The organism is uncultured Selenomonas sp., from assembly GCF_963528755.1.
Lineage (GTDB): Bacteria > Bacillota > Negativicutes > Selenomonadales > Selenomonadaceae > Selenomonas.
Map to the genome: position 1 here is coordinate 228765 of NZ_CAURXA010000001.1, position 57671 is coordinate 286435.

51 protein-coding genes and 1 riboswitch (2 of these 52 cut by a window edge) are annotated in these 57671 nt (G+C 57.6%); of the genes, 42 read left to right on the plus strand and 9 right to left on the minus strand.

The window, feature by feature from the left end; genetic code table 11:
- On the minus strand, window positions 1-558 hold the beginning of the coding sequence (locus tag RWS31_RS01150; protein ID WP_314595410.1) for an aminotransferase class I/II-fold pyridoxal phosphate-dependent enzyme. 618 nt of this gene lie to the left of the window's left edge; 558 of the gene's 1176 nt are visible here — the first part of the coding sequence; the start codon lies at window positions 556-558; its stop codon lies beyond the left edge, outside the window.
- A complete protein-coding gene (locus tag RWS31_RS01155) occupies window positions 555-1034 on the minus strand; it encodes an Lrp/AsnC family transcriptional regulator (protein WP_314595411.1) in 480 nt (159 codons plus the stop codon). Before RWS31_RS01155 ends, RWS31_RS01150 begins: the two co-directional genes overlap by 4 nt.
- A gap of 170 nt (window positions 1035-1204) precedes the next feature.
- On the opposite strand from RWS31_RS01155, the gene RWS31_RS01160 reads away from it, so the two are divergent.
- The 14 genes from RWS31_RS01160 to RWS31_RS01225 all read left to right on the plus strand — a co-directional run bounded on the left by RWS31_RS01160 (window position 1205) and on the right by RWS31_RS01225 (window position 19059).
- A complete protein-coding gene (locus tag RWS31_RS01160) occupies window positions 1205-1687 on the plus strand; it encodes a YhcH/YjgK/YiaL family protein (protein ID WP_314595413.1) in 483 nt (160 codons plus the stop codon).
- A gap of 51 nt (window positions 1688-1738) precedes the next feature.
- On the plus strand, window positions 1739-5524 hold the full coding sequence (locus RWS31_RS01165; RefSeq protein ID WP_314595415.1) for a phosphoribosylformylglycinamidine synthase: 3786 nt from the start codon (window positions 1739-1741) through the stop codon (window positions 5522-5524).
- 88 nt (window positions 5525-5612) lie between these two features.
- Complete coding sequence (locus RWS31_RS01170; protein ID WP_314595416.1) at window positions 5613-6146, plus strand: hotdog domain-containing protein; 534 nt, start codon at window positions 5613-5615, stop codon at window positions 6144-6146.
- Between the two features lie 378 nt (window positions 6147-6524).
- Window positions 6525-7430, plus strand: coding sequence for a phosphatidylglycerol lysyltransferase domain-containing protein (locus RWS31_RS01175; protein WP_314595419.1), 906 nt, complete (start codon window positions 6525-6527; stop codon window positions 7428-7430).
- A gap of 10 nt (window positions 7431-7440) precedes the next feature.
- Complete coding sequence (locus RWS31_RS01180) at window positions 7441-8361, plus strand: DMT family transporter (protein ID WP_314595420.1); 921 nt, start codon at window positions 7441-7443, stop codon at window positions 8359-8361.
- Window positions 8362-8471: 110 nt separating this feature from the next.
- Window positions 8472-9611 carry a cell division protein FtsZ gene (gene ftsZ / locus RWS31_RS01185; RefSeq protein ID WP_314595421.1) on the plus strand — a complete coding sequence of 380 codons (1140 nt, stop codon included), beginning with the start codon at window positions 8472-8474 and terminating at the stop codon, window positions 9609-9611.
- A gap of 69 nt (window positions 9612-9680) precedes the next feature.
- Window positions 9681-10421: a tRNA threonylcarbamoyladenosine dehydratase gene (locus RWS31_RS01190; protein WP_314595423.1), complete on the plus strand. Its 741-nt coding sequence runs from the start codon at window positions 9681-9683 to the stop codon at window positions 10419-10421.
- Between the two features lie 136 nt (window positions 10422-10557).
- Window positions 10558-11517 (plus strand): TAXI family TRAP transporter solute-binding subunit, encoded by a 960-nt coding sequence (locus RWS31_RS01195; RefSeq protein ID WP_314595424.1) that lies wholly within the window; start codon window positions 10558-10560, stop codon window positions 11515-11517.
- Window positions 11518-12051, plus strand: coding sequence for a DUF1850 domain-containing protein (locus tag RWS31_RS01200; protein WP_314595426.1), 534 nt, complete (start codon window positions 11518-11520; stop codon window positions 12049-12051).
- Window positions 12048-13994, plus strand: a complete 1947-nt coding sequence (locus RWS31_RS01205; RefSeq protein WP_314595428.1) for a TRAP transporter permease — start codon at window positions 12048-12050, stop codon at window positions 13992-13994. The genes RWS31_RS01200 and RWS31_RS01205 overlap by 4 nt, the downstream gene beginning before the upstream one ends.
- 226 nt (window positions 13995-14220) lie before the next feature.
- Window positions 14221-15963 (plus strand): GGDEF and EAL domain-containing protein, encoded by a 1743-nt coding sequence (locus RWS31_RS01210; RefSeq protein WP_314595430.1) that lies wholly within the window; start codon window positions 14221-14223, stop codon window positions 15961-15963.
- Window positions 15939-16436, plus strand: a complete 498-nt coding sequence (gene queF / locus RWS31_RS01215; protein WP_314595432.1) for a preQ(1) synthase — start codon at window positions 15939-15941, stop codon at window positions 16434-16436. The genes RWS31_RS01210 and queF overlap by 25 nt, the downstream gene beginning before the upstream one ends.
- Window positions 16433-17005: a cob(I)yrinic acid a,c-diamide adenosyltransferase gene (locus RWS31_RS01220; protein WP_314595434.1), complete on the plus strand. Its 573-nt coding sequence runs from the start codon at window positions 16433-16435 to the stop codon at window positions 17003-17005. Before queF ends, RWS31_RS01220 begins: the two co-directional genes overlap by 4 nt.
- A gap of 113 nt (window positions 17006-17118) precedes the next feature.
- Window positions 17119-19059, plus strand: coding sequence for an ATP-binding protein (locus RWS31_RS01225; RefSeq protein ID WP_314595436.1), 1941 nt, complete (start codon window positions 17119-17121; stop codon window positions 19057-19059).
- 64 nt (window positions 19060-19123) lie between these two features.
- Here the strand turns inward: RWS31_RS01225 and RWS31_RS01230 are convergent, their stop codons facing one another.
- On the minus strand, window positions 19124-19459 hold the full coding sequence (locus RWS31_RS01230; protein WP_314595438.1) for a hypothetical protein: 336 nt from the start codon (window positions 19457-19459) through the stop codon (window positions 19124-19126).
- A gap of 184 nt (window positions 19460-19643) precedes the next feature.
- Between RWS31_RS01230 and RWS31_RS01235 the strand changes: the two genes are divergently transcribed.
- From RWS31_RS01235 to RWS31_RS01270, 8 genes are read left to right on the plus strand one after another with little or no spacing between them, the layout of a single operon-like run.
- Window positions 19644-21557, plus strand: coding sequence for a sigma 54-interacting transcriptional regulator (locus tag RWS31_RS01235; protein WP_314595440.1), 1914 nt, complete (start codon window positions 19644-19646; stop codon window positions 21555-21557).
- A 12-nt stretch (window positions 21558-21569) separates the two neighbouring features.
- Window positions 21570-22220, plus strand: coding sequence for a tRNA (guanosine(46)-N7)-methyltransferase TrmB (gene trmB, locus RWS31_RS01240; protein WP_314595442.1), 651 nt, complete (start codon window positions 21570-21572; stop codon window positions 22218-22220).
- A gap of 11 nt (window positions 22221-22231) precedes the next feature.
- Entirely contained in the window at window positions 22232-23449 is a 1218-nt protein-coding gene (locus RWS31_RS01245) for a putative peptidoglycan glycosyltransferase FtsW (protein WP_314595444.1), read from the plus strand.
- A gap of 16 nt (window positions 23450-23465) precedes the next feature.
- Window positions 23466-24101, plus strand: a complete 636-nt coding sequence (locus tag RWS31_RS01250; RefSeq protein WP_314595446.1) for a GTP pyrophosphokinase family protein — start codon at window positions 23466-23468, stop codon at window positions 24099-24101.
- Entirely contained in the window at window positions 24098-24766 is a 669-nt protein-coding gene (locus tag RWS31_RS01255; RefSeq protein WP_314595448.1) for a response regulator transcription factor, read from the plus strand. Before RWS31_RS01250 ends, RWS31_RS01255 begins: the two co-directional genes overlap by 4 nt.
- Window positions 24767-26005 carry a HAMP domain-containing sensor histidine kinase gene (locus RWS31_RS01260; RefSeq protein ID WP_314595449.1) on the plus strand — a complete coding sequence of 413 codons (1239 nt, stop codon included), beginning with the start codon at window positions 24767-24769 and terminating at the stop codon, window positions 26003-26005.
- Window positions 26006-26016: 11 nt separating this feature from the next.
- Window positions 26017-27039: a glycosyltransferase family 2 protein gene (locus RWS31_RS01265; RefSeq protein WP_314595450.1), complete on the plus strand. Its 1023-nt coding sequence runs from the start codon at window positions 26017-26019 to the stop codon at window positions 27037-27039.
- The gene (locus RWS31_RS01270) at window positions 27008-27946 is read left to right on the plus strand and encodes a YitT family protein (RefSeq protein ID WP_314595452.1); all 939 of its coding nucleotides are present in this window, start codon (window positions 27008-27010) and stop codon (window positions 27944-27946) included. The genes RWS31_RS01265 and RWS31_RS01270 overlap by 32 nt, the downstream gene beginning before the upstream one ends.
- Before the next feature lie 126 nt (window positions 27947-28072).
- Here the strand turns inward: RWS31_RS01270 and RWS31_RS01275 are convergent, their stop codons facing one another.
- Both RWS31_RS01275 and bioB read right to left on the minus strand, forming a co-directional pair.
- Window positions 28073-29302, minus strand: coding sequence for an NAD(P)-dependent oxidoreductase (locus RWS31_RS01275; protein ID WP_314595454.1), 1230 nt, complete (start codon window positions 29300-29302; stop codon window positions 28073-28075).
- A gap of 110 nt (window positions 29303-29412) precedes the next feature.
- Window positions 29413-30426 (minus strand): biotin synthase BioB, encoded by a 1014-nt coding sequence (gene bioB / locus RWS31_RS01280; protein WP_314595456.1) that lies wholly within the window; start codon window positions 30424-30426, stop codon window positions 29413-29415.
- Window positions 30427-30558: 132 nt separating this feature from the next.
- Between bioB and RWS31_RS01285 the strand changes: the two genes are divergently transcribed.
- The 7 genes from RWS31_RS01285 (at window position 30559) to RWS31_RS01315 (ending at window position 36662) form a co-directional block, all read left to right on the plus strand.
- Entirely contained in the window at window positions 30559-31653 is a 1095-nt protein-coding gene (locus tag RWS31_RS01285) for a PhoH family protein (RefSeq protein WP_314595457.1), read from the plus strand.
- A complete protein-coding gene (ybeY, locus tag RWS31_RS01290) occupies window positions 31650-32189 on the plus strand; it encodes an rRNA maturation RNase YbeY (protein WP_399553718.1) in 540 nt (179 codons plus the stop codon). The genes RWS31_RS01285 and ybeY overlap by 4 nt, the downstream gene beginning before the upstream one ends.
- Entirely contained in the window at window positions 32170-33063 is an 894-nt protein-coding gene (era, locus tag RWS31_RS01295) for a GTPase Era (RefSeq protein WP_314595460.1), read from the plus strand. Before ybeY ends, era begins: the two co-directional genes overlap by 20 nt.
- Before the next feature lie 28 nt (window positions 33064-33091).
- Complete coding sequence (locus RWS31_RS01300) at window positions 33092-33793, plus strand: DUF502 domain-containing protein (RefSeq protein ID WP_314595462.1); 702 nt, start codon at window positions 33092-33094, stop codon at window positions 33791-33793.
- Window positions 33774-34547, plus strand: a complete 774-nt coding sequence (gene recO, locus RWS31_RS01305; RefSeq protein WP_314595463.1) for a DNA repair protein RecO — start codon at window positions 33774-33776, stop codon at window positions 34545-34547. Before RWS31_RS01300 ends, recO begins: the two co-directional genes overlap by 20 nt.
- A gap of 103 nt (window positions 34548-34650) precedes the next feature.
- Window positions 34651-35208, plus strand: a complete 558-nt coding sequence (locus RWS31_RS01310) for a gamma carbonic anhydrase family protein (RefSeq protein WP_006191537.1) — start codon at window positions 34651-34653, stop codon at window positions 35206-35208.
- Between the two features lie 98 nt (window positions 35209-35306).
- Window positions 35307-36662: a sodium-dependent transporter gene (locus tag RWS31_RS01315; protein WP_314595465.1), complete on the plus strand. Its 1356-nt coding sequence runs from the start codon at window positions 35307-35309 to the stop codon at window positions 36660-36662.
- 102 nt (window positions 36663-36764) lie between these two features.
- On the opposite strand, the gene uraA is transcribed toward RWS31_RS01315, so the two are convergent.
- Window positions 36765-38024 carry a uracil permease gene (gene uraA, locus RWS31_RS01320; RefSeq protein ID WP_314595467.1) on the minus strand — a complete coding sequence of 420 codons (1260 nt, stop codon included), beginning with the start codon at window positions 38022-38024 and terminating at the stop codon, window positions 36765-36767.
- 189 nt (window positions 38025-38213) lie between these two features.
- On the opposite strand from uraA, the gene RWS31_RS01325 reads away from it, so the two are divergent.
- Both RWS31_RS01325 and RWS31_RS01330 read left to right on the plus strand, forming a co-directional pair.
- The gene (locus tag RWS31_RS01325) at window positions 38214-39872 is read left to right on the plus strand and encodes a DUF4153 domain-containing protein (protein ID WP_314595469.1); all 1659 of its coding nucleotides are present in this window, start codon (window positions 38214-38216) and stop codon (window positions 39870-39872) included.
- Between the two features lie 29 nt (window positions 39873-39901).
- Entirely contained in the window at window positions 39902-41260 is a 1359-nt protein-coding gene (locus tag RWS31_RS01330) for an MATE family efflux transporter (protein ID WP_314595471.1), read from the plus strand.
- A 93-nt stretch (window positions 41261-41353) separates the two neighbouring features.
- Here the strand turns inward: RWS31_RS01330 and RWS31_RS01335 are convergent, their stop codons facing one another.
- Window positions 41354-43306 carry a methyl-accepting chemotaxis protein gene (locus tag RWS31_RS01335; protein WP_314595472.1) on the minus strand — a complete coding sequence of 651 codons (1953 nt, stop codon included), beginning with the start codon at window positions 43304-43306 and terminating at the stop codon, window positions 41354-41356.
- 503 nt (window positions 43307-43809) lie between these two features.
- Here RWS31_RS01335 and ileS point away from each other — a divergent pair.
- The 5 genes from ileS to thiC all read left to right on the plus strand — a co-directional run bounded on the left by ileS (window position 43810) and on the right by thiC (window position 50695).
- On the plus strand, window positions 43810-46926 hold the full coding sequence (ileS, locus tag RWS31_RS01340; RefSeq protein WP_314595697.1) for an isoleucine--tRNA ligase: 3117 nt from the start codon (window positions 43810-43812) through the stop codon (window positions 46924-46926).
- A 19-nt stretch (window positions 46927-46945) separates the two neighbouring features.
- Complete coding sequence (gene tsaA, locus RWS31_RS01345; protein ID WP_314595474.1) at window positions 46946-47362, plus strand: tRNA (N6-threonylcarbamoyladenosine(37)-N6)-methyltransferase TrmO; 417 nt, start codon at window positions 46946-46948, stop codon at window positions 47360-47362.
- Between the two features lie 52 nt (window positions 47363-47414).
- Window positions 47415-47765 carry a histidine kinase gene (locus tag RWS31_RS01350; protein ID WP_314595476.1) on the plus strand — a complete coding sequence of 117 codons (351 nt, stop codon included), beginning with the start codon at window positions 47415-47417 and terminating at the stop codon, window positions 47763-47765.
- A 331-nt stretch (window positions 47766-48096) separates the two neighbouring features.
- Entirely contained in the window at window positions 48097-49158 is a 1062-nt protein-coding gene (locus RWS31_RS01355) for an HD domain-containing phosphohydrolase (protein WP_314595477.1), read from the plus strand.
- 18 nt (window positions 49159-49176) lie between these two features.
- A riboswitch (TPP riboswitch) is annotated at window positions 49177-49280 on the plus strand.
- Window positions 49281-49387: 107 nt separating this feature from the next.
- Complete coding sequence (gene thiC, locus RWS31_RS01360) at window positions 49388-50695, plus strand: phosphomethylpyrimidine synthase ThiC (protein ID WP_314595479.1); 1308 nt, start codon at window positions 49388-49390, stop codon at window positions 50693-50695.
- A gap of 56 nt (window positions 50696-50751) precedes the next feature.
- Here thiC and RWS31_RS01365 read toward each other — a convergent pair whose 3' ends face one another.
- Complete coding sequence (locus RWS31_RS01365) at window positions 50752-51783, minus strand: AI-2E family transporter (RefSeq protein ID WP_314595482.1); 1032 nt, start codon at window positions 51781-51783, stop codon at window positions 50752-50754.
- A gap of 244 nt (window positions 51784-52027) precedes the next feature.
- On the opposite strand from RWS31_RS01365, the gene rny reads away from it, so the two are divergent.
- From rny to RWS31_RS01395, 6 genes are all read left to right on the plus strand, one after another.
- The gene (rny, locus tag RWS31_RS01370) at window positions 52028-53572 is read left to right on the plus strand and encodes a ribonuclease Y (protein ID WP_314595484.1); all 1545 of its coding nucleotides are present in this window, start codon (window positions 52028-52030) and stop codon (window positions 53570-53572) included.
- A 112-nt stretch (window positions 53573-53684) separates the two neighbouring features.
- Window positions 53685-54215 (plus strand): hypothetical protein, encoded by a 531-nt coding sequence (locus tag RWS31_RS01375; RefSeq protein WP_314595486.1) that lies wholly within the window; start codon window positions 53685-53687, stop codon window positions 54213-54215.
- 138 nt (window positions 54216-54353) lie between these two features.
- A complete protein-coding gene (locus RWS31_RS01380) occupies window positions 54354-55130 on the plus strand; it encodes a TIGR00282 family metallophosphoesterase (RefSeq protein WP_314595487.1) in 777 nt (258 codons plus the stop codon).
- Window positions 55131-55306: 176 nt separating this feature from the next.
- Window positions 55307-55567, plus strand: coding sequence for a stage V sporulation protein S (locus RWS31_RS01385; protein WP_009646475.1), 261 nt, complete (start codon window positions 55307-55309; stop codon window positions 55565-55567).
- 37 nt (window positions 55568-55604) lie between these two features.
- The gene (locus RWS31_RS01390; RefSeq protein WP_314595489.1) at window positions 55605-56435 is read left to right on the plus strand and encodes a PHP domain-containing protein; all 831 of its coding nucleotides are present in this window, start codon (window positions 55605-55607) and stop codon (window positions 56433-56435) included.
- A gap of 80 nt (window positions 56436-56515) precedes the next feature.
- A complete protein-coding gene (locus RWS31_RS01395) occupies window positions 56516-57349 on the plus strand; it encodes an Asp23/Gls24 family envelope stress response protein (RefSeq protein ID WP_314595492.1) in 834 nt (277 codons plus the stop codon).
- 71 nt (window positions 57350-57420) lie between these two features.
- On the opposite strand, the gene RWS31_RS01400 is transcribed toward RWS31_RS01395, so the two are convergent.
- Window positions 57421-57671: the 3' end of a DNA-deoxyinosine glycosylase gene (locus tag RWS31_RS01400; protein ID WP_314595494.1), read on the minus strand. The gene runs 265 nt beyond the window's last position; 251 of the gene's 516 nt are visible here — the last part of the coding sequence; the start codon falls outside the window, past its right edge; its stop codon occupies window positions 57421-57423.

Here is a 57671-nt window from a genome sequence, read left to right on the forward strand (position 1 = left end):
GTCGTCCTTCGCCATGACGGCGCCCGTCGGGTTGTTCGGGTAGCCAATCAGAAGCGCCTTCGTTCGCTTCGTCACGTGCGGCTCAAGTTCTTCGGGCGTGATGCGGAAGTCGTTTTCAAGCTTCGCGGCGACGGGTACGGGCTTGCCGCCCGCAAAGGTCACGCAGGCTTGATACGAGACGTAGCAAGGCTCGGGAATCAAGACTTCATCACCGGGTGAGAGTATGGCGCGCATAGTGATGTCGAGCGCTTCGCTGACACCGACGGTGACGAGGATGTCTTTGGCCGGTTCATAGGAAATGCCGTAACGGCCCGCGTAGTGCGCGGCGATTTCTTCACGCAGTTCGAGCATGCCGCGGTTCGCCGTGTAGGAGGTGTAGCCTTGTTCAAGCCCGTGAACGCAACTTTCACGGATCGACCACGGCGTGATGAAGTCCGGCTCGCCGACGCCCAAGGATACGACGTCCTCCATCTCGGCGGCGATGTCGAAGTACTTTCTTATGCCCGAGGGAGGCACGGCATGGACGGCGGGTGAGATGCGCTCCTTCCAGTTCGTCATGGCGACACCACCAGTCGGCGATCCTTCTCCTTGTCGTTGATGATCGTGCCGTCCTTCTTGTACGCCTTGAGCATGAAGTGGCTACGCGTCTGCGTGACGCCATCGATCGTTGAGAGGCGCGTCGCGACGAAGTTGGCGACATCCTGAAGCGATTTTCCTTCGATGATGACGAGGAGATCGAAACTGCCGCTCATGAGGTAGACGGTGCGCACCTCTTCAAAGCGGTAGATGCGCTCGGCGATGGCGTCGAAGCCGACTTCACGCTCGGGCGTGAGGTTGACCTCGATGATCGCCGTGACCGTGTCATCGCCGAATTTCTGCCAGTTGATCAAGGTGTTGTAGCTGAGGATGATCTTGTCCTGCTCCAGCCCCCGGATGTCCTTTTCCACCTCGTACTCGCTTTTCTTGAGCACGGCAGCAATCTCGCCGATGGGACGGCGGGCGTCACGCTCTAAGAGTTCCAAGAGTTCGCGCATAGTCATTTCTCCTTCTCTGCCCCAATTCACTTGCGGATATTGGTCTTTCATCATATAATATAAAAGAAACGCTATAAAGGATAATAGCATAGAATAAATAGGGAAATCAATCGCTTTTTTGGGGAAGCGCTGAATTTGTCAGTGCTTTCTATAGCGAAGGAGGATTGCTTATGATGACGGGTATCATCGGGGTGTCGAAGGATGAGCAGAAGGGATATTCGACGGCTCTGATGAAAGCGCTTGCCTTTTTGCGCACACAGGACTTCCGCAATATGCCGGAAGGACGTCACGAGATCGACGGCGACAAGATCTTCGCGCTGCTCTCGCGCTATACGACGCGGCCACAGGCAGAGTGCGCCCCCGAGGCGCATCGAAAGTTCGTGGATGTTCAGTATGTCGCGGACGGCGAGGAGTTTCTCGGCTGGTGTCCGATGAGTCCCGACCTCGTGGAGATGGAGCCTTACGATGAGGCGCGGGACATCATCTTTTATCGCGCCCTGATTCCCGAGAGCAGCATCCTGCTCAAGGCGGGAAGCTATGCCGTGCTCTATCCGGAGGACGTGCATCGCCCGGGCGTTTCGGTGCTCGACGAGTATCCAGCGGACGTGACGAAGGTCGTCGTGAAGATTGATTTGGAGTTGATGAAGAACTGACAAGATGCAAGAAGAGATAAGGGAACTGACCAGAGAGGATGGTTTGTGGGCATGAGTGTAAGAAGACTTTTTGTAGAGAAGAGGCAGGGATATTTCGACATTCCCGCGCAGCAGCTTTGTGAGGACCTGACGGAGACGTTCCGTCTGGCGACGGAGCTCAAGGCAGTGCGCATCTTCATTCGCTACGACATCGAGGGGCTTTCAGACGAAGAATACAAGGCGGTGCGCGATATCGTCTTCGTTGAGCCGCCCGTCGATACGGTCTACGAGGAGAAACTGCCCGACTTTCCCGAGTCGAAGGCGTTCGCTGTTGAGTATCTGCCGGGGCAGTACGACCAGCGTGCTGATTCGGCGGCGCAGTGCGTGCAGCTTGTGACGCAGAAGGAGCGTCCGGCAATTCGCACGGCGATCGTCTATGTGATCGTCGGCACGATTTCGGCAGATCTTTTGGCAAAGATTAAGGCGTACTGCATCAACAAGGTCGAAAGCCGCGAGGCCGATTTGCAGAAGCCGACGACGCTCGTGGAGAAGATCGAAGAGCCTGCCGATGTGGAGACACTTGCGGGATTCTGCCGCATGGATGTGACGACGCTCGGAAATTTGTCGAAAGAGCGCGGCTTTGCCATGAGTCTGGAGGATCTGCAGTTCTGCCAGAAGTATTTTGCCTCGGCGGAGAAGCGTGAGCCGACGATCACGGAGCTTCGCGTCATCGACACGTATTGGTCTGATCACTGCCGCCATACGACGTTTACGACGGTCATCGACAAGGTGGACTTCGGCAACGGCAAATACGTACCGATGCTTGCGCAGGCAGTGAAGCTCTACATGCTCGACCGCGAGAAGATTCATGCGGGAAAGCAGGCGGACGTATCCTTGATGGATCTTGCGTGCATCGGCATGAAGGCGCTGCGTCAGCAGGGGCTTTTGGAAGATCTCGATGCCTCCGATGAGGTCAACGCGTGCAGCATCGTCGTGCCTGTGGAGATTGACGGCAAGGAAGAAAATTGGCTCGTGATGTTCAAGAACGAGACGCACAACCATCCGACGGAAATTGAACCGTTTGGCGGTGCGGCGACGTGCCTTGGCGGTGCGATCCGTGATCCCCTGTCGGGGCGTTCCTACGTCTATCAGGCGATGCGTGTGACTGGCGCCGCCGACCCACGCGGCAAGATTGCCGATACATTGCCGGGCAAGCTGCCGCAAAAGAAGATTACGCAAGGGGCGGCGGCAGGCTTTAGCTCCTACGGCAACCAGATCGGTCTTGCGACGGGCGAGGTGCATGAGTTCTACCACGAAGGCTACATGGCGAAGCGCATGGAGATCGGCGCCGTCATTGGCGCTGTGCCGCAGGCGGACGTCGTGCGCCAGACGCCGGAGCCGGGCGACGTCGTCGTCTTGGTCGGCGGCCGCACGGGACGCGACGGCTGCGGCGGCGCGACCGGCTCGTCGAAGGTACACACGGAGGCTTCTTTGACGACGGCGGGCGCCGAGGTGCAGAAGGGAAATGCGCCGACGGAGCGCAAGCTTCAGCGCCTCTTCCGCCATCCCGAGGTCAGCCGTTTCATCAAGCGCTGCAACGATTTTGGTGCAGGCGGCGTCGCCGTCGCCGTCGGCGAACTTGCGCCGTCCTTGGCGATCGATCTCGATGCCGTGAAGAAAAAGTACGAGGGACTCGACGGCACGGAGCTTGCCATTTCCGAATCGCAGGAACGCATGGCCGTCGTCATGCGTCCCGAGGCTCTACCTGTTCTCACGGCGTTCGCTGATCGCGAGAATCTGGAGGCGACGCCGATCGCTCAGGTCACGGATACAGGCAGGCTTGAGATGGTCTGGCGCGGGCAGAAGATTGTGAGCCTCGCGCGCGTCTTCCTCGATACGAACGGCGTCAAGCAGCATGCGCGCGTGACCTTGAAGTCGCCCGACGTGGAGACGAACTATCTGCGCCAACTGCCGCCTGCTGTCGTCAAGAACCAGCGCGACCTTACGGCGGCATGGCATGCAAATCTTGCTGATCTCAATGTTGCCAGTCAGAAGGGACTTGCCGAGCGCTTTGACTCTACAGTCGGCGCGGGCACGGTTCTGATGCCGTTTGGCGGCAAGGATCAGTTGTCGCCGCAGCAGGGCATGGTTGCAAAAATTCCCGTGAAGAAGGGCGAAACGGATACGGCGACGGCGATGACCTTCGGCTTCGATCCGTATTTGTCGGAGTGGAGTCCGTTCCACGGTGCGCTCTATGCCATCGTCGAGGCGGTCACGAAGATGGTGGCGCTCGGCGCGGATGCAGCGACGGTGCGCCTCTCCTTGCAGGAGTACTTCGAGAGCCTCGGCAAAGATCCCGAGAAGTGGGGTATGCCGTTTGCGGCACTTTTGGGTGCACTATGGGCGCAGCATGAGCTTCGCGTGCCTGCCATCGGCGGCAAGGATTCGATGTCGGGCACATTTGAGAGTCTCCATGTGCCGCCTACGGTCGTCGCCTTTGCCGTCAACGTCATGAAAGCGAGCGAGGCGATTTCCGCCGAATTCAAGTACGCGAACAGCAAGGTCTATGCTGTCGAGGTGCCGATCGATGCAAACGATTTGCCTGTTTTTGCCAACCTGCGCCGCAACTATGAGCGCGTGCATGCACTGATGCAGAGCCGCCGCGTGTTTTCGGCGGCGAGCGTCGGCAGGGGCGGCATCGCGGCAGCCTTGACGAAGATGTGCTTGGGCAACGGCCTTGGTTTCAAGGCAGCGCCTGGCGCGATCAAGTTTGAAGATCTCTTCCGTCCCGCCTACGGTACGATTCTCTTGGAGATGAGCGAGGCGGTCAACGTGACGGATGCGCTCGCCGGCGTCAAGTGGACGCTCCTCGGGCGCACGACGACGGTTGCGAGCATCGTCTGCAACGGGATGGTGCAGACACTCGACGAGCTTCGCGAGTCTTATGTGGGTGCGCTTGACGGCATCTTCCCGGCGACGGTCAGCAGCAAAGGCAGGACGGCCTCGGCAGCCGCGCCGTTCCGCCGCGGCGTGCGCCAGCGAGCCAGTGATCACTATACGAAGCCACGCATCTTCATGCCTGTTTTTCCCGGCATCAACTGCGAGTACGAGACGCAGCGCGCCTTTGAGAAGGCGGGCGGCGAAGTCGATGCGCTCGTCATTCGCAATCTCACGCCGCAGACCGTCGAAGAATCGGTGCAGGCGATCACCTCGGGCATCAACAAGGCGCAGATCCTCATGCTGCCAGGCGGTTTCTCGGGCGGTGACGAGCCGGACGGCTCGGGCAAGTTCATCGCGGCGACGCTCAGAAATCCGCGCATCGCTGAGGCGATCATGGAACTTCTGCAGAAGCGAGAGGGGCTGATCCTCGGTATCTGCAACGGCTTCCAGGCGCTCGTCAAGCTCGGCCTCCTTCCTTACGGCAAGATCATGCCGCTTGATCCAGAGTCTCCGACGCTCACGCGCAATACGATCGGCAGACACGTCTCGTGCATGGTGCAGACGCGCATCATGTCGAACCTATCGCCGTGGTTCAATAATGTCTCAGTCGGCGATATTCATACGATTCCTGTCTCGCACGGCGAAGGAAGGTTTGTCGCCGACAAGGAAGTCATCGCGAGGATGCGCATACGCGGGCAAATCGCGGCGCAGTATGTCGACGATGCAGGCGAGCCGACGATGGAATCGCCGTTCAACCCGAACGGTTCGATGGAAGCGATCGAGGCGATCACAAGCCCCAATGGCCGCATCCTCGGCAAGATGGGGCACTCCGAGCGCGTCGGCGATAACATCTCGAAGAACGTGCCGGGCAACAAGGATCAGGGACTCTTCGACGCAGGTGTGCGTTTCTTCCGCTGAGATGGTGTCGAAGCAAAGGTAATAAGGAAGATGAGACTGCCGCATGAGTTATTTTTGCTTGTGCGGCAGCTTTGATAGGAGGAAATACATGAAGCATTTCAGTATGCAGGAAAGCCGCATCGTCATCAGCGAGGTCATGATGCCGAGCCAGGCGAACCCCAACGGCAACGTCCACGGCGGCGAGATCATGAAGCTCATGGATTCGGCGGCTTACGCGGCGGCGCGTCGCTATGCGCGCTCGAACGTCGTGACGGCGCGCGTCGATGAACTGGAATTCCATCTGCCGATCCGCATCGGCGATCTCGTCGTCGTGACGGCGGACGTCGTCTACGTCGGGCACAGCTCTATGGAGATCGCCGTCAATGTTATCGTCGAAGATCTCGATGACGGCAGCGAGCCGCAGCTCGGCCTGTCGGCGTATTTCACAATGGTGGCGCTTGACCGCAACGCACGGCCGAAAGCCGTGCCGCCCCTGGAGCTCGATACCGAGGAGGCGCGCGTCGCTTTCGAGGAAGGAAAGCGACGCTATGAGGAGCACAAGGCGCGCAAGAAACGCAAAGCGGCAGTGCCGGCGGGAATTGTCAAGAGCGGTCAGGGGAAGTCTGAGGACAACGGGAAATAGACAAAAAAGAAGGGCAAGCCGCAAGGCGAGCCCTTCTTTTTCGGGATAGAGAAAGAATTAGATTTTCAAGCAGCAGGGAGGCACAGAAGTGTGGAAAGGGCCACCGTTGCCGCTGGCATCGAGCCGGCTGCTGGATTCCCGCTCGATACGGAAAGTATAGCATGGTAAGATTAAAGGAAAGGGGCAATTGCAGTTAAAAAGCAATTAACAATTCCGACTGAAATAGAAGGGATTGTTAATTGCTTGACACAGTTGATATAATGATAGGACAACAGGGCAAGAAAATTGCTGAATCGTGAGGTTTTGCAGCGGGAGTTCATGCGAGAAGAATGCGCATGCTTCTTGTTCGCAGAACCTTGGTGACTAAGCGAGAGAGGAATGAGCATCATAAATTTCAAGGTTTTGCAAAAAGAGGACAAGCCGCTGCTCGACTGTTTTTTTCGGGCGCGTTACTATGAGAATTCACACTTCAATTTTACGAACCTCTACATGTGGCACGAACCGTATAAAATTATGTGGGCGAAGGAAGACGATGTGCTTTATATGAAGGCTGAGTGGGAAGGGCGAGAATTCGCCATGCAGCCTTTCGGCCCAGAGGAAAAGATGGCGGCTGCCGTCGGACGCTTCATCGACTACTTCAAGGCGAAGGGAAAGCCCGTGCGCTTTTCGGGCGTTGAGCGTTCCTTCGCGGACATCCTTGAAAATTACGAGGGAGCGGACTTCGCTGTCGAGTCTGACCGCAACAACTTCGACTACGTCTACCTCGCCGACGATTTGATGAAGCTGGCGGGGCGCAAGTTCCATTCGAAGAAGAACCATCTGAACAGCTTCCGCAAGAATTATCCCGAGGCTGAGTATCAGCCCATTACGGATGAGATCGTCACGCAATGCAAGCTGACGATCAACAGCTGGTATAAGCAGCATGCGCAGGAAGTTCCCGACGATCCGTTCATCGCGCTTGAGCGTCAGGCGATCATCGAGGTCTTGAACAACTTCGAGGATTTTCAGCTCAAGGGCGGCGCGATTCTCATCGGACAGCGTGTCGTCGCCTTCACCTTCGGCGAGCAGCTCAACGATGACACGGCGGTCATCCATGTGGAAAAGGCAGATCCCGAGGTGCGCGGCGCGTACCCCGCGATCAATCAGGCATTTGTTGAGCATGCGTGGTCCGACATGACGTACATCAATCGCGAGGAGGACATGGGCATCGAGGGGCTTCGACAGGCGAAGGAATCATACAAGCCCGTGAAGCTCATTGAGAAGTTCAATGCTTGGATGAGATAAAGAAGCGGGGGTGAGATCTGTGCGTCTGCGCGGCAGCTTGGCACTCTTTGTCGCCGCCTTCATCTGGGGTACGACGTTCGTCGCTCAGTCCGTCGGCATGGAGGGCATCGGCCCTTTCACATACGGTGCGGCACGCTATGTCGTCGCTGTCCCCGTCGTCTTTCTCCTGTGGCTCTTTTTCGCGCCCAAAAGACGCGCGGCGAAGGCGGCGGGTACGTATCGTCCGGGCTTTAAGGCGGGCGCGCTCGTGGGCGTGATCCTCTTCCTGGGAACGACTTCGCAGCAGGTGGGCATGCAGTACACGACGGTGGGAAAGACGGCGTTCATCACATGCCTTTATCTCGTCTTCGTGCCGCTTGCCGCCGTATTTTTCGGCAGCCGCATCCGTCCGCTTCATTGGGGCGGCGCGGTTTTGGCGCTCAGCGGACTCTATCTGCTCTCGATGAAGGATGGCTTTTCCCTCTCTTACGGCGATGCGATCATGGTGGGAAGTTCGCTCCTCTGGACGATGCACATCCTCTGCGTCGGCCGTTTCGCTTCCTTCGTCGATGCGGTGGAGCTTTCCCTCGCGCAGCTTTTCGTCTGCGCCTGTGCGAGTCTGGCACTCGCCTTTCTCTTTGAGCAGCCGACCGTCTCGGGCATCGAGGGCGCGGCGACGGCGATCCTCTATGCAGGGATCATGAGCTCGGGCGTCGCCTTTACGCTGCAGATCGTCGGCCAGCAGTACGCTGAGCCTGCCTTGGCGGCCGTCATCATGAGCCTTGAGTCCGTGTTCGGAGCGCTTTCGGGCGCAATCCTCCTCGGTGAGTCGATGAGCGCTGCCGAGCTTTCCGGCTGCACCTTGATGCTTGCGGGCATGCTTTTCGCTCAGCTTGCGGGAGTTCGCGGGATAAAACGTCCTCAAACAGAGGAGGAGAACGGGACAAATTAAGCATTTTCCCTCTTTTTGCAGGAATGGCGAGAAGAATGGCGAATAAAGGCAAATGGATAATTGACAAAGAGGGATGGATCTGCGAGGCATAGAGAGGGGGAACCGCTTCCATGATGACGGACGATACGAAGATCAAGAGAGCGGTAGTCACGATAAAGATCATCGGCGTGGGCGGCGGCGGCAACAGCGTCATCGAGCGTATAGCCGAGGGAAACGAGCTTGATGTGGAGCTGATCGCGATCAATACGGATGCGAAGCAGCTTGCCTATATGGAAGAGGCGGGCATCAAGGCGCTCGCTATCGGACGGGATCTGACGAAGGGGCTCGGCACGGGCGGCGTGGCGGATCTCGGGGAAGCAGCGGCGAAGGGCGACGAGGCAAAAATTAAGGAAGTTTTGAAGGGCGCCGACCTCGTATTCGTCACGGCGAGCATGGGTGGTGGCGCGGGCACGGGCGCGGCGCCCGTCGTTGCAAAAATCGCCAAGGATATGGGCATACTGACGGTCGGCGTCGTGACGGTTCCCTTTTCCTTCGAAGGCGCGCGCAAGAAGCGCGTCGCCAATGAGGGCATCGCGAAGATGCAGGGCAATCTTGACGCCTTGATCGTCGTACATAACGACAACCTCATGAAGCTTCCCGAAAACAAGCACATGACGCTCGTCAACGCGTTCAAGGCGGCGGACGACGTCCTCCGGCAGGCGATCAACTGCATCGCGGAATTGATTCTGACGACGGGCGAGATCAATGTCGATTTCGCCGATCTTACGTCAACCTTCCGGCAAAGCCAGAGCGGCGATGCGCTCCTCGGCATCGGCGAGAGTCAGAGGAGTGCGATCGAGGCCGTGCAGAAGGCAGTAGAAAGCCCGCTCGTCGAGAAATCTCTGACGGGCGCACGCGGCTTGATCCTGAACCTCAGTGGCAGTGAGCGCATGACGCTCGACGACGTGGGCGAAGCGACGAACTACATCCGGGAAAACACGCACCCCGATGTGAATATCATCCTCGGCACGGTCATCGACTCTTCTATGGGACAGACGATCCGCGCGACGATCATTGCGACGGACTTCGTCGACGGCGTCGTCATGAAGGCGCAGCGCATGGAGGCGCCCGAAAGCAAGCTCAAGACGGAGAGCATCGCCTCCTTGGAACCGCCGTCTTTCATGAAGCAGCCGACGGAGAAGGTTCCGGCCCTCGCCTCGCACAGCGATTTCGCTCTGCCGAAGTTCGATCCGTTCCATCCGAAGAAGTGAGCGGTGCGTCGATGCGTCATCATCCATGCAGCGGAGAAGCTGCGTTTGCTTGGAGAGGAGCGAGTTTTTATGGAAGAGTGCTTTTGCCGCACGGCGATGCTCATCGGTGAGGCGGGGCTTGTGCGACTCAAGGCGGCTCGTGTCGCTGTCTTTGGCATCGGCGGCGTTGGCTCGTTTGCGGCGGAGGCGCTCGCACGCGCGGGCGTAGGGCGTCTCGTGCTCATCGACAACGATGCGGTCGCCGCCTCGAATCTCAATCGTCAGCTTGTGGCGCTCTATAGCACGCTCGGGCGCAGCAAGGCGGCGGTCATGAAGGCGCGCATTGAGGACATCAACCCTGCTGCTGAGGTCGAGATCGTTGAGGACTTCTTCCTGCCCGAGCGGGCAGGTCTTTTTTTTCACGGGTCTTATGATTACATCGTTGATGCCATCGATACCGTCGCGGGTAAGATCGGGCTCGTCATGGAGGCGAAGAAACGGACGATCCCCATCGTGAGCAGCATGGGGGCGGGCAACAAACTTGATCCGACGAAGTTCGAGGTCGCCGACATCTATGAGACGAGCGTGTGTCCTCTGGCGCGCGTCATGCGCCGCGAGCTGAAATCGCGCGGCGTGGAAGCTTTGAAGGTTGTCTATTCCAAGGAAAAGCCGCGAAAACCGCTCTTCGCGCTGCGAGAAGAAAGCGCAGAAAAGGGCGAGCAGGCTTTTACCAAGCAGCCGCCGGGCAGCATCTCCTTCGTGCCATCCGTCGCCGGGCTCATACTTGCGAGCGTCGTCGTGCGCGAACTTGCGGGGCTGGAGTTGGAATGAGCTGTCCTTCCGTGTGCGTGGTATCTGCAGGCAAGTAGATACGTGATTTGTACGGAAAATTTGCATGGATATGCAAGATATGTTATAATAGCATACGTAGTATATAATAGAATTATATTTGTAGGAGGTATGAATCATGCATTTGGGCAAACTAGGGAGAATCCTCGTAGCGGCGGCGCTCCTGATTTTTTGTACATTGCTCCTCGTCGGCTGCGGTGGCTCGGGAAGCAACAAGTTCATCAACATCGCCACGGGCGGCACGGCGGGCACGTATTACCCGATTGGCGGCGCAATGGCGGAGATTCTGAACAAGACGATTCCCGGCATGAATGCGAGTGCGCAGTCCACGGGAGCAACGGTCGCGAACATCAACATGCTGAAGGAAGGCTCGGTCGATCTCGCCATCGTGCAGAACGATATCACCTATTATGCTGTGAACGGCACGGAGATGTTCAAGGACAAGAAGGTCGAGAACCTGCGCGGCATCGCAGCGCTCTACCCCGAGACATGCCAGATCGTCACGCTTGAGTCGACGGGCATCAAGAGCATCGCCGACCTCAAGGGCAAGCGCGTCGCCGTCGGTGCGGCGGGCAGTGGTGCGGAGGCCAATGCGCGTCAGATTCTTGAGGCGTACGGCATCACGTATGATGATATCGATGAGCAGTTCTTGTCCTTCGGCGAGGCGGCGAGCGCCCTGAAGGACGGCAATGTCGACGCGGCTTTCGTCACGGCTGGCTTCCCGACGGCAGCAGTGCAGGACATCACGTCGCAGAACAAGGTGCGTCTCCTGCCGATCGAGGCGGACAAGGCGGACGCCTTGATCGCGAAGTATCCGTTCTACACGAAGACGAAGATTCCGGCGGGTACCTATGCGGGCTTCGATGAAGACGTCCCAGGAATCTCTGTCATGGCGATGCTCGTTGCGACGGACAAGGTGGACGAGAAGCTCGGCTACGACATCACGAAGGCGCTTTTCGACAATATCGAGAAGCTGCAGGCGGCTCATTCGGCGGCGAAGCAGATTACGAAGGAGAGCGCGAAGGACGGCATGTCCATTGAGTTGAATGCCGGCGCAGAGCGCTACTACAAGGAATAAATGAAGAAGCGGCTGAGTGTGAGGCTCTTCCTTGCGGCTCTCGTGCTCGCGGCGCTTGCAGATTTCTTGGCACGCCCCCTGCTCGTCGTGGAAAGCGAGCAGGGGGCGCTCCTTTATGCGGAAAAAGCGTACGCGGGGATGCCTGTCGTGATTCGTTTCATCCATTCGGTGCAGAAGACGCCCGTGGAGGAAGACCTGCGCGTAGATGACGAAGTTTCGGGATTCGTGCTCGACAGGACGCGCTACCAATCGTTCGGCGTGGGCCTGCCCTTTCTCGCGAGCGAGGGCGAGTTCCGAGTGGACGGCGACTTTTTCATCATGGATGGCATGGAGCGCCGCTTCCCGCGTCTTTCCCTGCGCACGGGGGCGGGTACGGAACTGACGCTCGTGCTCGACGGCACGGAGGAGAGACTTTTTGAGAAGCTTCCAGTAGGAAGCCGCGTCGATCTCACAGTCATCGCCCCGTGGCGCTGGGGTATGGAGAAGTTCTTCGGTAAGGAGCTTGGAGCCGCTGCTGCGGCAGGAAAGGAATGATGTTCATCATGCCGGATAAGAAGCATGAGGAACTTGCAAAAGAAGTTCTGAAAAAATACGATAAGGAATCCGACGTCATCGAGCACAAGGGCTTCATGGCGAAGGTCGTGGCGGTTCTCGCCATCGCATTCTCCCTCTTTCAAATCTATACGGCGGTCTTCGGCGTGCTCGATGCGCAACTGCAGCGTGCCGTTCATTTGGGCTTCGGCCTGACGCTTGTCTACCTGCTCTTTCCCATGCGGCAGGTCTGGTCACGCGAGAAGGTGCATGTGGTCGACGTCGTCCTCGCCATCTTGGGCGCGGGCGCTCCCGCCTACATCATCTTTGCCTATCGAAGCCTCGTGATGCGAGCGGGAACGGTCAATTCCCTCGATCTCGTCGTAGGTCTCATCGGCATCGCGCTCGTCATCGAGGCGACGCGCCGCGTCGTCGGCATGCCGATGGTCTGCGTCGTGCTCTTCTTTCTCGCTTATGCATTCGCAGGGCCATACCTCCCGGGCGTTCTCGCACATCGCGGACTGAATCTCGACCAGCTCGTCTCACATCTCTTCTTCACGACGGAGGGCGTGTTCGGCATACCGCTCGGCGTGTCCTCGACCTTCATCTTCCTCTTCATCCTTTTCGGCGCTTACCTGGAATCGACGGGACTCGGCAAGTTCTTCATAGACCTTGCGAATGCTGTGGCGGGCTGGGCGCGCGGCGGCCCGGCGAAGGTCGCCGTGCTTTCGAGCGGCCTCATGGGTACGGTCTCGGGCAGCTCGGTTGCTAACGTCGCGGGCACGGGAGCCTTCACGATTCCCATGATGAAGAAGCTTGGTTACGAGCGCAACTTCGCGGGCGCAGTCGAAGCGGCTGCTTCGACGGGCGGACAGCTCATGCCGCCCGTCATGGGAGCGGCGGCGTTCCTCATGGCGGAGTTCGTCGGCGTGCCGTACTTCGACGTCGTCAAGGCGGCGACGATTCCTGCGATCCTTTACTTCCTCGGTATCTGGCTCGGCGTCCATTTCGAAGCGCGCCGCAGCAATCTCAAGGGCGTGCCGCGAAGCGAACTGCCCAAGCCGTGGGAGATCTTGAAGGAGCGTGGTCATCTCGCGATTCCTCTCATCGTCATCATCTATCTGCTCGTCTCGGGCTTCACGCCGATGCGTGCGGCTCTGTGGGCGATCGTGCTCGCCATAGCGGCCTCGTCTTTGCGCAAGTCAACGCGCATGAAGCCCGTAGAGATCGTGCGCGGTCTTGAAAACGGTGCGCGAAACGTCCTCGGTGTCCTCGTCGCCTGCGCTTCAGCGGGCATCATCATCGGCGTCGTGACGAAGACAGGCGTGGGCCTGAAGCTCGCATCGGCTCTGCTCGATCTTTCGGGCGGCATGCTTTTGCCGACGATGTTCTTTACGATGATCACGTCGATCATCCTCGGCATGGGCGTGCCGACGACGGCGAACTACGTCATCACCTCGACGATTGCCGCTCCCGCGCTCGTCCAGATGGGCGTGCCCGTGCTCGCAGCGCACATGTTCGTCTTTTACTTCGGCATCATTGCCGACGTGACGCCTCCCGTAGCTCTCGCTGCCTTCGCTGGGTCTGCCATCAGCGGCGGCAAGCCGCTGAAGACAGGCATCAATGCCTCGAAGCTCGCGATCGCCGCCTTCATCATTCCGTACATCTTCGTGCTGTCGCCTGTCATCCTCATGATCGATGCAACGCCCATATCGCTCATCACCGTGCTCGTGACCTCGATCATCGGCATGATCGGTTTGAGCGCATCGATGATCGGCTGCCTCGTGAAGCCGTTGAACGGACTTGAGCGCGTTATACTGTTTGTCGGCGGTCTTTTGATGATTCAACCAGGACTTGTGACCGATCTCGTGGGATTCCTTCTCCTGGCGTTCGTGCTCTTCTTCCAGCAGAGGCGCAGTAAAGCGGAGGCGAGCAGCCTTGGCTGAGGTTGGGAATTACGAGTAGAACGAAAAAGCGTTGATAAGTGAGGTCTGTACATCTCAAAGCCTTCGATTGCCATTCCGGCGTCGGAGGCTTTTTCTTGGGTCGGAAGATGGATTTCCTCCATAAAGTTTTATGGAGGAAATCTTTGTCAAGTCTTGCATTTAGGAAATTTGTCGGTTATTATATATTCATAAGATCATCGGGTACACCCGACAACAGGAGGTCGCTATGCGCCGAGCACCTAGAACTGCATTGAGTCCGCTTTTGAAGCGGCTGAAGATTTATTTTGATGTGCTGAAGAGGACGACGTCCGGCTATCTTTATGTGGTGGATCTGCAAAACAAGGTGGCGATGACGTCGCCAAACATCGTGCGGGATTTCAGCATACCTGCGGAAACGATGGGATTTTCTGACTTTCGCCAGGCGTGGCAGGAGATCATGCATCCGATGGAGCGCGAAAAGGTCATGAAGGTCTTCGACGATGTGCTGCAGGGTCGTACGAAAGAAGGCTGTATCGAGTTTCGTGCGAGGACACGCAAGGGCGACTACGAGTGGATCGAGTGTCGCTGCGCCGCCGCACTTGACCGTGAGGGGAAGAGGATGCTTTATGCGGGAATTTTCCGGCTCATGGGGCAGCGCATCCGTGCGGATGCCGTTACGGGACTTTTGAACAAGTATCGCTTGGAGCAGCGAATGAAGGCGGCGCTTGACGAGGCACGCGAGACGGGCAGGGGCGGTGCACTGATGATTCTTGGCATCGACAATTTCAAAATCGTCAACGAAGCCTACAACCGTGCCTTTGGTGATCAGGTTTTGCGCGAGGTTGCAAAGCGCATCAAGAAAATTCTCTCGACGGATTTTTGTCTCTATAAGCTCGACGGCGACGAGTTCGGCATCGTTTATCCGGGAGCGGACGAGGCGGAGGTAGAGACCCTCTACAGGAGTATACAGACGACTCTTTTGGAGCCGCAGCAGATCAACGATCACAAGTATTTCTGTACGGTGTCGGGCGGCACGGTGTTCTTCCCGCAGTTCGGCAAGGACTATCTCGTGTTGCACAAGTATGCGGAGGCGGCCCTGACACTGGCGAAGCAGGGAGGCAAGAACAAGAACTGCATTTTCTCGAAGGAGCTTTACAACCGCTGGCTGCGCTCTTTGACAGCGCGCGAGGACATACGCTGCTCAGTGGAGGACGGCTGCCGCGGTTTCAGTCTGTGCTTTCAGCCGCAGGTGGGGGCGGACAGTCGGCGCATCATCGGTGCGGAAGCCCTGCTGCGCTGGCAGAATTCCAAGGGGCGCATGGTCGCGCCGATGGAATTCATTCCTCTGCTGGAGGAGTCGCAGCTGATGATCCCCGTTGGCAAGTGGATCGCCGATACGGCGGTGCGCATCTGTCGCGAGTGGCAGAAGATTGTTCCCGATTTCTGTATGAGCATCAACCTTTCTTATGTGCAGCTGCGTGACCCGTCCTTCAAGGAGGCTGTCAGGGAATGTATTGAGCGCTATGGCGTAAATCCAGCGAGCATCGTTTTGGAGCTTACGGAGCATACGGTCATCTCGGACTGGGATTTTATTAATCGTCAGTTTGCCTCTCTGCGCGAGTATGGTTTGAAGATCGCCATGGATGATTTCGGTACGGGATGCTCCTCTTTGGCGATGTTCAAGAACCTCTCATGTGATATTGTGAAGATTGACCGGGTCTTCGTCAAAGAGATTCTGTCGTCAGATTTCGATCGCCGCATCGTGGACTACACGGTGGAGCTTTGCCATAGCATGGGCATGAAGGTCTGCATCGAGGGCGTAGAAACGCAGGAGGAGTATGATCTTTTGACGAAGACGTGCAAGGTCGATTCCATTCAAGGCTATCTCTTCGGACGGCCAGAATCAAAGGAAGGATTCGAAGAAAAATTTTTGATGCGCCAAGAAGCGCATGGAAAGGAGCAGCCATGTCACGTACGAGCGATGAGATGAAGGGTGTCACGCATCTCGGTGAAAAGAACACGCAGTATGCGGTGGACTATGCGCCTGAGCTTTTGGAAACCTTCGAAAACAAGCATCCCGACAAGGATTATTGGGTCAAGTTCAACTGCCCCGAGTTCACGAGCCTCTGTCCAATTACGGGGCAGCCAGATTTCGCGACGATCACGATCTCCTATGTTCCCGAGCGGCGCATGGTCGAGAGCAAATCGCTGAAGCTCTATCTCTTCAGCTTCCGCAATCATGGCGACTTCCACGAGGATGTCGTGAACATCATCCTCAAGGATCTCGTGCGCCTCATGGAGCCGCGCTACATCGAGGTCTGGGGCAAATTTCTGCCGCGTGGCGGCATCTCCATCGATCCTTACACGAATTACGGCAAGCCGGGTACGAAGTATGAAGCGCTTGCCGAAAAACGATTCGCCGAGCATGACCTCTACGCGATGGATAAGGTGGACAATCGATGATCGAGGTCTATACGGGTGCGGGCAAAGGCAAGACGACAGCGGCGATCGGCCTCGCCGTGCGCGCCCTAGGTGCAGGACTTCGCGTCTACATCATGCAGTTCATGAAGAGTCTCGCCTACAGCGAGCAGAAAGTCCTACAGGGATTCGCACCACAGCTTGCTCTCTATACGACGGGAAAACCGTTCTTCATCGCGAAGGAGGGCATGCTGACGGAAGAGGAGCGTGCGGCATGGGGAGAAGACGTTGTCGTGTTTCCTGAAGGTGAGCCGCCCGCTGACTACCTGCAGCTGATGCAGGACGGCTTCGCCAAGGCTGCCGCAGCCGCACGCTCGGGCGCTTGGGATGTCGTCATCCTCGACGAGCTGAACGTGGCGCTGTTCTTCGAACTCATCTCGCGCGAGGCGGTCGAGTCCCTGCTCAATGATCTGCCGCCCGCGCGAGAGATCGTCCTGACGGGCAGAAATGCGCCCGATTGGTTGATCGCGCGAGCCGATCTCGTCACGGAGATGCAGGAAGTGCGCCACTATTATGCGAAGGGCGTGGCGGCGCGCAAGGGCATAGAGAATTGAAACGAGATGAAGCATGATGAGAGGGGGGCGAGAGCCGCTCTCTTTTTTTGGACTTTCCTTGGAAAAACTGTTATACTATAGCGTAGAAAACGGATGGCAGAGAGGTGCTGAATGTGCAGGAAGAAATGGCGGGGGTTCGCGGCGATTTCGTGGAGCAGATCGTGGCGGAGAGCGGATCTTTTTTGAATACAGCCGTGGCTTTTGCGAACGGACGAGGCGGACGCATCATCTTCTACGGCGAAAGCGGCAGGGGATTCTCGGCAGAGGCGGAGATCATTCCTTATATCGATGATATCACGCGGCGAATTTTCGACAGCTGTGAGCCGCGCATTTTCCCGCGGGTCGGTGTGGAACTGCAAGACGGACGGCAAGTCGTTGTCGTGGAGATTTTTCCCGGTATGGAAAAGCCGTATTTCGTCAAGGAATTGGGCATGATGGATGGCACCTACGTGCGCGTCGGCGGTGCGACGCGCCTCGCCGAGCCGTACCAGGTACAGGAGCTTCTTCTTTCGGGCACGAACAGCAGCGCCGATCAGCTCGCGGCCGAGAGCACAGTCAGTGATGTGGAGATCGAGGAATTCTGCCGCATGATGTACCGTGAAGCGGGGAAACGCCGTGTGGATGGCGAGGACGTCGTGCGCCTGCAGAAGGAGGATCTCCTGGCATGGAAGCTTCTGCGTGAGGAGGAGGGTGAGTGCCGCGCGACGGGCGGCTGGCATCTGCTCACAGGCTCGGCGGAGGAACTTTTCCCCGAAGGATTCATCCAGTGCGCCGAGTATCTCGGTGCGACGCGTCTTGATTTCGTCGGCGGCGAAGAGTTTGCCGGTTCCTTGACGGAGCAGGTGGACGGTGCGGCGGACTATGTGCATGCGCATCTTTTGGCGCGGGGCGTCAAGGCGCGCGGATTGGAGGAACTTTCTGAAGACCTCATGCGCCGCCTGCTTGCTCGTGCTGTCTGCCAGAGAAACTATGCAGCGCCGGGGCGCATCTCCCTCGTGCTTTACGAGGACCGCTTGGAAATCACCGTGCCGGGATTGCTGGAAGAGGATATGACGATCTGGAAGCTCAAGACGGGCTTCTCCAAGATACGCAACCGCGCGATTGCGGCGGCGTTCCTCTACATGGGCATGATGACGGGATTTCAGAGTATCCTGCCCGAACTTTATCGTGCGGCAAAGCGGGCGCGCCTGCCCGAGCCTGCCGTCATCACGCTCGGCGATTCCGTGCGCATCAATCTCTATTGCCGTGCCGAGGAAGAAGCACAGCAGCACGAAGGTGTTGCCGAGGAAATTGAACTTGTGCAGACTGTTGAGACCGCTAAGGAGGCTGAGCCTGTCCAAGAGCAGGAACTTGTCGGGGAAGCCGAACTCGTACAGGATGCTGAACCTGTTGAGATCGTGGAGTCTGTTCAAGAGCATGAGCCTGCCGAGGAAGCTGAATCTGTGCAGGAAATAGAGCTTGTAAAAGAAGCTGAACCTATACGGGAAGAAGAGCCTTTGCCGGAGGGAATAGAGGAAGAACAGGCACCGCTGCAGGAAGAAAGCGGTGCAGGCGATGTTTTGGCATCCGGGACTTCGTTGGAAGATGGACAAGATGCGAGACTTGTTCAAGAAGTGGAAGTTGATCATGAGCCGGATCTTGAGCCTGCGCCCGAGTTGAAACTAGAGCTTGAATCCCTTGCGGATCTCAAGGCGGATGCTATTTCCCTTGAGGAAGGGCCGGCAGAGCCGCGGGCAGAAAAGGTGAGCGCGGGGCAGCAGGAGCTTTCTTGCGATGCAGCAGAATCTGCAGAAGCGATTGCGGAGGAATCTACGAAAGAAACCGTGAAAGAAGTTTTGGAAAAGACTGTGAAGGTTTTGTCAGAAGAATCTATGGAAGAAAGGCTTCTCCATGTGATTCGTGAGAACCCCAAGGTCACGCAGAAAGCTTTGAAGGAAGCGCTCGGCGTATCGATCGCCACGGTCAAGCGCATGACGACGGCGTTGCACAAGGCGGGCGTCATCGAGCGCACAGGAACGAATCGTAGCGGCGAGTGGCATATCCTCAAGGATTGAGAAGGCGGAAAGCAAAGAGAAGCAAAGAACCCACCACGCCGAGCGGGCATGGTGGGTTTCTGTATCAGGCAAAGTATTGGAAGTAGCAGATGGCCGCGAAGAGGGCGAAGGAGAGGGCGATGAAGAACATGCTGGCGCGCGTCATCCAGAGTTTTTCCCTCTCGCCGAAATTTCCCTGCTTATAGCCGTAAATGAGGAGGAGGGAGGCGGCAAGGGAGCCGTACATCGAGCGGTTCAGCCACGTCATTTCCGACCAGCCGATGAACGCGATGAAGAACGTGAGCGCAATCATGATCAGGAGAAAGGTGTCCTTACCCTTCTTTTCAGGGTGCTTCTCCGTGTTCGTGCCGCCCGCCTGCGGCTTCAGATTCCTGCGGATCTTCTTCAGTTGTTTGGCCATATCGAATCCCTGCTTTCTATGCAATAATTTCTTTTTTCATATCTTTCCTATTATACATAGGATATGAGAACTTGGCAATGTGCTTGTCGCTCTTAACATTTCGTAGTAGAATGAGATAGTGTGATACGGGGGGAAACGAGATTGTTCATTCATAGAATACATTTGGCTGGGACGGAGGAGAGATATGATACGGGAGCAGCGCAGCAGGGGGAAGCTTGAGGCGTATTACCAGAGGTTTCGCGACGAAGGTGAAATCGACGTCAACGTGCATCCGTGGGTGGCCGAGGCGTGGCGTGAGAGCAGGCGGCTCGACGTGCCTTCGATGGGGACGGAGCCGAAGCGCGTGCTTTCTGCAGAGGATTTCTGTGCACTGCAAAAGAGGCATACTCCTGCCATCGACTGCCTTCTGCAGCTGACGGAGGGCGTGCAGGAGTTCTTTGCGCGTTACGGCTTGAGCCTCTTGCTGCTCGACGCTGAGGCGCTCGTCCTGAAGAGCTGCACGCTGCCCTTCATGCGTCTGCCTCCCGGTAAGGTCGAAGGCTCGCGCCTTGGCATCGAAGAGATCGGCGCTTCGAGCATCAGCATAGCGAAGGAGAAGCGTGTGCCGTTTTGGGTCTTCGGACCAGAGATCTGGCGCGAGGCGTCTCACGAAAGCGACGCTTGTACAGCGCCCGTCCTCGTCGGCGGCGAACTGCGCTATCTCGTAAACATCGTCGTGGATGATCCGAAGCTCGTGCCGCAGGATGCCGTCATCGCTCAGCTTCTGATCATCGCGCGTTCGCTTGAGGCCGCCTTGGCGCGTGACCTCAGACTGCAGGCGCAGGAGGCGATCTTGGATGCCGCGCCGTTTGCCGTCTATCATATCTTGCCGAGCGGTGAGGTCGCTTACGCGAATCGCTTGGGATTGGAGCGTCTCACGCGCATCGGAGCGCGCGATAAGGCGACGAGCCGTCTGTCGAACCTCAACGATATCGTTTTGAATTATCGTCACACGCCGATCTATCAGGGATTCAGCGGCACGCCCTGCTACAACAAGGAGGTCACATGGATCACAGAGGCGAAGACGTATGAGGACGTCACGACTGTCGTACCGATCAAAAGCCCTGTGACGCGCGAGGTCAATGGCGTCGTGACCGTTTCCATGCCCATTGAGGATCTTAGAATGCTCGTCGCGCACACGGCGGGCTATACGGCGAAGTACAGCCTCGCCACGATGGCGGGCAAGGGACAGGCGTTCCAGGCACTGCGTGAAAAGGCGCTACGCGTGGCGAGGGGAAAGAATCATGTGCTGCTGCAGGGCGAGGGCGGCACGGGCAAGCAGCGTCTGGCGCACGGCATACATCAGGCGTCGGCGCGTGCGGCGGGACCTTTGATTTCCTTCCGCTGCGGCGATGTGCAGCCGGAACTTCTGGACGAGGAGCTTTTCGGCGCGGCGCTTTCCCCCGACGTCAGCCGTCCTGGCAAATTGGAGCTTGCCTTTGGCGGCACGCTCTTTCTCGATGAGATCGAGAAGCTGCCGAAGAAGACGGCGGCGGCTCTCGCGGCGGCTCTGCGCGAGGGCAAGGCGCATCGTCTCGGCGAAACGGTCGTGCGCCCCATCGACGTGCGGATCATCGCCGACTGTGACGGCGATCTCAAGCGCTTGACGGAGCGAGGCCTCTTCGACCGAAGTCTCTACGACATCGTTTCGCGCAGTGTCATACGCATGCCGGCGCTGCGCAACCGACGCGAGGATATCCCCCTGCTCGCCGAGCAGATTATCTGCGAGCTCGCCGAGCAGCACCGCATGGAGAGGAAGCGGCTTCTGCCGGAGACGCTGACGCTTCTTGAAGAGTACGATTGGCCCGGCAACATCAAGCAGATGCAGAGCATCTTGGAGCAGGCGTTCTTCCATACGGAGGGCATGGCAATTTCGCCCGAGAATATCAATCTCATGGGCGACGTCAAGCCCGATGATGACTGGAAGACGGATCGGGAAATATTCCTGCGTGCATGGCAGGCGGCGGGCGGCAACGTCAGCCGCTTGGCGAATCTTCTCGATGTCAGCCGCGTCACGCTGTATCGCTATTTGAAGAAGTTTCAGTTGGAAAAAGTGTAAGGAGGAAGTTCTGTGCGACTGCGCAGGAAGCCGTGGGTGGATGAGGCCATTCACGCATACGATGATTTTGTCTATCCGAAGGATCGCCCGGCAGGTGAGGTGGAAAGGGGACGTTGGAAGGAGATCTTCGGACGCGAGGCGCCTCTCTTTGTCGAACTTGGCACGGGCAAGGGCGATTTCATCCGTCAGATGGCTGAGCGCTCCCCTGAGGTGAACTTCATCGGCATCGAGAAGCAGCAGGATGTGCTCATCGCGGCGGCGAAAAAGGTGCGCGAGAAGGAGCTGAAGAATGTGCGACTGCTCGTCTTCGACATCGCCCAGCTTGAGAAAATTTTTGCGCCGGGGGAAGTTGATCGTTTCTTTGTGAACTTCTGCGATCCGTGGCCCAAGGCGCGCCATGCGAAGCGCCGCCTCACGCACCGCAGTTTTCTCGCTCGCTACAAGGAACTCCTCGTGCCCGGCGGCAAGCTTGTCTTTAAGACGGACAACCGCGCGCTCTTCGACTTTTCGTTGGAGGAGTTTCGCGAGATGGGGCTTTCACTGCACGACGTTTCCTATGATCTGCACAGCGAGTCACGTCCCGACAACGTGATGACGGAGTATGAAAAGAAATTCAGCGGCAAGGGCGAGAAGATCAACCGCTGCGAGGTCACGTTCGCGTGAAGGAGGGGACTATGGAAAGACAGGAAGCCGCAGAAGACAAGGGCAAGAAGAGCTTCTGGGTCAGCGACATGGAGGCGGTGCTCGCCATCTTCATCGTGCTCCTCGTCTTCGGCAGCATCAACGTGTTCAGCTCAAGCTTCATCTTGGCGGAAACGACGTTCGGCACGCCGTACTTCTTCTTGCAGCGTCAGCTTTTCAATCTCGCGGCGGGCTTCTTCTGCTTCTTTCTTGGCTGCCGCGTGAATTACCATCGCTGGCGTGCGTGGATCGTGCCCGTCGTCATAATCACGATCCTCTCGCTCGTCGCAGTCCTTCTCGTGGGCGCGGAGGTCAACGGCTCGAAGCGTTGGCTCGGCACGGCAGGCTTCCAGATTCAGCCGGCGGAAATCGCGAAGCTCGTTTCCCTGATGCTCATTTCTGCTTATGCGGCGTACCGTGTGCGAAATGACAAGCCCATCGACATTCTCTTCCCCAATCCGCAGTATCTGCTCGTCCTCTTCATGGGATTGTTAATCGAGCTGGAGCCGGACGGCGGTACGATGTTCATCGTCATCTTCGTGCCCTTCATGCTCCTTTGCATTGCCGGGCTTCAAAAGACGAAGTTTATGATGACAGTCGCCGTCTTTGCGGCGGCGGGCACGGCACTGTCCATCCTGCAGCCGTACCGCCTTGCACGCCTCAAGGTTCTGCTCGATCCGTGGGCGGACTCGCAGGGCATCGGCTATCAGACGGTGCAGTCTCTGTCCGCCATCGGCTCGGGCGGCCTCACGGGCATGGGGCTTGGCATGGGCGTGAGCAAGTACAGCTACCTGCCCGAGGCGCATACGGATTTCGCCTTCGCCATCTTTAGTCAGGAGACAGGCTTTCTGGGCGTCATTCTCGTGCTCGTGCTCTACTCGGCATTCACCGTCTACGGTGCACGCATCGCAAATGCCGCCTCTGACGCTTACGGGCAGTTCCTCGCGACGGGCATCCTGCTGCTCATCAGCGGTCAGGCGGTCATCAACCTTCTGATGGTCGGCGGCCTCCTGCCCGTCATTGGCGTGCCGCTGCCTTTCATCAGCTACGGCGGCACGTCACTGATGATCAGTATGGCGAGCGTCGGCATCCTCTTGAACATTGGACAGCATGGCACGGGCGCGTCGAATCGCAGCAAGCTCCGGGAGGCTTTGGAGCGCGACGTGGCAAAGAAGAAAGCGGAGCATCATCTGCGCCTCGTGAAGAAGTAGCAGGGGAGGGATTCTCTTGGAAAGCATCTATGGCAAGCAGGGAGAGGCGCTCCCTGAGATTCTCGGCGCGTTTCGCACGCGCATCGAGGAGATCAGCGCACGCGTCAAGGAGCGCACGGGATCGGCGCCCTACGAGCATCTGATCTGCCGTGTCAAGTCGGACGAGAGCATGCGCGAGAAGTGCCGCCGCAAAGGACTGCCCGAGACGCCGCAGTCGGCTCTCTGCAAGGTTCATGACGCCATCGGTGTCCGCGTCGTCTGCCGCTTCATCGATGATGTCTACCTCGTCGTGCGCACGCTCAAGGCGCTTTCGGGCGTGACGGTCTTCGAGGAGAAGGACTACATTCGCGACGTGAAGCCGAACGGCTATCGCAGTTACCACATGATCGTTTCGATCGAAGCGCCGTTCGAAGATGTGGAAGGGAGGAACCCCGGGTATTTCTTTGTGGAATTGCAGCTTCGCACGCTCGCCATGGACTCTTGGGCGAGCTTGGAGCACGAGATGATGTACAAGCACACGGTCAAGAATCGCAAACTCTTGGCGGCGGAGCTCAAGCGCTGCGCCGATGAGCTTGCTTCGTGCGACCTTTCGATGCAGACGATTCGCAACTTGATTCGAGAGTCCGATGTGATGGGCGAGGTGATGGCATGAAGCTTCTACTGGCGGAAGATGAAAAGGATATGGCGTCGGCGCTCGTCGTAGTTCTGGAGCATTCAGGCTACGAGGTCGACGCCGTTCGTGACGGCAGAGCAGCTCTGGCGCTCGCGCACAAGGGCGCTTACGCCTGTATGGTCTTTGATGTGATGATGCCCGTGATGGACGGCGTGACGGCCTTAAAAGAGTTGCGTGCGGCGGGCGATACGACGCCCGTCCTGCTGCTGACAGCGAAGGCGGAAGTCGGCGACCGCATCGAGGGGCTTGACGCGGGTGCGGACGACTACCTGCCCAAGCCTTTCGCGATGGGAGAACTGCTCGCACGTCTGCGCTCTTTGACGCGCCGTGCCGAAGCCTATGCGCCCGCCGAGCTGTCGCTCGGCTCGGTCACGCTCGACATCGGAAAGCAGGAACTGGCGGCGAAGAGTGCCGTGCGCCTTGCGAGCAAGGAGACGCAGCTCATGCAGCTCTTGATGATGAATGCAGGAAAGCGCGTCACGACGTCGGAGATTTACGAGCGCGTGTGGCAGGGAGCGGAAGAGGGCGCGGACATCGTCTGGGTCTACATCTCCTACCTGCGACAGAAGCTCAAGGCGATTCATGGCGACGTTGCGATTCGCGGCGAGCAAGGGGGAAGCTACACGATCTGCGAGGTGGGCTAGATGGAAATGGTATCGCGGCTGCGGCGCAAGTTCATCGCCCTCGGCACGGCTGCTGTCGTCCTCATCGTCTTCGTCGTGCTCGCCGCCTTAAACCTCGCGAGCTTCTACGACGAGGGAAGCCGCATCGAGGCGGTGCTCTCCTACATCACGCGTCACGACGGCAAGCTGCCTGAAAAACGTATCGTCGACGAGGGATTTGACTATACGCCAGAGTTCGCCTTTCAGACGCGCTACTACTGGGCAAAGTTCAGCGAGGATGGCACACTCCTTGCAGCGGACGCGAGCCACATCGCCGCCGTCACCGACGAGGAAGCTGAGGCGCTGGCGACGCGCCTCGTCCATGGCGCCAATCTGCGCGGCAACTACGAAGCTGACAGCGCTTACTACGCCTATCTCGTCACTCATCTTGAGGAAGGCGGCTCTTTCGTCGTCGTCATGGATTGTACGCGCGAGATGCAGATGGTCTGGAACGGCGTGCGCTTTTCTGTTCTCGTTGGTATTCTCTGCGTGCTGCTCTACATCGCGCTCGTCGCGTGTTTCTCACGCTGCCTCGTCGCGCCCTTCGTGCGCAATCTGAAGAGCCAGCGCCAATTCGTCACGAACGCGAGTCACGAGCTGAAGACGCCGATCGCCATCATCTCGGCGAATACGGAAGTGCTTGAGATCACGATGGGCAAAAACCAGTGGACGGAGACGATCTTGAAGCAGGTAAAGCGACTCTCGGGTCTCGTCAACGACATGGTCGCGCTCGCAAAGCTCGAAGAGCGCGTCTCGGATCATTTCCACCCGATCAATGTTAACTGTGCGGAGACGGCGCGTGAGGTTGCCGCCTCCTTTGAACTTCCAGCGAAGGAGCAGGGCAAGCGGATCGTGATGGAAATCGAAGACGGCGTTCATGTGCTTGCCGATCAACGCATCATTTACACATTGATGAACGTCCTCGTCGACAATGCCGTCAAATATGCGGATGACGGCGGCGATGTGCAGATCGCTCTCGCGAGCGGCAGGCGCGGGCGCGGCATGGTCTTTTCTGTAACGAATCCCTATGCGGCGGGCGAGGGCATAGACTATTCGCGCTTCTTCGAGCGTTTCTACCGCGAGGATGCGTCACATAACAGCGAGAAGGCTGGCTACGGCATCGGCCTGACGATCGCTGCTGAAATCGTCAGCTATCTCAAGGGAAAGCTCGCGGTTCGTTACAAGGATGGTGCGATCACTTTCGAGGCCGCACTGAAGTGAGGAGAAAAAGATTGAAGCTCATTTCCATCGTTGTCCCTGTATTCAACGAAGAGGACAATCTCGAACATTTTTATCAGGCGATTTCTGAAGTCATGGCCGCGACGAAGTACGACTTCGAGCTGATTTTTGTCGACGACGGCTCGTGTGACAAGAGCCGTGAGATCCTGCGCCGCTTGGAGGAAAAGGATGCACGCGTGCAGCCCATCTTCCTCTCGCGCAACTTCGGGCATCAGCTTGCCTTGACATGCGGTCTCGACCACGCGGACGGTGCGGCGGTCATCATGATGGACGGCGATATGCAGCATCCACCTGCGCTGATTCCGACGCTTCTTGCCAAGTGGGAAGAAGGTTTTGACGTCGTGCAGACGATCCGTGAGACGACGGAGGGCGTCGGCTTCTTGAAGCGGGCGACGTCGTATTGGTACTACAAGGCGCTCAACAAGATCTCGCGCGTCCACATCCAGGAAGGTGGCTCGGATTTTCGCCTCATGGATCGCAAGGTCGTGCTGGAATTTCGCTGTTACCGCGAGCGTGCACGCTTCATTCGCGGCATGATCGGCGCCATGGGCTACCGTCAGGTGCAGATCCGCTTCGTCGCGCCCAAGCGCTTTGCGGGCGTTTCCAAATTCTCGCCGCGAAAGATGCTGCACTTCGCGCTCGACGGCATCCTCGCCTATTCGACGGTGCCCCTGCGGCTGGGGCTTTACTCGGGGTTCATCTGCGGCATATTGAGCATCTTGCTGCTCCTCCATGTGCTTTACATCAAGTTCATCGAGGGAAGCGCCGTGCCCGGCTGGGCGACGATCACGGCCTGCGTGCTTCTCTTCGGCGGCCTGCAGCTCGTCGCGCTCGGCATTCTCGGCGAGTACATCGGGCGCATCTTCGAGGAGGTCAAGCGGCGGCCTCTCTACCTCGTCGCACGCGGCAAGCCCAAGGAAATCGCACGCATGGCGAGCGAGGACGCTGGGAGGGAGAAGGGAAGTCGTAAGGAGAGGGAAGGACATGACGATGAAGAAAAAGGAAATCATCCATGAGGTGCGCCGCTACTTTGTAATCCTTTTCGGCTGCGCCGTCTGCGGCGTTGGCATCAACCTCTTCATATTGCCGGCGAATTTGCTGACAAGCGGCCTTGGCGGCATCGCCATCCTCCTGCACTACTTCGTCGGCTGGCCTGTCGGCGCGCAGCTCCTCGTCTATAATCTGCCGATTCTCTACCTCGCGCATCGCTTCGTGGGAAAGCGCTACGCTGTCGATACGATTTTGGGCACGGTGCTCTTCTCCCTCGGCATCGACGCTTTCAGTTCGCTTTCGGCGCTGCATCCCGTACATGACACAATGCTCAACGCCATCTTCGGCGGCGTCGTCTCGGGCATCGGATACGGCGTCATCTTCCGTTTCGGCTCGAATACGGGCGGCGTCGATGTGCTCGGCGCCATCTTGAAGAAGTATTGGTCGATTGACGTCGGTACGGGCGTATTCCTGCTCAATATGCTCGTCATCGCAGCGTCGGCGGCGCTCTTCGATCTGGAGACGGCGCTCTTCACGCTCGTCTGCATCTATGCGACAGCGGAACTTACGAACCGCTGGGCGGCGGGATTCAATCGCGAGAAGGCGATCTTCATTATCTCAGAGGAAAGCGAGAAGATCGGCGATGCCATCATGGAGAGCCTGCACCGCGGCGTCACCTACCTCGAAGGCCGGGGCGGCTTTCTGCAGGAAAAGAAAGCTGTCGTCTTCGTCGTCGTCTCCCTGACGCAGCTCGCACGCGTCAAGGCAATCTGCGATCGCTTGGACAAGAATGCGTTCCTCATCATCGCGAACGCTTCCGAAGTGCGCGGCAGGGGCTTCTCGCGCGAGCGCATCCTCTATCAGTTCGCGCAGCGCAAAGAGCTGATCGAGGCGCGGGAGAGGGAGAAGGGCGGGACGCGATTCAAAGGATGATCTCAGCAACGACAACAGGCAGAGCCGCATGGGATGGCGGCTCTGCCTGTTGTCGTTTTTGCTTATATCTTTTTGCGGAGACGCCGGCTCGATTCGTCCCGCTTCGGTCGTCTTGTCAGCGAAGCCTCATTTCGCGCCGCGCTTTTCGCGCAGGTAGGCGTCCATCGCCTCCGCCACATGTTTGGCATCGTTGACGACTTGAACGACGTTGCACGGGCCGAGGACGACGTCACCGCCCGAGAAGACGCCGGGGCGGGTGGTGGCTCCGGTTTCATCGACCTCGACCAAGCCTTTCTCGTTCGTCTCTATGCCCGTGGTCGTGCGCACGATCTTGTCTTTCGGATCTTGGCTGACGGCGATGACGGTGCTGTCGGCAGGACACAGGACAGGATCTCCTTCGCCTGTCAGTTTGCCTTCTTCGTCGAAGTGGCGGTCGCGCATCAAAGGCCCTTCCTTAGTGATGGCTTCGACGCCCTTGCAGAACTCGAATTCCACGCCGTCCGCCTGCGCGTACTCGAATTCGCGCACACTGGCAGCGACCTTGTTGCTGCGCGAATAGACCGTGACGTAGCGGCAGCCCTTGCGGATCGCGGTGCGCGCGACATCCATGGCGGAGTTGCCCGAGCCGATGACGGCGACGCGGTCGCCGAGAGCGAAGGAATCAGGATTTTGCAGATAGTCGACGGCGAAGTGGCAGTTGCCGAGGCTTTCGCCCTTGACGCCGAGGCTGCGCGGACGCCAGACGCCCGAACCGATGAAGATGGCGTCGTGCCCGTCGGCAAAAAGCGTGTCGAGCGTCAGAAGGCCGCCGATCGTGCGGTTGGGACGGATGCAGATGCCGAACTCGCGCAGCTTTTTCTCATAGCGGTCGAGAATGCTCAGCGGCAGACGGAAGTCGGGAATGCCGTAGCGCATCATGCCGCCGATCTTGTCCATGCGCTCGAAGATCGTCACGTCGTAGCCCTTCTGCGCGAGCTTGATGGCGACGGTGATGCCGGCAGGACCCGAGCCGATGACGGCGACGGTCTGCCCCGTAGAAGGCGCACGCTCCAAGGCGACGCGGTCGAAGTAGGTATTCGAGATGTAGTGCTCAATGCTGGAGATCTGGATGGCGGATCCTTTGCGCAGTTGGATGCAGTTGCCCTCGCACTGCTTCTCATGGTCGCAGACGAGCGAGCAGATGATGCTCAGGGGATTGTTCTCGAAGAGCATGGCGCCCGCCTCGTTGATGCTGCCTTCAAGAAAGAGGCGGATCATCTCGGGGACGTTCGTCTGCACAGGACAGCCCTTGATGCGGCACAGGGGCTTTTTGCATTGGAGGCAGCGGCGCGCCTCATCAATGACATGGATTGCCATGAAGATCACCTATCCTTTGTTGAATTGAAATATATTCCACCCTTCAGGCTACTTCAACGCGGGGATATTGTCTGTTGCTATTATCACATTTTCTTAGAAAAAATACAGATTCACCCGTTAGCCGTATGTGCGGCGTCCTGCCTTGTGCCCGCCGTCTCGTTGGAGAGGCCGAGCCGCTGCAGAAGAGCCATGTCCTCGGCAATGGTTGTGCCCGAGGTCGTGAGCATGTTGCCCGTGATGGAGGCCGATGCACCGTAGAGGAAGGCGGGCGTGCCATTGTCCTCGATGAGCTTGCGTCCCGCGCCGAGGCGGATGTTTGCCGTCGGGTTGATGAAGCGGAAGAAGGCGATGGTGCGCAGGATCTCATCGCTCGTCAAAGGCGTTCTGCCCTCAAGCGGCGTGCCGGGAATCGCCATGAGGGAGTTGATGGGAATGGATTCGATGCCGAGTTCGGCAAGGCTCACCGCCATGTCGAGACGGTCTTCCCACGTCTCGCCCATGCCGATGATGCCGCCCGAACAGACGCAGAGCCCTTCGCCCTGTGCGAGACGGATCGTGCGGATGCGGTCGTCGTAAGTGTGCGAGGTACAGATCTCGGGAAAGAAGCGGCGCGACGTCTCGATGTTGTGATGGTAGCTCGTGACGCCCGCGGCGCGAAGCGCACGGAACTGTTCGCGCGAGAGAATGCCGTGCGAGGCGCAGAGGTCAATATGGAGCTTCTTTCGCATGGCGCGGTAGCAGTCGAGCGCGGCGTCGAACTCCTTGCCCGCGAGCGCCCTGCCCGAGGTCACGATGGAGAAGCGGTTGACGCCCGCCTCTTCGTTGGCGCGTGCGTTGGCGATGATCTCTTCCTGTGCGAGAAATGCGTATTCCTCGACGCCCGTCCTGTGGTGCGCGGATTGGGCGCAGTACTTGCAGTCCTCGCTGCAGTGACCGCTGCGCGCGTTGATGATCGTACAGAGGTCGATGTGCTTGCCGCAGAACTGCCGCTGCAGCTCGTGTGCGCCCTCCTGCAGCGCTTCAAGCGGCGCATCGAGGAAGATGGAGAGGTCGTCCTCGCGCTTGATGCGGCGGCCGCAGAGAATTTCTTTCGTGAGTTTTTTAACGGCGTTTTCCTTTGTCATGGCAGAGCCTCATTTCTTTCAAGAAGTTTGCATTTCCTCCCATTATATTTCAGACGGCGCATATAGTCAACTGATATGAAAATCCGGGTTAACCTTGGACTGCTATTGCTTCCTCGACGGCTGCAAGGTATAATGGGAACGATGAATTTAGAAGAGAGGAGTCTTTCTTTGCAAAAGGTTTTGGAGGAGAAGATCGCCTTTGCCGATCAGCGCGAGGCGATGGCGCTTCTCGGCGAGCACGACGAGTACCTGCAGGTGCTCATGGACAATTTCGACTGCCGCTTCATAAGCCGCGGCGAGGAGCTTGCGATCGATGGCGAGGCGCAGATCGTGCGGGCGGCGGCGCAGGTCGTGCGCGAGCTGCAGTACCTGCACCGGCAGGGCACGACGCTCACGATGCATGAGGTGCGCTACAGTGTGGGACTCGTCAAGCGCGGCAAGGGTGAGGCGCTGCACAGCCTTTTCAGCGACACGATCCTCGTGACGAGCCGTGGCCGTCATGTGCGCCCGAAAACGCTCGGTCAGCGCATCTACCTCGACGCCATTCGCAAAAATTCCATCACGTTCGGCATTGGACCTGCAGGCACGGGAAAGACGTACCTCGCCGTCGTCATGGCGGTGGCGGCGCTTCGTGCGAGGCTGGTGGAAAAGATCGTGCTCACGCGTCCCGCTGTCGAGGCGGGCGAGCGGCTGGGCTTTCTGCCCGGCGATCTGCAGGAGAAGGTCGATCCGTACCTGCGCCCGCTTTACGATGCGCTGCACGACATCCTCGGCTTTGACACCTATCAGAAGCTCCTCGCCAAGGGCGTCATTGAGATTGCGCCGCTCGCCTACATGCGCGGACGCACGCTGGAGGACGCCTTCGTGATTCTCGACGAGGCGCAGAATACGACGCCGAGCCAGATGAAGATGTTCTTGACGCGCCTGGGCTTCGGCTCGCGCATGGTCGTGACGGGCGACTTGAGCCAAGTCGATTTGCCGCGCGGCGTGTTCTCGGGACTTTCTGAGGCGAGCCGCATCCTGCGCGATGTGCGCGGCGTGGGCGTCGTGCGGCTGGAAGCGCTCGACGTCATCCGTCACGACGTCGTCGCACGCATCGTCGAGGCGTATGACCGCGCGGACAAGGCGCGTCGGGATTCTGAGAAAAAGCCGGCAGAGCTGCAGGAGAAAAAGACAGCAGCGCAGGAAAAGGCTGCGGCATCAAAGATAGGGGAGGCGGACGCATGAACATCCTGCTCAGTCACGAGGTGGAAGATCTGCCTCTTGACGCAGCTATGGAGGCGGAGATTCGCCGTGCCGTGGAAAAAGTCGGCGAGCTTTACGACGTGGCGGGCGCCGAGGTCAGCATCACCTTGACGGACGATGCGCACATCCATGTGCTGAACCGCGAGTACCGCAGGGTCGATCGTCCGACGGACGTGATTTCCTTTGCGCTCAACGAGAGCGAGGAGCCGGCGATCGCAGGCGGTCCCGCCGTCAACGTCCTCGGCGACATCATCCTCTCGGTTGAGCGCGCCGCGGCGCAGGCGGCGGACTACGGGCACAGCCTGCGCCGCGAAATCGTCTTCTTAACGGTGCACGGCATGCTGCATCTCCTCGGCTACGACCATGTAGAAGAGGCGGAGCGGCAGGAGATGGAGGAGGAGCAGCGCCATGTGATGGCGGCGCTCGGCGTGACGCGCGAGGAAGCGGCGGAAGGCTCTGCAGGATGCACGGAGCAAGTGACAGCGAAAGGGGAGAACGATGGAAAAGGTAAAGCATAGATCGGGCTTCATCGCTGTCGTCGGGCGGCCGAACGTCGGCAAGTCGACGCTCATCAACAGCCTCATCGGGCAGAAGATCGCCATCATGAGCGATAAGCCGCAGACGACGCGCACGCGCATCCTCTGTATTCTGACGGAGCCGGACGCGCAGATCGTCTTTCTCGACACGCCGGGCATCCACAAGCCGCGCCACAAGCTTGGCGAATACATGGTACGCGCAGCGGAAAACACCTTGAAGGAGGTCGACGCCGTCTTTTTCGTCGTCGATGCGACGGAGAAGATGGGACCGGGCGAGCGCTATATCTTAGAGCGCCTGCAGGCGACGAAGTGCCCGTGCATCCTCGTCGTCAACAAGCTCGACCTCATCGAGAAGCCCGCCGTGCTGCCGATCCTTGAAAGCTACATGAAGGCCTATCCGTTTGCGGGCGCCGTGCCCATATCGGCGAAGGAAGAGGTGAACCTTGACTCACTTTTGGCGGAAGTCAAGAAGTATCTGCCCGAAGGACCTGCCTACTACCCCGAAGACATGGTGACGGATCAGCCCGAGCGACTCATTGTGGCGGAGCTCGTGCGCGAGAAGGCGCTTCTCGCGACGCGCGACGAACTGCCCCATGCCATCGCCGTTGACCTCGATGAGATGAAGGAGCGCCCCAAGGGGGGCTTCTATATCCGCGCGACGATTTACGTGGAGCGCGAGTCGCAGAAGGGTATCGTCATCGGCGCAAAGGGCGCTCTTCTGCGCGAGATCGGCGCACAGGCGAGAAAGGACATCGAGATGCTCCTCGGCTCGAAGGTCTTTCTCGACCTCTGGGTCAAGGTGAAGAAGGATTGGCGCAACCGTGAGGGCGTTCTGCACAACTTCGGTTTTGAATGAGAGGAAATAGGGAAAGGGCGGCAGCAGGATGAACAAGGTATCGAAGCGCTTTATTAACGGTCTTATCCTTCTCGTGCCGCTGGCCATCACGGTTTTCGTCGTGACAGAGGTGCTGAACTTCACGGAGATCGTGCTCGGCAAGCATTTTCCCATCTATTATCCGGGCATGGGCATCGTGACGGTGCTGCTCGTCATCTATCTCGTGGGCTGGCTCTCGTCGTACTGGTTCATGAAGCGCGTGATTTCCTATGGCGAATGGCTGCTCGGCAAGATTCCCGTCGTGAAGTTCATCTACAACAGTGTCAAGCATCTTTCGACCGCCGTTTTTGAGTCGAACAACATGTTTGACCACGTCGTGCTCGTGCCGTTCCATCAGTCGCGGGCACTTGGCTTCGTCATGGCAGAGGTGCCGGCAGTCTTGCGCGAGAAGCTCGGCGACGACTACGTCTGCGTCTTCGTGCCGTGGAGCCTCAACATGACCTCGGGCACGAACCTCTTCGTCAAGAAGAGTGACGTCATCTATCTCGACATCAGCAACGAGTCGGCGCTGCAGTACATGCTGACGGCGGGCGCCGTCATGCCGCAGCGGCAGATGGCGACGAAACCGCAGGAGACGGGCAGTGCGACGAGGCTGGCGGACGAGGTCGTGGCGGCGTCGAAGACGCAGTCTGCGCGTGCAGTCGGGGAAGCGTGCGAGGAGGCCGAACCGCATGGCACGCCGCAGCGCTGAGGCGCTCGTGCTCGCCACGAGGAACTGGGGCGAGGCGGACAAGATGGCGTCGCTCTTGACGCGTGAGTGCGGGCGCGTCGAGGCGGCGGCGTTCGGCTGCCGCCGCCCGAAGAGCGCACTTGCGGCAGGGATGCAGATGTTCAGCCACCTCGATGTGGAGCTTACGGAAGGCGGCAGGGTCTGGACGGTGCGGCAGTGTTCACTCAAGGGGCGGTTTCGCCATCTCTCGGAAGACCTCTCGGCCATGGCATACGGCTCCTTCGTGGCGGAACTGGCGCTTGAGCTTTTTCCCGAGCACGAGCCTGCGCCCGATGCTTTCGACCGTCTGCTGCAGATTTTCTGTGCCTTTGAGGAGCGCAATCCGCGTCTCGTGGCGCTGGCGGCGGCGTATCAGCTCCTCGCTCTCGCGGGGCTTTCGCTTCATCTTGAAAGCTGCGTCCACTGCGGTGCGCCCTTTGAAGAGCCGATGTCCGTTGACATCGGTGAGGGCGGTGCATTGTGCGCGGATTGCCGCAAAGAGGATATGCCGCTCTTTTCTGCCGAATTGAAGGAGTTCATCGAGAAGCTGACCGCTCTTGATTGGCAGGCGTTTCTCTCGCCGCAGAAGGCGGCGGGCGTGCGCTCTCCGGCGCCGTTTTCCGTCAGAAAGCAGGAACTTTTGGCAGCGGAAAGCCTGCTGCTCGCGTACCTGCGTGCGCTTTTCGGCAAACCTCTTCGCTCGCTCGCCTTCATCGCACAGATCGGTGGCGCTTGAAGCGTTTGCTGTGTGCTTATGGGCGAGCCGTTTCTTTTTTTCCTCAATCGTTGTATAATAGAATGCGGCAAGAAAATTCAATCGGAGAAAAGGAGAGAGTCTTATGTATACGCTTTCCAGCACGGAATTTCATGGCATCAAGCCGCAGATTGATGAGGAGGCTTTCGTTGCGCCGCAGGTGTTCCTTTCGGGCGATGTGCGCGTCGCGAAGTATGCGAGCCTTTGGCCGGGTGTCGTTGCGCGCGGCGATGTGAATTACATCTCTGTCGGCGAGTGCTCGAATGTGCAGGATCTCGTCTGCCTTCATGTGGCGGACGACAATCCGTGCATCATCGGCGATTATGTGACGATCGGCCACAGCGCCGTCGTGCACGGCGCGGAGATCGGTAACCATGTCCTCATCGGCATGAATGCGACGGTTCTGACGGGCGCAAAGGTTGGCGAAGGCTCGATCATTGCCGCAGGGGCACTCGTGCGCGAGAACGAGGTCATTCCGCCGAATTCCCTTGTTGTCGGCATGCCGGGCAAGGTCGTGCGCACGATTGACCGCATCAAGACGATTCATGCGCAGGCGATCAAGTACAAGTGCGAGTGGGCGATCGAGTACGGCGTCTATCCCGAGATCGGCGGCGAGAAGTACCACGGCGAGCACATTATCTGACGTTTGCCGCTTTACAGCTTTGCACCTTATGATATAATGAAAGGCACAGCCTTCGTTTTGGCTGTGCCTTTCATTATATTTTTCAGGAGGTTTGATTCATGGCGCGAGAAACGCTCAAGAGCCGCTTCGGCTTCATTCTCCTCAGTGCCGGTTGTGCGATCGGCATCGGTAATGTCTGGAAGTTCCCTTATCTTGTCGGGCAGAACGGAGGCGGGGCGTTCGTTCTTATCTATCTTTTCTTCCTCATCGTGCTCGGCATCCCTGTCATGACGATGGAATTTTCTCTTGGCCGCGCGGCAAGGCGCAGTCCCGTGCGCATGTACCAGAGACTGACGCCCGAAAAATGGGGCTGGCATTGGCATGGCTACGCATGCTGGTTTGGCTGCATCATGCTCATGATGTTCTATACGACGGTCGCGGGCTGGATGCTGCTCTACTTCTATCAGACAGCGTGCGGCACGTTTGCGGGACTTTCTCCGAAGGAGATCGGCGCGGCCTTTGGCTCAATGCTCGGCGATCCTATCTTGCAGGTCGTGCCGATGGTGATCGTCGTCATCAGCGGCTTCCTCATCTGCTCGCATGGCTTGCAGTCGGGGTTGGAGCGCGTGACGAAGGGCATGATGGTGCTCCTGCTCCTCATCATGGTCGTGCTTGCCGTGAACAGCATTTTTCTCGACGGCGCGTCTGAGGGCATCTCCTTCTACCTGCGCCCTGACATTGCGAAGATGGAGGAGATCGGCTTTACGAACGTTATCGTCGCGGCGATGAATCAGGCGTTCTTTACGCTGAGCCTCGGTATCGGTGCGATGGCGATCTTCGGCAGTTACATCGCGAAGGATCACGCGCTTCTCGGCGAGTCGGTCAACGTCGCCATCCTTGATACGCTTGTTGCCATTACGTCGGGACTCATCATTATCCCCGCGTGCTTCGCTTACGGCGTCGAGCCGGACAGCGGGCCGGGACTCATCTTCATCACATTGCCGAACATCTTCAATCACATGGCGGGCGGCATCCTCTGGGGCAGTCTCTTTTTCCTTTTCATGACGTTTGCGGCTTTTTCGACGGTGCTCGCTGTCTTTGAAAACATCATGGCCTGCACGATGGATCTGACGGGGTGGAGCCGCAAGAAGACGGGACTCGTGAACTGTGCGGCAATCCTTGTGCTTTCTTTGCCCTGCGCCTTGGGATTCAACCTCCTCGCGGGCATTCACCCGATGGGCGGCGAGAGCAGCTTCCTTGACATCGAGGATTTCATCGTGAGCAACATCCTCTTGCCCGGTGGGTCGCTCATCTTTGTGCTCTACACGATGCATCGTTTCGGCTGGGGCTGGCAGAAGTTCTACGAAGAGGCGAATACGGGAAGCGGCTGGAAACTTCCTCGATGGGCGCGCGGCTATTTCGCCTACGTCCTGCCCCTTGTCGTCGGCGCGATTCTCGTGCTGGGATTGATGTGAGCTGCATGCACAAATTTCTGTGAATGCTTATGCACTCTTGTGAAAGCGAAAGAAAGAACCCGACGCACGGCAAACGTCGGGTTCTTTTCTTTCAGTATGTGCCTATTCGCTTGCTGCGCTTTTTTCGCGGCGCAGCCGAAAGATGAGGCGGAAGGACAGCGAGAGGATGATGGCGATGACGGTCGCGAGCGACATGCCCCTGAGCGTCACCGTGCCGAGTGTGAGGCTTGCCGTCGATACGCCGACGCCCATGACAATAGAGGTTAGCAGGAGATTCGTGGGTTTGCCATAGTCTACCTTGGATTCGACGAGGATGCGGATGCCCGAGGCGGCGATGACGCCGAAGAGCAGCATGGAGACGCCGCCCATGACGGGCGTCGGGATGCTCTGGATGAGTGCGGCGAGCTTGCCGAGGCATGAGAGCGCGACGGCGAAGACGGCGGCACCGCCGATGACCCATGTCGAATAGACCTTCGTGATGGCGAGGACGCCAATGTTTTCGCCGTACGTCGTGTTCGGCGTCGAGCCGAAGAAGCCCGAGAAGATCGTCGATATGCCGTTACCGAGAAGCGAGCGGTCGAGTCCCGGATCCTTCGTGAGGTTGCGGCCGACGATGTTGTTCGTCACGATGAGGTGGCCGATGTGCTCGACGATGACGACGATGGAAGCCGGCAGGAGTATGAGGATCGCGCCCGGCTCGAATTTTGGCGTGTAAATGGTCGGGATGGCGAACCAAGGGGCGCTTTCGACGGTAGAGAGGTCGACGATGCCCGCTGCATAGGCGATGACGTAACCCGAAACGACGCCGATGAGGATGGGGATGATGGCGAGGAAGCCGCGAAACGCGATGGAGGCGAAGATCGTGACGGCGAGCGTGGCGATAGAGACGAAGACGACGGTTGGATCCGCCTCGGCATCGGTCAGACCTGCCATCTTCGCTGCCGTCGGCATGAGCTCAAGTCCGATGACGGCGACGATCGCGCCCATAGAGGCGGGCGGGAAGATCACGTCGATCCAGCCCGTGCCGATGGCATGGATGATGAAGCTCACGAGGCAGAAGACGACGCCTACGACGATGAAGCCGCCGAGCGCCGCCTCGTAGCTGTAGTCGGCGAGCACGAGGAATACGGGCGAGAGAAAGGCGAAGCTTGAGCCGAGATAGGCGGGGATCTTGCCCTTGCAGAGGATCAGATAGAAGAGCGTGCCGATGCCGTTGAAGAGCAGCACGGTCGCAGGGTTGACATGAAAGAGGATCGGCACGAGCACCGTCGAGCCGAACATCGCGAAGAGGTGCTGCAGGGAGAGCGGAATCGTCTGGAGGAGCGGCAGTCGCTCCTCGGGGGCAATGGTTCTTTGTGTCATGGCAATGCTCCTTTGGAAGATAGTTATACCAAAGAAGAATTTAGCACAGAATGAGCGCTTTGTCTAATGGATTATTTGACGATGCGGATGCTTTTGGAATCCAAGTATAATGTGTGTGCAGCAGGAAAGAATGAAACGGAAGGCGAATAGGCAAAGAAGGGATAGGGCGGTGATGATGGAGGTGCAGGTATGGGCGTAAAGGACATGGGCCAGAGGCTCTGCCGGTCGGTGCAGGGCGGCTATCAGCGTTTTCGTACGGCGATGATTCTTGACATCGTGCTGTTCTTTTGTGTGGGTGTGCTTACGTACCGCCATGTGTATGAGATGCAAGATTGGTATACGGAGGAGATTGGCTGCGCGGCGGCGGCGGCGGCGATCGGCTGCATCTTCGCTGTCGCCCTGCGGTTATTCTTGGAGAGGCGCGGACAGGAGCGGCATGGCTTCGAGGCGCTGCTGACGGTTGTCGTATTTGTGTTTTTCTTCATTCTTGTGCAGGGACATGATTGGACGGATCCCTATATTCTGCTCAAGACGGCAGGGCCGGCGCTTGTTTTTGCTTCTGTCGGTCTTTACTGCCTTGAACCGCAGAACGAAGGCGAGGAGCCGGCACTTGTCGTGTTTTTCGCAGTCTCTAAGGCATGGCTTGTCGGCACTCTTTTGATCGTGTCTCTCAATACATGCTTGACGGCATTCGATTCACTGCTTTTTTCTTTGGAAAGCAGATTGCATACGACGCTGTATTTTCTCATTGCAGAGTTTTCTTTCCTTTTTATCGGGATACAGGTCTTTCTCGCGAGCTTGCCTGAGCGGGGGAAAAACATGGAGACACCCGCGCTCTTTCGTGCTCTCCTCATGCGCGTGCTTTGGCCCGTCTATTTGATCCTGCTCGCGATTCTCTATCTCTATGTGGCAAAGATCATCTATGTTTGGGCGATACCCGTCGGCATGATGAATTGGTTTGCCTCGTTGGCTCTTCTAGCCTTCAGCGTGTTTTTCTTCTGCTTTGCGAATGATGCGCGCTATTCGCTGCTGCAGCGTTTCCTGCGATGGGGTCTTTTACTCTTTCTGCCGATTCTTGCGGTGCAGGCTGCCGCTGTTTGGCAGCGAGTCGAGCCGTACGGCCTGACGGTGCTGCGCTATACGTCGATCCACTGCACGATTTTTGGTATCTTTTTGCTCGTGCTTGCTTTCCTGCGCCGCTCGCCGCGTCCTGCGCTTCTTGTCTTGGCATTTATGATTGCCGCATTCACTCTGACGCCGCTCAATATCGTCGATGTGCCGCTTCGCACGCAGGAAGCGCGCCTTTGGGGCGTGCTTGAGGAAAACGGCATGCTGCAGGATGGCGAAGTCGTGGAGAATCCTGCGCTTGCTGAGGGGGCGCGTGACAGGCTCTTGAGCGCTTCGGAGTATCTGACCGATCAGAAGAAGACATCGTTTCTCGAAACGCCGGGCATGCGTGAGACGCTTGCGAAACTGCGTGGGATGCAGAAGAGGGGAAAAACTACCGAATGGTTCGAGTTCCAAGCGGAAAATCCTGTCTGCATTCCTGTAGATGGTTGGAAGGAAGCTTATCGGATTGATAATCCGGCCGTGGAGGATGGCGTGATTTTTGTGGATAAGGGCGACGGAACAAAGGAACGATTCGATGTTTCTGTGTATCTTGAGGAGCTTTTGGCATACGCGCACAAGGAGGATGCGAGAGGAACGGGAAAATTCACGCGGGAGCTTAGAATAGATATAGATGAAAACACTTGCCTTTGGCTGTATGATGTCGGCTTGTCCGTCCGCAATCATAAGGGCAGAGAGGATATAACGGCGCAGATCAAGGGTGTGCTTTTGAAGCGATAGGCTGCGACAAGGGAAAGAAGGAAGTTTTTTTGCTGGGGATTCATCGAAAAGAAATCAATATGCTTGAAGGTTCGCTGTGGGATAAGATCATCGTCTTTGCCTTGCCCATCGCTTTAACGGGCATTTTGGAGCAGATGTTCAATGCGGCGGACGTCGCGGTGCTCGGGCGCTTCGTCGGGACGGAGGCGATGGCGGCAGTCGGCAACAACGTGCCCATTGTCGGACTCATTGTGACGCTCTTCCTCGGACTTTCGCTCGGCGCCAATGTCGTCATTGCGCAGTATATCGGCGCACGTCACCTCAAGGAGGCGAGCCGTGCTGTCCATACGGCTCTTGCACTTTCGATCCTTGCAGGCATAGGCGTGGCCTTGCTGGGCGAGCTTTTCGCTGCGCCATTGCTTTCCTTGCTTGACGTGCCTGATGCCGTCATGCCGCTGGCGGAGCTTTACTTGCGCGTATTTCTTATGGGAATGCCCTTTATGAGCGTCTATAATTTTGCATCGGCGATCCTCCGAAGTCATGGCGATACGGGCACGCCGCTCATTGCGCTTCTGGCGGCGAGCGCTCTCAACGTCGTCCTTGACTTGGGCTTCGTGCTCGTCCTGGGGTTGGGCGCTGACGGCGTGGCGTGGGGCACGGTGCTCTCGTATCTCGTGGCAGCTTCCCTGCTCATCCGCGCCTTGCGCCGTGAAGAGGGCGTCCTGCGGCTCGACTTCCGGCTCCTGCGCGTGCGCCGTCACCATGCGAAGCGCATCTTCGTCATCGGTATGCCTGCTGCCGTGCAGGGTATGGTCTTTTGCTTTGCGAACCTCGTCATTCAGGCGGCTTTGAACAGTCTCGGCGCGGAGGTCATGGCGGCGTCTGCGGCGGCATTCACGATCGAGATCAACATGTACTGCGTGATCGCGGCCTTTCAGCAGGCGTGCACGACGTTTGTCAGCCAGAACTACGGTGCGGGAAATCTGCCGCGCTGCCGCGAGGTCACGCGTTGGAGCCTTCGTCTGAACATCATCGCCATGCTCGTTCTCGGCGCACTCATCCTTCTCTTCATGCGCCCGCTGCTGCGCATCTTTAACGGCGATCCTGCCGTCGTCGAGATCGGCGTCATACGCATCGTCTATGTTGTCGTACCCGAGATTTTTGCCGTATTCATCGACATTTTCTCCGGCTCGATGCGTGGCTATGGCTACTCTCTGATGCCGGCTGTCGTCACGCTCGTCTGTATCTGCGGCGTGCGCCTCTCGTGGGTCTGGCTCGTCTTCCCGCATTGTCCGACGTTCGAGACGCTCATGGTCATCTATCCGATCAGCTGGGCGGTGACGTCGCTGTGCATCTATTTTTTGTATCGTTTCTACTTGAAGCATCTGAAGGTGATGCGCCTGACATAGAGAAAGAAAACATGATTCCTTGCACAAAAAAACTCGGTCGAAGGCGAAATTCGACCGAGTTTTTTCGCGTTTTTCGTTTTGTCGGAAACAACGTCAGACGTGGAAGCGACCGACGGTCTCCTTCAGCTCGTGGGCGAGCTGCGACAGCGTCTGGCTCGCAGCGGCGATTTCCTGCGTTGATGCGGCCTGCTCCTCAGAGACAGCAGAGACGTTCTCGGCCTCCTTGCGCACATCGTTCGAGGCGTTCTTGATTTCCTGTACGGAGGAGACGGTCTGTGCACTGCCCTGGCGCACGCGCTGCGCCAACGTCTCGATGCTCGTGACGCGCTCGGATAGTTCTTGTACGAGTTCGGCGATTCGGTCAAATTTCTTGCCCGCTTCATTAACTTGCGTGACGCCCTCGCCGACGCGCTCCTTTTGCTGCTGCATGATGGAGAAGGTGCGCTCGATCTGAGAAGAGTTTTCCGTGATGAGCGTCGTGATTTGCTGCGCTGCTGTTTCCGACTGCTCGGCGAGCTTTCGCACCTCTTCAGCGACGACGGCGAAACCCTTGCCCGATTCGCCGGCGCGTGCAGCTTCGATGGCGGCATTCAAGGCGAGGAGGTTCGTCTGGCTGGCAATCTGGGTGATCATCTCGACGATCTCGGATATGCGCTTTGAGCCTTCATAGAGAGAGTTGACAGCATCGGCAACCTCTTTCGTGCTGCCGTTGATGGTCTCCATGCCCTCGACGGCGACATGAAGGCCGCTCTGGCCTTCCGTCGTAGCCTTGTGCGTCTCGGCGGCGGAGGCGGCAACATCGTGAATGACATTGACGACCTTGCCCATTTCATCGGACATTGTGTTAACAGAGTCGATGGAGCGGTCGACGATGTCATTTTGCTGCTGTGCGCTCTGGGCGATGTGGGTTACAGCTTCCGCCGCGCTCTGCGAAGCGTTGGCGGACTGGCCTGCCGATGAGGTCAATTCTTCGGAGGATACGGCGAGCTGATCGGCGGCCTTGAGGGAGCGCTGCACGAGGTCGTGCAGGTTTCTGGACATCTTGGCAAAGCTTTGATGGAGCCGGCCAATTTCATCTTGACGATCCGTGTCGTTGAATTTATGCGACAAATTACCCTCTGCCACTTGCTCGGCAATCTTGCCGAGTTCCGTGATCGGCGTTGCAATCGAGCGTGTGATGTAAAGGATGATGGCGATGAGCATGGCGATCGAAAGGAGGATGACGACGGCGACGATCGCGCCCATCTTCATGATCGGAGCGAGGATTTCCGACTTCGGCACCTCGAGCACGAGCACCCAGCCCGTATCGCCGACCGGAGCGGAAGCGAAGAGCATCGTCGTGCCGTCCTCGCTCCATGAGGCGATGGTCGGTTTGCCTTTGAAGAAGGCTTTGATCGCGTCAGCGTGGTCCTTCTGATCGAGAATCGTGTCGTCGATTGTCTTCGACTTGTGCGAGATGAAGTTGCCGTCCTCGTTGAGGAGGAAGGCGCCGCCCGTTTCTCCGACCTTGATGGCGGAGACGAAATCTTTCACGGCCTCGAGCGATAGGTCGAAGCCCGCGACGCCTGCGACCTGACCGTTTTGGCGAAACGCCGAGCTGAAGCTCACGACGGGCTTGTGATCGGTCTTGGTCAGGTAGATCTTCGAGATCATGACGTCCTGAGAGCCTGCTGCATCCTTGTACCAGGCGCGTCCCGTCGCATCGAAGGTGGGATCCGATGTCTTGTCCGCGCCGTCGATGAAGGGCTGGTTTGGAAAGCCGATGAAGAAATCCCCGATGCCGTTCTTGTTGGCAAAATAGTTCGCCGTCGTCTGCATGTCCTCGTGTGAGGGAAGCTTCGCATCCCAAGCGCGCGTCACTGCGGCGAGCATTTCTTTCTTGCCGATTAGCTTGCCGTTGATGTCGCTCGCGTGATGGGTTGCCATTTCTGTCATTTCCTGCTCCATGGAATCCATGAGGATCTCATAGACGATGCCAGCCATGACGATGAAGACCAAGAGGACAGGCGTGCCAATCAGGGCGATCATCCTTGTTTTCAAATTCATGATAGTGACTCCTTTCTTTTCCTTTGCGGTGTCTTGGATATCGGGAAAGGGGTCATCTTTCGCTCGAAATTCCAAGTGTTCATGGCAGAAATGTCATGATGAATACGATGAAACATAAGAAAATTGACTCGTATTCGCTTATATTCTTATTACGAGATTAAACTCTATTTTCCTGCCGACGATATATAAAATATGAGAAATCTCCCATAGAAAGAATTTGCTGGGGTTTTTGGCAAAAAGAAGGAGTAAAATTACCATCAAGTCGATAAGTCAAGTCGAAAGCCCAGACGGATGGCTTGGGTTTCTATACGACCAGCCACAATGTTCTTAAAGCAGACATTTGTGTGCATAGCTTTCTTGGAAGATTACACTTGGCTTTTTTATTGTTTTGCGTTATCATTAGGGTTGGAAAAAGGATATGAAATGCTGAAAGAAAGCTGGCAGGAAAGTACGCCTTCATCCTGTTTCGGGATGGAGGCTTTTTTATAGGAGGGAAAATCTTGCTGTACAAGAAGGTAGACACGACGTTGAATTTTGTTGAGCGCGAGAAGGAGGTTGAAGAATTCTGGAAATCGCACGACATCGCACAGAAGGCGATTGACCAGCGCGCAGGCAAGGAGAACTTCACGTTCTATGATGGGCCGCCGACGGCGAACGGCAAGCCGCACATCGGTCATGTGCTGACGCGCGTCATCAAGGATATGCTGCCGCGCTACCAGTCGATGAAGGGAAAGCGCGTCCTTAGAAAGGCGGGCTGGGACACGCACGGCCTGCCTGTAGAGCTTGAGGTGGAGAAGGCGCTCGGACTCGACGGCAAGGATCAGATCGAGAAATACGGCATGGAGCCGTTCATCAAGAAGTGCCGCGAATCCGTCTGGAAGTACAAGGGCATGTGGGAAGAGTTCTCTGACGTCGTCGGCTTCTGGGCTGATATGGAGCATCCGTACATCACCTATGAGAACGATTTTATCGAGTCGGAGTGGTGGGCCTTGAAGGAGATTTGGAAGCGCGGACTGCTCTACAAGGGCTACAAGGTCGTGCCGTACTGCCCGCGCTGCGGCACGCCGCTTTCTTCGCACGAGGTCGCGCAGGGCTACAAGGACGTCAAAGAGCGCTCCGCCATGGTCAAGTTCAAGGCGAAGGGGGAGGACGCGTACTTCCTCGCCTGGACGACGACGCCGTGGACACTGCCATCGAACCTCGGTCTCTGCGTCAATCCCGACGTGACTTATGTGAAGCTGCGCGTCGGCGATACGGTCTACTATCTCGCGGAAGCGCTTGTCGATGCGGTCTTCGAGGGCGTCGAGGGCGAGCGCGAGGTTCTCGCGCGTATGAAGGGCAAGGAGCTTGAGCATCGTGACTATGAGCCGCTCTATCCGTATGCGCAAGGAAAAATCAAGAAGAAGGCGTTCTTCGTTATATGCGACGACTATGTCACGACGTCCGACGGCACGGGCATCGTTCATACGGCGCCGGCGTTCGGCGAGGACGACAACCGCGTGTGCCGCAAGTACGACATGCCTTTCGTGCAGTTCGTTGATGCAAAGGGCGAGATGACGGCGGACACAGACTGGCCGGGCGTCTTCGTCAAGGACGCCGATCCGCTGATCTTGCAGGACTTGAAAGAGAAGGGCCTTCTCTTCAAGGCGCCCGTTTTCGAGCATAGCTATCCGCATTGCTGGCGCTGCGACACGCCGCTCGTCTACTACGCACGCGAGTCGTGGTTCATCAAGATGACGGCGGTGCGCGACGAACTGATTGCGAACAATGACACGGTCAACTGGATTCCCGAGAGCATCGGCAAGGGACGCTTCGGCGACTGGCTTGAGCATGTGCAGGACTGGGGCATCAGCCGCAACCGCTACTGGGGCACGCCGCTCAACATATGGGAGTGCGGCTGCGGACACCAGCATTCGATCGGCTCGATCGAAGAACTGAAGTCCTTGTCAGACAACTGCCCGGAGGAGCTTGAACTGCATCGTCCCTACGTCGACGCCGTGACGATCCGCTGCTCCGAGTGCGGCGAGGAGATGCACCGCGTGCCCGAGGTCATCGACTGTTGGTTCGATTCCGGCTCGATGCCCTTTGCACAGTGGCATTACCCGTTCGAGAACAAGGAGATTTTCGAGCGCCGCTTTCCGGCGGACTTTATCTCCGAGGCGGTCGATCAGACGCGCGGCTGGTTCTATTCGCTCATCGCCATCTCGACGCTGCTCTTTCACAAGGCGCCGTATAAGAACGTCATCGTCCTCGGTCATGTGCAGGACGAGAACGGCCGCAAGATGTCGAAGTCGAAAGGCAACGCCGTCGATCCGATGGATGCGCTGAGGAAACACGGTGCGGATGCGATTCGCTGGTACTTCTATGAGAACAGCGCACCGTGGCTGCCGAACCGCTACCACGACGGCGCCGTGCAGGAAGGGCAGCGAAAGTTCATGGGCACGCTGTGGAACACCTATGCCTTCTATGTGCTCTATGCCAATATCGACAATTTCAATCCGCTCGATCATGTGCTCGACTACGAGAAACTCGCCGTCATGGACAAGTGGATTCTGTCGCGCCTCAACACGATGGTCAAGGCAGTCGACGAAAATCTCGCCGCTTACAAGGTCACGGAAGCGGCGAAGTCCTTGCAGAGCTTCGTCGATGAACTGAGCAACTGGTATGTGCGCCGCAGCCGCGAGCGCTTCTGGGCGAAGGGCGAGGGCGAGGACAAGGTCAATGCCTACATGACGCTCTACACAGCGCTCGTGACGACGGCGAAGGCTGCCGCTCCGATGATTCCTTTCATGACAGAGGCTATTTATCAGAACATCGTCTGCAGTATCGACAAGGAGGCGCCCGAGAGCATCCATCTTTGCGATTTTCCTGCCGTGCATGAAGAGTATATTGACGCGTCGCTGGAAGACAACATGGAGATCGTCCTTGAGATCGTGGTCTTGGGGCGTGCGGCGCGAAACGCTGCGAACATCAAGAATCGTCAGCCCATCGGCAGGATGTTCGTCAAGGCGGCGCATGCGCTCGGCGACTTCTTCCGCGAGATCGTCGAGAGTGAGCTGAATGTCAAGGAAGTCATCTTCAAGGATGACATGGAAGAGTTCCTGAGCTACAGCTTCAAACCGCAGTTCAAGGTCTTGGGGCCGAAGGTTGGCAAGAGGATCGGCGAGGTCAAGGTGGCTCTTTCAAAGGTCAATGGGCACGAGGCAAAGGACGAGCTTGACCGCACGGGCAAGCTGAAGCTCGCGCTCCCCTCGGGTGAAGTCACACTGGAGGCCGAAGACGTCGAGGTGTCGATGGCGCAGACCGAAGGCTTTGTCACAGAGCGCTACGGCGCAGTCACGATCGCCCTGGAGACAACCTTGAGCCCTGCGCTCATCGAGGAGGGCTTCGTGCGTGAGATCGTCAGCAAGGTGCAGACGATGCGCAAGGAGAACGGCTTCGAGGTCACCGACCACATCAAGATCACGGCGGGCGGCAACGAGAAGATCGCAGCACTCATGGCGAAGAACGAGGAGTACATCAAGCGCATCACGCTCGCCGACACAATCTCCTATGAAAAGGAGTTAGAGGGCAAGGCGTGGAACATCAACGGCGAGAAACTGACACTCAAGGTTGAGTGAATCGAGGTAAGGAAGCCGGATGGAATTGCAGCGCATCGGCGTGGTGCATAGTCCCTACAAGAGTTTGCAGCAGATACCGCGCCAGGGATTTTTCAGCGAGGAGGAATCTGTCATCGAGATTGACGAAGCGTATGCGCCGGCTTTGGCGCATGTCGAGGAGAGCGAATGGCTCACGGTGCTCTACTGGGCGCACCTCGCCGAGCGCGATCACCTCGTGGTGACGCCGCCGAGCGGCACGCGTTCCTGCGGCGTCTTCGCATGCCGTTCGCCGCATCGTCCGAATCCTCTGTCGCTCTGCGCCGTGAAACTTCTGCGGCGCGAGGGAAGGCGGCTTTTCGTGCGCCATCTCGATGCCTTGGACGGCAGCGTTGTCATCGACATCAAGCCGTATGTCGATGCGGTTGGACTGGTAAGCGACAAAAGCGGCGGCATTTGATTTGACCGCGCAGAATGGTTGATTGGAAACGTTGGCGAAAGGAGGACGCTCCTTGAAAGAAGAAGCGTGCAGGGCGGCGGGCATCGACTATGCGAAGGGTTTGGAGCGTTTCATGGGAAACGAGGCGCTTTACCTTGAATTCCTGTCGAAGTTCCTCTATGACGGCTCTTTTCAGGAATTCTGGGCAGGTGTCGAAATGGGTGACATCTCCATGGCGGAGAAGGCCATCGATACGTTGAAAGGGACGGCAGCGAATCTCAGTCTCGTCAAACTCTCGACGTTGGCGGATGCGATCGGCAAAGAGCTTCGCTCGGGCAAGGAGGTGGAGGAAATCCGGCCTTTGATTTACGAGGTGCGTGAAATCCACGAAAAGGTGTGCGACGCGATTCGGCAGAATGGGTAGAAAGTCGGTTCTTACAAAAAGGAAAGAATTTCCCAGTACGATAAAGGATTTCCGACTTTTGTAGAGAATTAAGCATAGAGAAAGTATTCGGATGGATTCCGAATCGATTCATGTACGGAAGAAACGCGACTATGGGAATCACGGATAAATTCAGCTGTCCATCTTCACACATCTGTGCTGTCCTCTCGTCGTCGACAAATCCTCAACGTAGCTGTTGCTACGCCTGCGGTTTGTCTTCTAGACAGAACGAGCACATCTGTGCAAATCTGGACGACTTCATTTTATCAGCGCTTCCCATGATATATGCCGTTTCCCAAAGGAGGAGTTTACTTTGAAAGCCGTATCCATCGAGGATCTGCATCCTGGAATGACCTTGGCGCGCACCATCGTCAACGACAACATGATCGTTGTGCTCTCGGAGAACACTGTTTTGACGAAGGCGCATATCACGCGTTTGGGATTCTTGAATATACCGGCCGTCTATGTCAAAGATGATTTTGAACTGACGACGACGCCTGTCGTCGGCGAGCCGTTGACGCGCAGCCATGCTTTCGTCGCCGAATACAAGGAAGTCGTCTCCGAAGCGCAGGACATCTTCAGATCTGTCGCCAAGGACAACGAGGTGCCTGTCGAGCGCACGACGGCGATGGTGCAGCGAGATCTCGCGCCCATGTCGAAGCAGAGCGGCGCTATTGACTATTTGTATGAACTTAACCACCTCGCGAGCGACGTCTACAACCATTCGTTGCGCGTTTCCATCCTCGCAGGCGTCATCGCCAAGTGGATGCGCATTCCTCAGAAGAAGACGCATGACATCATCATGGCGGGTTTCATGCACGATATCGGCAAGACGAAGTTTACGGAGCGCCTCTTGGAAAAGAACATCCAGACGCTCAAGGGCGAAGATCTCGAAGCATACCGCAATCATGCGCGTGATGGTTTCAATATCCTCAGTGCTAATAAGGACGTGTCCGAAGGCGTGCGGCTCGCCGCGCTGCAGCATCACGAGCGCATGGACGGCTCGGGCTTCCCGTCGGGACTCACGGGCAAGGACATCCATGAGTATGCACGCATCATCGCCGTCGCAGACATCTACGACAATATCACGACGGAGCGCGAAGGCTATGTGAAGCAGACGCCGTTCAGCGCCATCGCGCAGATTTCCGAGGACATGTTCAGCAAGCTCGATCCTGCTGTCTGCATGCCGTTCCTCAACAACATCAAGCACGTGTTCCTCGGCTCGACCGTCACCTTGAGCAACGGTCTCCAAGGCATCCTCGTCGGCTATCCCGAGGACTTCGCGGCACATCCGCTCATTCGCATCACACAGGATCAGGTCGTCGATTTGAACGAGCACAAGAATATCAAGATTATCGAGTACAATCCGAAATAAGAAAAAATAAGTAGAATATGAATCCACTGGGGGAGCATTTGCTGAGAGGCTTGCGTATGACGGGGCCGACCCTTGGAACCTGTTGGGGTAATACCTGCGTAGGGAAGTGGTGGTTTTCCGGGAATCTTGAGGGAGCTGCCGCACTTTGCGGGCAGCTCCTTTTTGCTGTTGCTCTGCTGTGGATTCGCCGAGAGAAAATAGTTTTGTGCAATTTGCAAGGAGGAATATTATGGCAACTCAGATGCAGCATGCAAGAGAGGGCAAGATCACCGACGCCATGCGGCAGGTGGCGGAGGCGGAGCAGCTGACGGCGGAGACGATTCGCGAGCGTGTGGCAAGGGGATCGGTCGCTATCTGCGCCAACGTCAATCACGCGGGATTGAAGCCGGCGGGCGTCGGCGAGGGACTGCGCACGAAGGTCAATGCGAACATTGGTACATCGAGCACGTTCCCTGACATTGAGCCAGAACTGGAAAAGCTCGATGAAGCCGTGCGTTCGGGAGCGGACGCCGTCATGGATCTCTCGACGGGCGACAATATCGACGAGTCGAGGCGGCGCATCATTGCTCATTCGCCTGTTATGGTCGGCACGGTGCCGCTCTACGAGGCGACGGTCACGGCGATCAAGCGACACGGCGCCGTGGTCGAGATGACGGCGGATGACATCCTGCAGACGATTGAGCGACAGGCGAAGGATGGAGCAGACTTTATGACACTGCATTGCGGTCTGACGCTTGAGGCCGTGCACAATTTGCGCGAAGAGGGGCGTGTCATGGACGTCGTGAGCCGAGGTGGCTCCTTCATTACGGGTTGGATGCTCCACAATGAGAAGGAAAATCCTCTCTACGCGCACTTCGATGATATTCTCGATATTTGCGAGAAGTACGATTCGACGATCAGCCTGGGCGATGGTCTGCGTCCCGGCTGCCTTGCCGATGCGACGGATCGTGCACAGATTACGGAACTCGTGAATCTCGGCGCACTCGTCGACCGCGCGTGGAAGCGCGGCGTCCAGGTCATGGTGGAAGGGCCGGGGCACATGCCGTTCGACCAGATTGCAGCGAACATGAAGCTCGAAAAGAGGCTGTGCCACAATGCGCCGTTCTACGTTCTTGGCCCCTTGGTGACGGACGTCGCGCCGGGCTATGACCACATCACGGCGGCGATCGGCGGCACGCTCGCCGCCGTGAGCGGCGCTGACTTTCTCTGCTATGTGACTCCCGCCGAGCACCTTTGCCTACCGACGTTGGAGGACGTACACGACGGCGTGATAGCAAGCCGCATTGCCGCGCACGCAGCCGACATCGTCAAGGGCATACCAGGTGCAGCGGAGTGGGATCGGAAGATGGCGGAGGCGCGAAAGACGCTCGACTGGGAGGCGCAGCTCGCGCTCGCCATTGATCCGGCGCGTGCGCGGGCACGTCGCGAGGCGAGAAACGACGCGGGCGAAGGGGCCTGTTCCATGTGCGGTGACTACTGCGCGGTGGAGATCATCCAGAAGTATTTCGACAAGCCGACCGGAGGCTGCTGCGACTGAGGATAGGAAAAGAGCCTGCCGCATTTCGCGGCAGGCTCTTTTCCTATATAGTGGAATTACGCCAGTTCTTCTTCACGATGTTTTCCCAATTCCTGCTGATCGCGATAGATGTCGGCGATTACGAGCTTTACGATGACGATGAAGGGGACGGCAAGGAACATGCCAGCGGGTCCGAGGATCTCACCGCCGAAGATGACGCCTAGGATGATGGCGACCGGGTGGAGATTTAGGGATTTGCCGATAAGAAGAGGGTAGACAAAATTGTGGTTGATCTGCGTGAGCACGATGTAAAATAGGACGGTCTGCAGCACGAGGGTGCTCGACTCGGTAGCGGTCAAAAAGACACCGAACGCCGAGGCGGCAGTCGGGCCGAGTACGGGGACGAATTCGCCCGCCCCGGAAAGGAACGCGAAGACAGAGGCGTAGGGAAGCCCAGTGAATTCAAAGTAGAGGAAGACGACCGTGCCCGTGATGGCGCACATGACAATTTGGCTGAAGATATAGACGCGCAATGCTCGAAGGATGTCATTGAAGAGATTCAGCACGCGTTTTTTTGAGGCTTGCGGGAAGAGTCCTGCAAGCCAGATTTTTATGCTCTTGCCGTCCTTAAGAAGATAGAAGGTCACGAAGATGATGATGACGAACGCCATGAATTTTCCGAAGATTTCCAAGAGGAAGGACAGCGAGGATTTCAGCAGATCTGTGCTCAGGCTGCGAAGATTGGCTAGAACGTCGCCGAGTTCACTGCGCAGAAACTCGGACTCTGACACGAAAGGAATGTTCTGCAGGCTCAGCGTGATGGTTGGCAAGTCGGCGACAAAGTTTCGGAAGGTAGGAACGAAGGAGAGCGAGAGCAGGACGATCATTCCTGTGAGAAGTGCGATGAAGGCGATGACGACAAGGCCAGCCGCAAGTGTGCGCGGCACCCTCTTGCGCTGCAGAAAATCGACGGGCGGCTGCAGGAGAAGCTGCAGGAGGAGCGAGAGGAAGATGATGAAGGCGAGATCGGGGAAAAACCAGAAGGCAGAGAGCAGGAGCGTAAAGGTGATACCTAGGATGATGGATGTGCGGTAGTTTGCCAGATGCATGGGAAAGCCTCCTTTTCCATTTATATATTATAGAGAATGGGGAAATTTCCTGCATGAAGGGATGGGACGGGAATTTTTTTGTCGTCGCTCCCTAGGTCTTTAGGGGGGCTTTGGAGGATAATTCTTGACAGGTCATGGGAAACAGCATACAATAGGAAAGTATAGTTTTTAGCCACATACGAAAAACATATCATAGAAGGAAGAGTCGAAGAAGAGTTTTGGCGAATCCTGAACGACTTAGGAGGTGTTAGTTATCATTGAGATAGTTTTGGCGGTCATCCTCTCGTTGGTCGCCGGCGTGGGCGGCGGTTATCTGCTGCGCAAGAGAGCTGCGGAGGCGCAGATCGGCTCTGCCGAAGATGAGGCGAGACGGATCGTTGCCGAGGCGGAGGCCAAGGGCGAGTCCAAAAAGAAAGAGGCTTTGCTTGAGGCGAAGGAGGATATTCATCGGCTCCGCCAGGAGCTTGATCGCGATACAAAGGAGCGGCGCAGTGAGCTGCAGCGGCAGGAACGCCGCATCGTGCAGAAGGAAGAGAATCTCGACCGCAAGCTCGATTCCTTGGAGAAGAAGGAAGAGGTCCTCTTGAGCAAGGAAGCGAAGATCGACCGCACGCGCGCGTCCATCAATGAGCTTCGCGACAAGCAGAAGGAAGAGTTAGAGCGCATTTCGAGCCTGACGGCGGAGGAAGCGCGCACGATGCTCCTGACGGAGGCAGAAGAAGAGCTCAAGCACGAGAAGGCTCTGATGATCAAGGATTACGAGCAGCAGGCGAAGGATGAGGCGGACAAGCGTGCGCGCGACATCGTCTCGCTCGCCATCCAGCGCTGTGCTGCCGATCAGGTGGCGGAAACGACAGTTTCTGTCGTCTCGCTGCCGAACGATGAGATGAAGGGTCGCATCATCGGACGTGAGGGGCGCAACATTCGCACGCTTGAGACGTTGACGGGCATCGACTTCATCATTGACGATACGCCCGAGGCTGTCATCCTTTCGGGTTTCGACCCGGTGCGCCGCGAAGTGGCTCGCATCGCACTGGAGAAGCTTGTGACAGATGGGCGCATCCATCCGGCGCGCATCGAGGAGATGGTCGAGAAGGCGAAGCGCGAGGTTGACCAGCGCATCAAGGAAGCGGGCGAGCAAGCGACGTTCGAGACGGGCGTACATGGGCTTCATCCCGAGCTTGTGAAGCTCTTGGGGCGTCTGCGCTATCGCACGAGCTACGGACAGAACGTGCTCAACCACTCGATCGAGGTCGCTCATCTCGCTGGTGTCATGGCATCGGAGATCGGTGCTGACGTGATGCTCGCAAAGCGCAGCGGCCTGCTGCACGATGTGGGCAAGGCGGTTGATCACGAGGTCGAGGGATCGCATGTGACGATCGGTGCCGATCTTGCAAAGAAGTACCGCGAGCATAAGGACGTGATCAATGCCATCAGCGCGCATCACGGCGATGTGGAGCCGACGACGGTCGAAGCTGTGCTCGTCGCGGCGGCGGACGCCGTGTCGGCGGCAAGACCGGGCGCGCGTCGGGAGAGTCTGGAAGCGTATCTGAAGCGCCTGACACGTCTCGAAGAGATTGCCGAGTCGTTCGACGGCGTCGACAGTTGCTTTGCCATCCAGGCGGGGCGCGAAGTGCGCGTGATGGTCAAGCCCGAGAAGGTCGACGATACGGCATCGGTCGCGCTCGCGCACGACATAGTGAAGAAGATCGAGTCGGAGCTTGAATATCCGGGTCAGATCAAGGCGACGATCATTCGTGAAACGCGCGTTGTTGATTACGCCAAATAGTTGTATAATAGGGGTGTTGGGAGGATGCTTCTCAGCACCCTTGGTTTTTAGAAAGCGCGGTGCACAGCGCAAGGCGTACCGCGAGTATTCTGGCTGTGATTAGGGAAACGAGGTGTTTGCTTTGGGCAGATTCATGACAAGTGCGAAGAAGCCGAATAAGGATGGGATTAATCTATTGGTGTCCATTCTCATCTGTTATCCGGAGATCGGCATGGTGAGCTATGAGCCGGAGAAGGAGGCTCTGTACTTCTCTTTCACCCTGACGAAGGTTCCTCCTCGGCAGGAATTCGAGGAGACGGCGGCCTTTCTTGAAGAGAGCATTCTCACATACCACGACCTTGAAGGATTGATTCCAGGGGAGATTGATTTTTCCCTCGAAGGACAGGGCAATACGGCGTTCTTTCGCGTCCTGCGCGATGTCCGCACGCTTTCTCGCGGCGAGATCGCCCTTCTGGCAGACCTTATGTACGAACGCTTCGGCGACGCACTCGTTTCCGATGATACGCGCGATGCCTACGAGGAGGATAACTTCCTGCGCGAGGAGGCGATTGACCACATCATTGGCAGCCTCAAGGGCAGTCGCATGTCTGACCGCATGATCGGCATCCGTGAGGAAGGCCGCGTCATGGTGTTCAATAAGTAAACCGTCCGGCAAAAGAAAATATGACGCAAGCGGCAGGAGTGCCGCTTGTCGTTTGTTGAAGGCGCGTGAGTACGAGAACGTGTCCACAAGATTCGTGCCCGTGGTGAAGATCTCGGGCGCACGAGAGGTGGTTATGTTTTGAGAGTCATGCTGGTTGGAGATGTTTGCGGCAGAGCGGGCAGAGAGGCGTTTGATCGCTTCACGCCGGGAATCCGCAAGGAAAAGGCGGTGGACATCGTCATCGTCAACGGGGAAAATTCTGCGGGAGGCAAGGGGTTTACGCGCAAGTCGCTCGATGCGCTCTATCATGGAGGCGCCGACATCGTGACGTCGGGCAATCATGTCTGGGACAAGAAGGACGTTTTGGAGTTCATCGACGACGAGCCTTTTCTCATTCGCCCCGCCAATTACCCGGACGGAGCGCCGGGGAAAGGCTATTGCATCTATCCTCATCGCGCGAAGAACATCGCCGTCATCAATATGTCCGGCCGCGTCTTCATGCCCGACATGGATTGTCCGTTTCAAAAGATCGAGGGAATCCTGCGCGAGATTCGTGAAGAGGCGGATGTCATCTTCCTCGATTTCCATGCGGAGGCGACTTCGGAGAAGGCTGCTATGGGCTGGTATCTCGACGGACGCGTCAATGCCGTCGTCGGCACGCATACGCATGTGCAGACGGCGGATGAACGTCTTCTGCCGGGGGGGACCGCCTATATCACGGATCTCGGCATGACGGGGCCTTGGGACTCGGTGCTCGGCGTGCGCATCGACCGCGTGTTGGAGAAGTTTACGACGTGCCGTCCCGTGCGCTTTGAGGTGGCGGAAGGTCCAGTCGTCTACAGTGCCGTGATCGTCGAAGTGGACGATGCGACGAATCGGACGCTCTCCATCGAGCGCATCATGAAAAAAGGCTAGAAAAGCGCGGATAAAATGAAGATGGGCGACTGAATTTATCCGTGCTTCCTTGGAGCAGGATTTTTCTTTTTTGTATAGAATACATGGAAAGATAAGTTGCATGGTTCTTCTGATAATGAATGAAAAATCTGAATCGGCAGAAAGACACTGCAGGATTTTTGGGAGGGAAGACGATCATGGAAGTCTTGAAGGTTTCAGCGAGGTCGAATCCGAACGCCGTTGCGGGGGCTTTGGCCGGAGTCATTCGGGAATCAGGTGCGGCCGAGATGCAGGCGGTTGGCGCAGGCGCCCTGAATCAGGCTGTCAAGGCAATCGCCATTGCGCGCGGCTTTGTCGCGCCGCATGGCATCGATCTTGTCTGCGTTCCTGCTTTCGCCGATATCGAGATCGACGGCGAGGAGCGCACGGCGATCAAGCTCATCGTGGAGCCTCGTTGAGAGCTTTGCATGGGTTCAGCAAGGGAGTGAGGTTCCAGTGTCCAGCGATCTGCATACGCATACGTCATATTCCGACGGAAAGATGACGCCCGAGGAACTTGTGGCGGCGGCAAAGGAAGCGGGGCTTCGCTACGTCGCGATCACGGATCATGATACCGTGGATGGCGTTACGCATCTTTATGAGGAAGGGCTTTTGCCTGCGAAGGGCATCGGCATCATACCGGGCATTGAGTTCAGCGCCCATCATGAAAAGCGGGAGATCCATATCCTCGGCTACAATGTCGACATCTATCGCCGCGATCTCCTGGACCGTCTGAACGATGTGGGAGAGGCGCGTTGGAGTCGCTTTGCTGAGATGGTGGAGAAACTGCAGGAACTTGGCTACGGCATTACGGAAACGGATGTGCTGAAGATAGCAGGTACGAGCAAATCTATCAGTCGCTCACACATCGGACGGGCGCTCGTGCAAAAGGGTTTTTTCACCAGTGTGCGCGAGGCGTTCGATGCCGTGCTTTCCAAAGGTCGCCCTGCTTATGTCTCACACTATCGCTTAGAGCCAGAAGAAATCGTCGCTCTGATCAAGGATGCGGGCGGTACGCCCGTCCTCGCTCATCCGAAGCTTGTCGGCGACGATGCGCTCGTCGAGCATGTGCTCGACCTCGGCATTGAGGGCATCGAAGCGTTTTATCCGCAGCACGATACGGTCGATACACAGCGCTATCTTGGTATGGCGGAGCGTCGCCATCTGCTCGTGACGGGCGGATCAGACTTCCACGGCTTTGCTTCGCGCTATCCGCAGGAACTCGGCATCTTCACGGTGGAGGATTCGTTCGCGGAGAAGCTGTATAAGCCGAGAATGAACCTTTAAGGAGGCTGGATTCCTTTTTGCAAGGATTTCGCAGGAAATTCCCCTCGCTGTAGTTTCTTAAAGAAGCAGGAGAGAAAGATATGGACGTCATAGCATTCGTAGGTCCGAGCGGCACAGGCAAAAGCCACCGCGCCTTGCTCGTGGCGCATCAGCATCAGGCGGACGCCATCATTGATGATGGCATTCTGATCAAGGACGGCAAGATTGTCGCCGGCTCTTCCGCCAAGATGGAGAAAAGCAAGATCATGGCAGTGCGCCGCGCCATCTTCGTCCTGCCTGGACATGCGGAAGAGGTGCGTTCTGCTATCGCCGAGTGCAGGCCGCATCGCATCCTCATCCTTGGGACTTCCGAGAACATGGTCTATAAGATCGCGCGTATACTGAAGCTGCCGACGATCGAACAGATTATCCACATTGAAGACATCGCGACGCAGCGTGAGATGCAGAAAGCACGGGACAGCCGACTGAAGCAGGGCAAGCACATCATACCCGTTCCGACGATCGAGCTGAAGCCTCATGCTTCGGGCTTCCTCATCGATCCCATCCAGTCCTTTTTCCGCCGCAACCGCACGCGCCGCCGCAAACTCGGCGAGAAGTCCATCGTGCGCCCAGTATTCAGCTATTACGGCAAGCTCATTATTGACGATCTGGCAATCCGCGAGATGGTCGTGCGCATCGTATGTGAGAAGGAATACATCTCGAAGGTCGGTTCTGTGCGTGTGCGCCACGTCTGGAAGGGCGATGAGGATCGCGGCCTTGAGATTTCCTGTTCCGTCGTGCTGACCTATGGCAGCCATATTCCGACACTCATCAAGGAGACGCAGCAGCGCGTGAGAGCGAAGGTCGAATACATGACGGGACTTTTCGTGCGCGAGGTCGACATCATGGTGCAGGCGCTTTATATCGAGGCGTAAGCTGTACGTGCAGATGTTCACTTTGTGTACGTCGTGCGCCGCCCTCTCATCGAAAAGAAAGGGCGCTTCCCTTACTCTTCAAGGGGAAGCGCCTTTTTCCATGCCTTTGCGAGGTCGTCGAAGCGCCAGCGCGCGTTGGCAGCACTCGTCGAGGGCAGTGCATGAAAAGTGAGATCGTCGCGTTTCAGAAGCGACTTGTTGGCACGGCGAAAAGTATCGGCGGATTTACCGCCGTTGAGGCAGAAGGTGGAGAGGCGCGGATAATGCGCGAGGAGCGCGCTGAAGTCGTTGGGCTTTGCCGCGCGAATCGCTGAGTCCAAGC

What these genes read in the sequence shown, in the direction of transcription:
- RWS31_RS01155 (WP_314595411.1), bottom strand. Translation starts at nt 1,034, where the DNA reads ATGCGCGAACTCTTGGAACTCTTAGAGCGTGACGCCCGCCGTCCCATC.
- RWS31_RS01160 (WP_314595413.1), top strand. Translation starts at nt 1,205, where the DNA reads ATGATGACGGGTATCATCGGGGTGTCGAAGGATGAGCAGAAGGGATAT.
- RWS31_RS01165 (WP_314595415.1), top strand. Translation starts at nt 1,739, where the DNA reads ATGAGTGTAAGAAGACTTTTTGTAGAGAAGAGGCAGGGATATTTCGAC.
- RWS31_RS01170 (WP_314595416.1), top strand. Translation starts at nt 5,613, where the DNA reads ATGAAGCATTTCAGTATGCAGGAAAGCCGCATCGTCATCAGCGAGGTC.
- RWS31_RS01175 (WP_314595419.1), top strand. Translation starts at nt 6,525, where the DNA reads ATGAGCATCATAAATTTCAAGGTTTTGCAAAAAGAGGACAAGCCGCTG.
- ftsZ (WP_314595421.1), top strand. Translation starts at nt 8,472, where the DNA reads ATGATGACGGACGATACGAAGATCAAGAGAGCGGTAGTCACGATAAAG.
- RWS31_RS01190 (WP_314595423.1), top strand. Translation starts at nt 9,681, where the DNA reads ATGGAAGAGTGCTTTTGCCGCACGGCGATGCTCATCGGTGAGGCGGGG.
- RWS31_RS01195 (WP_314595424.1), top strand. Translation starts at nt 10,558, where the DNA reads ATGCATTTGGGCAAACTAGGGAGAATCCTCGTAGCGGCGGCGCTCCTG.
- RWS31_RS01200 (WP_314595426.1), top strand. Translation starts at nt 11,518, where the DNA reads ATGAAGAAGCGGCTGAGTGTGAGGCTCTTCCTTGCGGCTCTCGTGCTC.
- RWS31_RS01205 (WP_314595428.1), top strand. Translation starts at nt 12,048, where the DNA reads ATGATGTTCATCATGCCGGATAAGAAGCATGAGGAACTTGCAAAAGAA.
- RWS31_RS01210 (WP_314595430.1), top strand. Translation starts at nt 14,221, where the DNA reads ATGCGCCGAGCACCTAGAACTGCATTGAGTCCGCTTTTGAAGCGGCTG.
- queF (WP_314595432.1), top strand. Translation starts at nt 15,939, where the DNA reads ATGTCACGTACGAGCGATGAGATGAAGGGTGTCACGCATCTCGGTGAA.
- RWS31_RS01220 (WP_314595434.1), top strand. Translation starts at nt 16,433, where the DNA reads ATGATCGAGGTCTATACGGGTGCGGGCAAAGGCAAGACGACAGCGGCG.
- RWS31_RS01230 (WP_314595438.1), bottom strand. Translation starts at nt 19,459, where the DNA reads ATGGCCAAACAACTGAAGAAGATCCGCAGGAATCTGAAGCCGCAGGCG.
- RWS31_RS01235 (WP_314595440.1), top strand. Translation starts at nt 19,644, where the DNA reads ATGATACGGGAGCAGCGCAGCAGGGGGAAGCTTGAGGCGTATTACCAG.
- RWS31_RS01245 (WP_314595444.1), top strand. Translation starts at nt 22,232, where the DNA reads ATGGAAAGACAGGAAGCCGCAGAAGACAAGGGCAAGAAGAGCTTCTGG.
- RWS31_RS01255 (WP_314595448.1), top strand. Translation starts at nt 24,098, where the DNA reads ATGAAGCTTCTACTGGCGGAAGATGAAAAGGATATGGCGTCGGCGCTC.
- RWS31_RS01260 (WP_314595449.1), top strand. Translation starts at nt 24,767, where the DNA reads ATGGAAATGGTATCGCGGCTGCGGCGCAAGTTCATCGCCCTCGGCACG.
- RWS31_RS01270 (WP_314595452.1), top strand. Translation starts at nt 27,008, where the DNA reads ATGACGATGAAGAAAAAGGAAATCATCCATGAGGTGCGCCGCTACTTT.
- RWS31_RS01275 (WP_314595454.1), bottom strand. Translation starts at nt 29,302, where the DNA reads ATGGCAATCCATGTCATTGATGAGGCGCGCCGCTGCCTCCAATGCAAA.
- bioB (WP_314595456.1), bottom strand. Translation starts at nt 30,426, where the DNA reads ATGACAAAGGAAAACGCCGTTAAAAAACTCACGAAAGAAATTCTCTGC.
- RWS31_RS01285 (WP_314595457.1), top strand. Translation starts at nt 30,559, where the DNA reads ATGGGAACGATGAATTTAGAAGAGAGGAGTCTTTCTTTGCAAAAGGTT.
- ybeY (WP_399553718.1), top strand. Translation starts at nt 31,650, where the DNA reads ATGAACATCCTGCTCAGTCACGAGGTGGAAGATCTGCCTCTTGACGCA.
- era (WP_314595460.1), top strand. Translation starts at nt 32,170, where the DNA reads ATGGAAAAGGTAAAGCATAGATCGGGCTTCATCGCTGTCGTCGGGCGG.
- RWS31_RS01300 (WP_314595462.1), top strand. Translation starts at nt 33,092, where the DNA reads ATGAACAAGGTATCGAAGCGCTTTATTAACGGTCTTATCCTTCTCGTG.
- recO (WP_314595463.1), top strand. Translation starts at nt 33,774, where the DNA reads ATGGCACGCCGCAGCGCTGAGGCGCTCGTGCTCGCCACGAGGAACTGG.
- RWS31_RS01310 (WP_006191537.1), top strand. Translation starts at nt 34,651, where the DNA reads ATGTATACGCTTTCCAGCACGGAATTTCATGGCATCAAGCCGCAGATT.
- RWS31_RS01315 (WP_314595465.1), top strand. Translation starts at nt 35,307, where the DNA reads ATGGCGCGAGAAACGCTCAAGAGCCGCTTCGGCTTCATTCTCCTCAGT.
- uraA (WP_314595467.1), bottom strand. Translation starts at nt 38,024, where the DNA reads ATGACACAAAGAACCATTGCCCCCGAGGAGCGACTGCCGCTCCTCCAG.
- RWS31_RS01325 (WP_314595469.1), top strand. Translation starts at nt 38,214, where the DNA reads ATGGGCGTAAAGGACATGGGCCAGAGGCTCTGCCGGTCGGTGCAGGGC.
- RWS31_RS01335 (WP_314595472.1), bottom strand. Translation starts at nt 43,306, where the DNA reads ATGAATTTGAAAACAAGGATGATCGCCCTGATTGGCACGCCTGTCCTC.
- tsaA (WP_314595474.1), top strand. Translation starts at nt 46,946, where the DNA reads ATGGAATTGCAGCGCATCGGCGTGGTGCATAGTCCCTACAAGAGTTTG.
- thiC (WP_314595479.1), top strand. Translation starts at nt 49,388, where the DNA reads ATGGCAACTCAGATGCAGCATGCAAGAGAGGGCAAGATCACCGACGCC.
- RWS31_RS01365 (WP_314595482.1), bottom strand. Translation starts at nt 51,783, where the DNA reads ATGCATCTGGCAAACTACCGCACATCCATCATCCTAGGTATCACCTTT.
- RWS31_RS01385 (WP_009646475.1), top strand. Translation starts at nt 55,307, where the DNA reads ATGGAAGTCTTGAAGGTTTCAGCGAGGTCGAATCCGAACGCCGTTGCG.
- RWS31_RS01395 (WP_314595492.1), top strand. Translation starts at nt 56,516, where the DNA reads ATGGACGTCATAGCATTCGTAGGTCCGAGCGGCACAGGCAAAAGCCAC.